This is a genomic window from Vibrio glycogenivorans, assembly GCF_051660965.1.
In the GTDB taxonomy this organism is placed as follows: domain Bacteria; phylum Pseudomonadota; class Gammaproteobacteria; order Enterobacterales; family Vibrionaceae; genus Vibrio.
The window spans coordinates 115,343-173,013 of sequence record NZ_JBPVIS010000012.1; the positions used below are offsets into that span (position 1 = coordinate 115,343).

Consider the following 57,671-nt stretch of genomic DNA (forward strand, 5'->3'; position numbering starts at 1 on the left):
AACCACCCACAGTGCTACAATCGCATATAAGCTAATATCTCTACCTTTCATAGGTGCTCCGCTAAATTCTTAACATTAAAATATAATTTGTCTATTTACGACATTGAGATTAGTAACGACAAAGTATCGAGCCCCCCTAAGTGACCCTCACTCGTTTATTTTCTCGATTTTCGCCCTACCTTGTTTGATAGAAAAATAGGGGCAAGGATCATCACTACCATGACTGCGATCCCAGAAAACAATACCAAGCCGACAAGGCTATCCATCGATAATCTTCCTTTTTTGAAATATCGTAACTTGGCTATAGTTAACCTTAACCCTTGCCTGGCTAATAGGTCAGTTAGCGACAAATGAGATTCTGCAGAAGATGATATGAGAAGGAGGAGGGTTACTCCTCACCGACTGGCCAGTTATCGAATTGGATTCGCTCGTCACTGATGTAGTACAAGGTATCTTGAGGGTTGATCACGGTAGAGAGATTGACATTGAGCACCACGGCATCCACGCCCTGACGTCTCAGGCCGATGATGGTTGCTTCAGTTTCTTCCTTAAACAGCATAAACACATCACGCAGCACAAAGCTGTGCTTACCGGTCACCTCAATGCTGTATTGGGTTTGTCCATGGGCGGCGGAAACCAGCTCGCTATGGACCAGTGAAGAGCCTGAATCAATCACCGATTTGGCAAGCAGCTCGGTGCTCAGGTTTGAAATGACCTCCGCATTGGGGCACTGCTGTTTTAATATCCGTCCCTTAACGATATCAATAAAGTGCGCCACCAAATGAGCGTTTTTGTTCAGTTGGCTGACAAACAGCGCGATGGTCAGGGTATTTTCGTCACTATCGGTATCGACAATAATACAACTGGCGCAATCAAGCGCTACCCGACTGAGCTCCTCCTCATTGGTAAAAGAGGGCACGTTGATAAAGTCCACCATATCGGGCATCGGATTTTCCGCTTGCTCACACGAGACCAAAACAATTTTACGCACCTCTTCACGAATGAGTTGTCGGATTAATGACGGTGTGCGATTGCGATTGTAGCCGATAACAACAATGTGATTTTTGTGAGTTACTGTGTGCATTCCTTTGATTTTCCTATACCAAATGCTAGCTACCCTAGCGACAATTTTACCGGCAATCAGACCAAACATACCGATAGCGACGGGAATAACAAAAAAGGCGGTAAAAAGCTGGCCGAGCTCGGTGCTTGGACTGAAATCGCCATACCCCACCGTACTTCCCGTGACCACCAGTAAATAGACAAAGCGGATCGGTGAGGCGATCAACTCACTTTCTCCCAACAGGAAATACACCGCGTAAACGATCAGCGCAAAACCGAGTGCAATCGCACCGGCGTTGACCCGACTCAGGCCCTCTGCCAGTTGTGAAAAATAATCGTCCCAGAGCTTAATCAGCTTTTTAGTCATCTGCATAACGTCAATTATTACGAATATCGATAGTATTGAGCATAAAGCCTGTCGAGCGAACCAGCTCCCTCTCAAGGCGTTGCGTGACGGTGTTGTGTTTCTCTTCAGCGCTGACGAGCAGCATCTCTATATCTAAGTGGGGGTTGTCCACATGGCGAAAATAAGCCATACAGAACTGATCCGTCTCTGACACAGTGCCGTCGCGGTGATAGGTGGTCTCAGTTAGCAGCTCAACCTGCTCCCCCTGCCATGACTGCTCAAAGGTATGACCATCCAGATCGTAAGTGCCAGTAGCCACTTGACTCTCGAGAAGCGTTTGCCAATCGGCCTCAATCACCCCTCTGGTATCAAAGAAATACCACAGTGATAACTCTTGAATGTGTTCACCATCGAGTTGGATCTGCAAAAACGCCTCATCGTCGGTGTAATAGCGGACGATTCTTCGCTGCAAATCAAGCTTAACCACCCCAACCGCTTCGATGACCTGATCTGGATTTGCCCCATCAATGGTCAGTGACGTCTGGATCAAATCAAGCTTAATCGGGTCTATGGTCAACGATGCACCTAGGCGCAAGCCAAGCAACTCAGGCGGTCCTGGCCTTGTTGTCAGCTCTGGCGTCGATTTCGCGCCAAATAGTTTTTTTAACGAATCAAACATAGCTGTGCGTCCATCACCTGCTTATCAGGCGACTCGCTGGCCGCCTGACTATCAAGCCCAGTTACTTACTCTTTACCAGCAAGAATACGTTCAAGCTCCGACTGCGCCGCATCGGATTTACCCGCCTTTGCAGCTGCGATCTCGGCATCAATTCCTTTTGGTGCTTCCGCTTCTGCCGCCAGTTCAGTGGCGGCCTCAAGCTCCGCCGCACGGCTTTTCTGACGTTTCTTGGTGCGTTCAAGGGCTTCAAGCGCAGTCTTGGATTTCGACTCCAGACCTGCGGTAACGTTGAGTGTTGCGGCTTGAGCGCGCTGGAGCTTCTCAGTACTCTCAATTTGCGCTATCTCTTGCTCCATCCCAGTGATCTGCTCCTTGAGATTTTGCACGATCGCTATCATCTTGTTCTCGTTGGCCAAAATCGTGTCGCGCCTTGCCACCGCCGCTTCGAGTTTCGGCCTTTGATTGGCAATCTCAGCAGCTATCTTGGTCGCCATCTCCATGTTTTCTTGAGCCGCAAACTCGCGCACGTTCTCCTCATAGCCAGCAATCTTCGCTTGCAGCTCAGCAATCTCATTATCAGCCAACTTACGCTCACCTCGGGTTTTGGCGATATTCTGATCCAGTGTCTGGATCTCCGCTTTCGCCTCACGCGTGGCCTGCTGTAGTTCAGGGATGGCGTTCTTATCCGCAATCGCTTCAACTTCGTTATTAACGATGCCTTTTATACCTGTCCATAGTCGTTTAAATGCTGACATAGTGACCTACCCTTTAATTAGTTTCCGTTGTAACACGAAGAAAATCGGCTGAAAAATCCAATAACTCGGTGATGTTTTGGTACAACATCACCACCTCTAACTCGACATTCTCAAGTTTAGAATCTGCTGAGAGCGCGCCAAACGCAGCATAAAACTTTTGCTTAGCAACAATCGTCTTACCTATCGACGTGAGTGGCAGTTTTTTCTGGGCAAACATCATCAAATCATCAAACTTAGCGACATCCTCAATCGCCTCAACCGGAAACAGCAAAGACTCGATAATCATCTGATGCTCTGTCAGGATAAGGTGCGCTAACACGCCATCCTCATTGACAATCGTCAAGCCCCCCTCAATCTCCTCAACGGTCCAGTTATGATCCGATGCGACAAGATGCGCTCTGATATCTTCTAGTGCCATGTTAAAGTTCCTTTTATTCAAAAAATACATGCGGGACGAAACGAGCAACGTCATTGGTGATCAGCCTGTCGGACTCTCTAAACGAGATCCCACACGCAGTACGACCAATCATCCACGACCCAACCACACATCGTCCACGACCAAATTCGACCAGCGGTGCGTACGCTTGGCTAATAAAGCCTTCGGCGCCATAGTGACCAGAGGTTCCCTCAATACACGCTCCATTCATCACAATGCTGATATTCGCGCCTTCACGACTGAACACGGGTTTCATCACCCTCTGCGGGATCTGCTCTGCTCGCGGGTCGTCGGCAAAATAGCACTCAAGCAGATTCTTGTGTCCCGGATTCAACTGCCACATGATTGGCAGCAGGGCTTTTGAGCTCAGCAATACCTTCCACAGCGGCTCAATAAACACGCACCCACTCTCTGCAATATAGTCGCCATACTCATCAAGCAGCGCAAATTCATAGGGATAAAGTGAAAACAAGTTATCGATTGGCTTGGAATTGTGATCCGCAAAACGATTCTCCACACTGAGCTGGATGTGATTGATGTCGACGATTACGCACTCCAACCCGGCCTCTTCAGCACATGCTGCTAAATAGGTCACCGTACGCCAGTCCTCTGAGGAGGTCTCGTCACAGGTCAAATGGAGGATGTTCGAGCGCAATGGTTTAGCTCGTCTTAGATAGGCGAATTGCGTGATGATGCGCTCATCAAGCAGGTTAAATTGGTCAGCGTGCCTGGGCAACTTGCCCAACTCTACACACTGACGCATCCAGTCCCAAGCCGCCACTGAAGCCTCAAACAATGAGGTAGGCGTCTGCGCATTGTACTCGAGTAGTTTTGGCTCACCGACGCCATCCCAAGCGAAATCAAATCGACCATAGAGATAACTCTTGTCAGTTTGCCAAGAATCACGCAACAGCGGATGATGGCGGCTAGGCAGCCCAAACCGATCGAGTAAGTTATGCTCAAACACATAATCGACGGCCTCAACGGCCAAGCAGTGCAGCGCTTCACTGACGACATCGATATGATCAATCTGTGCTCGAGTAAGCTGGATATAACGATCTTCACACCAATAAGGGTGTCGACTGGATACCTCGTAGAAATCGAACCCGAGCTCAAGCAATCGTTGCTGCCAGTCTTTGCGAGGTTCAATATCAACCTGAAACATGACGCGCCCTACCCGCCAAAGCCACCAAATGAGCGCCCGGAACTGCCAAAGCCGCCCTTTGATTTGGTTTTCACTGGCGTAGTGCTTTTATAGGTACTGTTGGTTTTTTGCGCTTTGGTCTCTAATTTTGAGCCTGCCCCGCCTGTCGTCATGGTGCCAACCCGCGCCGTACCGGAAGACACTCGATACTGGTCACAGTTATTGCGCCCTGATTGTAGGCACTGCTGATAGCGCTTGGTGCGCTCACGCTCGCTCAGGTAGTCCCCGGTTTCATCGATCACTTCTGAGAGGATATAAGCCCCAAGCAGCGAATTCACCAACGACCCACTCTGCGAGCGTCCATTCGCTGTTGAGTCCTCGCGTTCTTGAATATTGGCAACCTGCTCTAAACGTGAGGTCGGCAACGGCTTCGCATAATCACGACTGAGGTCGAGATTAAGACCGTCCATATCTCTCAGATCGGCAATCTCTCGACCATCTGCCATAAACGCCTGACCATAGAGAATAAGGGCAGGATTGAGCGTGGTGAAAAACGGCTGGGCGAAAGACATATTGGCGTCTTTGTGAGTAATAAAACCGGCCATACGCGGCGACCACACCCCTTGGTCATCTTTGACACAAATATTGGCACCAAAGTCTCGGTTACACTCTTGCTCAAGCATGTACTTCAGCGCCGTGCGTTTGGCCTCTTGCTCTGCCAGTTTATAGGCAGCATCACATTGACCTGAAAGGGTTTTCTCACAGGTGTCCATACTAGTAAACGAATAATAGGGCTCACTCTTAGTATCGCATCCACCTAGGGTGACCACGGCACCGATACCCAAAAACAGCACGATGGGCGCACGGTCGCCGATCATATGCCGACCTAAGTTCACGTGACCTTGTTTTTTATTCACAACATCACCTCTTAGTAAGTCATTGAGCCAGCGTTAAGCAATCCAACGGCAATATACATCGCTGCAGCCACCACTGCGGCGCCAACCTCGTTATTTTCTATTCTTTCAACGAACTTGGGCATAAAGACAAAACGGACGATGATGATCGAGATAACCTGAGCGAACAGTGCAACTAACGACCAGATGGCGAAATCAATATAGTTGACGGCGTTTTGCAACACACCATTAATTGCGATACTAAAGCCCAGCAAAGATCCACCAAGCGCAACCGCCGCCGCAACGTTTTTCTCTTCTTTGATCAAGCGCCACTCTTTATAGGGCGTAATGGCGATAACGGTGTACTTAAAAATCAGCAGGGTCATCAGCGCAGTGGCAAAATAGGCGGCAAAGTTACCCAAAGCGAATAGATCGATGTAGTCCATGTAAAACGAGTCCTCTGTTTTTACCCACCGAGAAAACACGTGATCAAATACAACTTCACTCAACCAGTGGTCATAATGAAAAGCCTTGGTGATTACTGTAACAGACTGGAGTGTTATGAAAAGGATGTTTATTTTTTATACAGAGGAAAGGTTTTTGATTCTGTGTGAGCGCACAGTTTTGTTACTTATTGTTGATTTGAAGAGTAATAAGACGTGGTACAGAGCAGCAAGGTAGATTAGATAGATTGGCTGGCTTATGTGACTTGATATTGCTTTGTAGCACAATACAGATTAGTCCCATAAGCCAGAAATTGGCGATACCTAAGTAACCTTAGCTAATGATGTTTTCCCCGCGATTCTCTTTTTGCTCAATCGTCACAGGCCAACCTTGGTAAATGTTATCCAGGCTGCCATCACTGATATCGGCTAAAAAGCGATAGGCGGTGCAAGTGTAGGTCAGGTTCTGGGTGTCAAATTCAACCAGCCCAAAACCGCTACCCTTTTCATTGGCATGCACATATCGGTTAGCACTCTTGCCGACGACAGGGTTAGCGACGGCATAGACATAGTTTTTACCACCAAATGCATCGGTTGATTCACCCGTGTGTGGCAGTCCATGAGCTGGAACATTCTCGCGCTTGATCCCGACTGAATCTGGCACCCAGTATCGTTGCCAGCCAGCTGCAATGGCAGGCACCGCAAACGCCCAGTTACTGTCTCTTTGTTTCTTAACACCATACTGTGACAGTGAGGCCAAGTGCGTATCACCACAAATGTGCAGTGCCATCGAATCACGAATGGCGTCAATCGCGCGGTTTCTGCCACTTAGAGGCCAACCGTTACTATCAAAGTCGTATTTCAAGTAATTGTTTGGTCCGCCGCTGTGTGTAGACAAACTAGCCCAGGTAGTTTGGCTCAATGCCGCTTTGAGCTTATGCGAACCCCAGTTTTGACCCCACTCAATCAAAAACGCCTCTTGGGTTGGACCAAGTAATTGCAGGTCATCACGATCAAGATCGGGATTAAAGTACAAAGGATCTTCATCTTGACCCGTTTTACCCACTAACGCATTGACTCTATCTGGACCGGACTTGAACTGACGGTCTGACAAGATAGCAAAACTAACGTCACTATAAACCAGCTCACCAAAGTACGCGGTGATCCCGTTAAGGGCTTCTTTCGGCATCTGCTGATACGGTGCTGGGTGGTGCGAGGTGTGAGTTTTATGCACCACGTTCACAAATGTTGGTGTGTGAATAAATCCAGTCAGGGTCGATGCACCAGGGTCGCGCTCTGGGTTTTCCATTGGCACTCCACCTTCGCCCCAAAAGTTACCCTGTAGCACATCGTGATCATCTGGAATACAGATCGTCGGTGCAATGCTCATTGCATCGCGGAACGCCCAACCGAATAAATAGTATTTGCGCAAGTAACACAGAATAGACTTGTCCTCTGGAGAGCGAACCAAGCCAAATCCACCATGGCTTTCATAGAGTTGATCACCCGAAAAGAACAGAATATCTGGGTTACTGCGCTGCACATTCTTCACCAATGGCTCGTAGGGGTAAGCGTAGTAATTTTGACACGTAAACGCGGCCATCTTCAGCGGACGCCCTTTTGGCTCTGCCTTAATGATTCCCGGCCACTCGTCTTTTGTCACACTGCCATCTTTATGTTTCTCTTGATAGACGACTTTATATTCCACCTCTTTAGTCGCATCCCATGAGTTGATCTCAAACGTTGCCACCCAAGCAAGCGGATCGAGCTTAGCGGTAGCGTGTTTGACCCACTTACCATCGAGCTTTAAGTGAAGTTCGAGCTCTTGTGTATCCTGGGAGCCCATGGGACCCGTAAATCCAGTGAGCTTGAGATCGTGGCCATCTGCCGTCTTATTCACCGTATACATAGACCATAAAACAGGCCCAAATCGCTGAGCCTCAATCACGTTAAAAGCTGCCCCTCGCACCTGCCAGTCTTCAAAGCGATATTGAGATCCTCGCAGCTCTGCAGGTAAGTCGTAAGCTCGCGTCGATGGAATTAAGAAGTTGCTCACCACGGCGATATTACCTAACAGCTCATCACTCGATACAATATTGGTCAGTTTGCCAAGCAGCTGACCACCGCTTACCGAGTAGGCTTCGAGTACAAGAGTGATCGCGCCAGCAACTGCCGTTCCACGCAGCTTAAGAAGTACCTTGCTTTCGCCAATATCCTGCGCCATCGACAGTGTTTTAGTACCCAGAATCAGTTGATTGCCACGATATCCAGCATCATACGCTTTCTCAACAAAACAGTTACTGCGATATTCGTTGATTTCACTTCTGGCCCCTAAGCGCAGACAGGCCCCACCATCTTGTGCCAAGGTCTCAGTGCGCTGAGCGATAACCGACATTTCAAATCCAGCTTGAGGATTGTTGATTTGGTGGGTCAATAAGTGGACGCTGCGGTTTCCTCCCTCAACAACGGTCTCTACACCGCCATTACGGATCACCCAGTCGTCCATTGGGTTTGCCCAGTATTCGCCGCCAAGCCAAATACGATCATTGGTGTTGCGCCAACGATCGTAAAAATCCGCAGCTGACACTGGAAGCTCTTGTGCCTCTGCTTGAGCAACAGCATTAGATAAACCATAATGAGCAACGCCACCAGCAACGATGGTGCCTCCCACCGCCTTAAGCATATTACGCCTAGAAATATTCTGTTCCATGACTCTACCACTTTGACTATTCAATAATTAAGCTCACTGACACATAACAAAGACTCAGTGAACGACACTTATAATATCCCGATACCCCATTGCAAATAGGCAAGTCTGCTCTCTAGAACAAGCACTTACCGGGGATTCAGAACATTTCTGAGGTTAAGTCAATTTGATTCACATCAGTTCCAAGTCTATCCGCATTCGACTAACACCAACTCAACGCTCTCGATACCCAACTGATCTCGATAAACTGTTTCAACCAGATTTGCTTGGGTATAACTAACTCCGATTCAATGATAAAAAACACACCAGGCAAGTACACAACCAATTGAGATTATTGGTTTACCTGTCACATTTTTGATTGGTTTTAGTCGATTTTAAGTTCTATGGGAGGAGGGATATAAATTTAGCGTGATTTGATTTATGACCTAGGCAATATTTACGTATATTTTTTATGTCAAAATTTATTAACTCATATTAAGGATATATTGCGTTAGATTATTTAAGCGCTTAAGAATTGATGGATAAAAAGCCGATAGGATCGCTTATCCTGACAGGTTGGATCGCGTGAGTATGTAAGCAGGCTTATTATTTGTCACTTCAGGCAGATGCATTATGATATAGAAAGGAGGGTAAGAAGGTCATCATAGAGGCGCTAACATCGCCTAAACTAAAGCGAGTCATGATGAGCCAAGCATCTGATTAGCCTCATCAAGCCCTGTTTTATCTACCAGTATCTCCATCGAGATGTGCAGCTCTGCGAAATCAAGATCATTGATGCCGGTCGCATCAACAAAGTCGAGTTGATTGTCTATATACTCCTGGCCAAGTTGCAAGTAAATACCACTATTGACCTCAGTAAATTCCTTGTGGTCCTCTTCACAACCTACTAAAGACATAAGTAAAATGAGGAGAACAACATTAAGTACGAACAGGAAATTAATCCCTTTTCTACTTTTCCCAACATTGAATACCATATATACCGACCTAAACTAATAAAACCCTTCAACTCCCTAACAATGAATCAACCCCCTTATCGGATCTATCCATATCGATTTTGAACAGTACGTTTTTCTATGCACTGGGCTTAGTATAACAACTGGCCAACCAATTTTACGTGATCTTGGTAACGAGTTGGCGATTAGATGGGCAAAAAATAGCAATCCTGGTAAAACCTAACAAAACCACCGCTAATCAGTAGTTTAATTGATAACCATGTCGCATTTTTTATAAAAACTTCGTCTACCAATCGTGATACATCAACCAATTGCAGGAAAATCCCATTTTCATGTCACAGCTTTGGTTTACCATTGCTTTATTACGGGATCGCCTAAGGCCGAGCCGCCGAGCCCAAGATTGATTTAACTACCTAGACTATGGTTTTTCAGTTAGGTCTGTGAACTGAGGCTAACCTCAAAATCGTCGTTGAGGTTAAAAGGTGGGAGAGTCGAACCAGGTGAGAGTGGCATGTTGGCAATTCGCAGTGTGACTATTTTTAGCAAAGAAATAGGTTTAACAGAGAATTATGTTTGCCAAACAACATGCCTACCACAAATGGCAGCATTCACTTGTCACAACGCCGATGCTCACCCCCGGAGCTCCTATCGCGCATTATGTTGAGCAAGTGAATGCTGACATCCTCTAGCGTAAAGTATTGTTTGTCTTTGAGTGAATCACGAGTCCGCGAGCGCTAAGCCTCATTTTCGCCAAGTAACTGCTCGACTAATTCAGGCACTAGTATCGTCGCATCTCCTTGGCGTGACTCGTGAAATTCCTCACACAAATCACCTGGCTCTAGATTCACTTCGATACAATGCGCGCCGTACGATTTGGCGGCATAGACGAAGCCAGCGGCTGGGTATACTTTACCCGAGGTGCCAATCGCGACGAAGAGATCGGCGTTGGCAAGCAACTGCTCAATCTGATTCATGAACTTAGGCATCTCCTCAAAAAAGGTGATCCACGGTCGAAGCTGCTGAGGGGTAGCGCAGCAATCACACAAGTCCTCACCTAAACGAATATCCCCTTGCCAATCGATAGGCTCTTGTGAGATGGGACAGCACGCTTTTAACAGCTCACCGTGCATATGAAACACATCAGAGCCACTTTGCTCATGGAGTGGGTCGACATTCTGTGTGATGATTGAAACCTGACCTGGATAGTCTTGTTGTAATTTGGTGAGCGCGACATGGGCTGGGTTGGGCTTGATACTGTGTACCTTGCGCCGCAGGGTATTGTAAAAGTCTAAAACCCGCTGCGGGTCGCGCTCGAGCGCCTGAGGACTGCACACTTCCATCACTGGATGCTCATTCCACAGTCCATCTTTGTAACGAAAGGTCTGCATACCCGGGCTACTGGCTGAGATCCCAGCTCCGGTCAAGAAAACGATATTTTTTGCTCGCATTGATAAGTCCCTGTGCTTTGATACCCGAGTAACTTATCACACTTTTTATCTCAACTATTCGCTGATTAACTGAGTTGCTAATGTCCCCCACTCTGTCTTGCTAAAGCGAGGAGATTGACTTCTCCAAGTACAGAAAACACGCGCCAGAGACGATTTGTTGATAAGAAAGCTCACCATGATCAATCACACATTCATCTGAGTAGCTGTATGCCTTAGGCAGATAACGTCTAGTCTCAGACCTCACCATAGACAACCAAGTATCCCCGAGATTGCAAATCTCGCCGTATAAAGAGACATGGTAGCTGCCTAACAGTTTGCAGTGTTGAGCGAGACAAAAGCCTATCGGCCTCGCCAACTGGTGTAAGTAGTGCTCATAGTATTGTGGTGATTGCGCCAAACGGTGAATAATTTGTGTCGCAGCGCTTAAATCGCTAAACGCACTATCACCTGCAACCATTGTCTCGACGCTCTTGAGTGAACCATACAGCTCAAGGCAATCGACAGAGCCACACTGGCAAGGCCGGCCCTCCATCGCTGCAGTGGTATGGCCGATATTGGAAGCAATGATCATTTTTCCCTGTGTTGGACTCGCCTTAAGCGTCACCGCCCCCACACCATGGTCAAGCAGCACGATGGAATGATCAGGATTATGGGTTTGCCCAAGCCATTTCTCCGCCAGCGCCATACACACACAATCATTCTCCACCTCGACTTGAACATCAAAGCGCGTTTTTAGTAGGTAACTTATCTCCACAGGCTCTGTGAACCCCATGCTCCCCATTGATACTGAGGTACCACTCTTGCTGTCCACTTCACCAGAGAAAGCCAGCGCTATCTTCACCTCGGTGTCGGGTAGCTCTCGCTTGGTACCCATATAGACACCTGATATGGCCTCGACAATATCGCTCGGGCTTTGAAAGTTAACCGAGGTGCGTTTAAGACTGGAATCAATCTGATAACAGCTGTTGGCCAACAAGGTCGTGATACAGTTTGGCAGCACATGAATACAGAGGATGACGTAATCGTGTCGGACTAACTCAAGGTGGGCTTTGTTTCTCTTACCCGTTTGGGCTTGAGGATCACTGACAAACGATACCAACCCCCGTTCAATAAGCTCGTCGACCAAGCTGGATATGGTTGGAATGGAAATATTTAACGCCTGAGCAAGGGAAGACCTGGATATGCCTCTGTTGAGCGCGATATTCTCTAATACCATCCGCAGATTATGCTGACGTACCGTTTGGATATTATTACCGAGCAGCCGCACAACTAATGTCTCCTTAGTTAACTCTGTGACTCTTTCATAAACATTAACCTGTGCAAAATCATACCATGCGACACTCGACAACCACACAATTGGTTGACAAGTGTTACTGCATATAAGGGATAAGTCACATATCACGCCAAAGAGCAAACATCGTGGTTTAAAAATCCCCTTTCCAATCAGCAATAAACCTAGCCACTTCCCAGAGGAAAAATGATGTCACAGCCCAATATCTTACTCATTATGCCAGACCAATTACGACTCGATTTCTTGGGAGCCTACGGTGCCAAATTTTTGCGCACACCGACCATAGATCAACTGGCAAAAAAAGGCACCACCTACACCAACGCCATCTCTCCCTCCCCAATGTGCGTACCTGCGCGCTCATCATTGATGACAGGGATGAGTGCCGAGGCGAACGGGATTTTAGAGAACCAGTCTTGGATTCGCCCCGATCACGAACAGATGAATATCACCACCTGGCCCAAACTTCTCACCGATGTGGGTTATAAAACCGTCGGGATTGGTAAAATGCACTTCTACCCATGGGATATCAACGAGGGGTTTGAGACTAGGGTGATTGCTGAGGACAAGCGTCACATCTCGGTTCAAGATGATTATCACGATTTCTTAGCTAACCTTGGTGAGAGAAAACGCCATGGCAATGATCTCCCCGGTTATGATGAGACCAAAGGGGCTGCCATCAATCCACTTGATGAGCAACATCACGTCGACCGTTGGGTGGCCAAACAGGCTTGCAACTACATTCAATCCCTCGAAGAGGATGCTCCGTTTGCGATGATGGTTGGCTTCCCTGGGCCACACTGTCCTTATGATCCGCCGCTATCAGAGTTGCAGCGAATTAACCCCGACCAGGTGCCTGCGGCAATCAAACCCACTGATGAGAGCCTGTGTCACTATCAACAAATCATGGATGCCTACGAACTGCCTTGGGCCAACACTGATATTAGCAACCTCAATGACGATGAGATTCGCACCATTCGCCATCACTACGCAGTGTTAGTTGAGCGAATAGATGAAGACATTAAAGCGATCCTCGAGACACTCGAGTCCAAGGGTAAGCTGGAGAATACCGTGGTGATCTTCTGCTCTGATCACGGTGATTACTTGGGTGATTATGGCCTACTCGGTAAGGCTCCGTTCCATCAATCGAGCATCAAGATCCCGATGATTGTTAGGGACTTTCGTCAGCCTCAAGCCAAATCCGAACTGAACCACAGTCTAAAGTCGATTGCCGATTTATTCCCAACCATCCTCGACTACGCTGGCGTTGCTCACCCCAACCAGCCTTTGAATGGTCAGTCTCTCACTGTTGACTCAGACGAGCGTGTCATTCTCGGTGTGACCGTCTATGGCGCAATGGCAATGACCAGCACTTACAAACTCAGTCATTACCTCAATGGAGCGAAGTCCTTGTTTAATATTGCTTGCGACCCAGAAGAGCGCCATAACCTTATTGACATCAGCGAGCACAAACCCATACAGTCACAACTCGAATTGGCGCTGGTGACTGGGCTAATCAATGGATTAAGAGCGTCAAATCACGACAAGCGCGTGCCAGAAAGTGAGCCAATAGTGACCACACAATTTCACAAGCGTGACTGGCAGCGACGCTACCCTAACGCCTATTAAACCAAAGCCTATCCTATAGAGCCGAGATCGCTCGGCTCGTTTTTATTGCCAACACAACCGGCCCCCTACCCCGCCCTTAACTAGCCATCGTCGACGCGATGAATGGCTTTAATAATTGAATCAACAGACACGACAAAGGGTTAGTAAACATACCAATAAAGATCAAAGTAAATACCAGTTACTTTGATTAACTGCCCATTGTTCAACCTTTCTTACAAATTAGTAGACAATACAGTCGACTAACTAGAGTTATTAGTCTAAGTTCTCCATGCGTCACAACATTGTCTTGGTGAACATGTGATAGACAGAGAATTACTCTGAACACCAATAACTTAACTAACAATTACACAATAACTTAAGGTTGAAACATGAAGAAGAGGATCTACATCCTGGCCATTGCAGCAAGCCTGCTGTGCCAGTCGGTGTTTGCCCAAACCAAAACACTCTATGCCAATAACCCTAACCCAAGAGCGACGCTTATCGATTGGATCAATGACGAATCCGTCAGTGATATCCTGATTAAGCCCGGCACCTATAACTTGCAAGGCACTCTGGCGGTCAACCGTAACAATAACCTACGCATTCGCGGTACCACCTGGGGCTACAACGGCGCCAGCAACACACCAGGTACGCAATCGATTGAGACAACACTGAGCAATACGCGTTTTCGCTTTGATAACCGTGCCAGTCACCTAACCTTTCAAAACCTCAAGATCACCGCAGATACTGCGGGCAGCGTTCTAATCTACGATGATGCTGAACTCGGCCGTGAGGGTAAGGTCGACATTATCAACGTCCATATCGAAGGTGGCTTGTACAGCATCATGGGACGCGCGGGCTTTGGTGGCTTGATCAAGCACACCACCATGAACAACTTTGCGTTTATCGGCATCCTATTTGACCGCCATTCACAAGAGCGCACCGGCGAGTATATTGTGATTGATCGCTCCAAGTTCGCCCCAGATACGCGCAGCGGTAGCCTGTCATGGGAAAACCGTTCCGTTTCCTTTGACGCGGGTAACTCAGAGTTCCCTTATGTGTGGGACTTCCAAGGCTCAAAAATTATTGGCTCACACTTTGTCAATTCAGGCTTTGCCTGCTCGCGCTGTAAAAACATGACGATTAGCGACAACACCTTTACTTATAGCAACGGTGTGGCAGGTATCCAATCGATGGAGGCGATCCACCTTGAGGAGTTTTCATCCGACTTCGAGATCCACAATAACAAATTTGAATTCAACAGCTCTAAAGGCCGTGGCATTTACCTAGACCTTGAACTGCAAACAGCGCATGACGTTACTATCACTGGCTCAAAAGTCCATGGTGAATACGGTAGCTTCTTTATGGCCGAGAGTGCGCAAAACGTCACGATTCGTGACACCGTATTGGGTCCAACGGCGAAAGGCACCCACTTCGTCAACAACCAGTCATCGTTCCACCATCGCGGCGAAAACCTGGAGTGGAAGATCCAAGTCAGAGGCGATATTGACCTAGATATTCCATATAACTATAACGCTGCAACACACGGCAAAATCACCGAAGGATTCAGTGAGGACAAACTTCTCGACCCAGACTTTTTGCCCGAGGCCGGTGACTACTACATTGAAAATATCCAAACTGGACAGCGTATCTATGCCGACTGGCAATCAAAAGAACTAAAGCTTGGCTCAAGCAGCGCAACATCGGCTAACTACCAGTGGAAGCTGACCAAGGTCCACAGCCCACATCGCTTCTTTAACTTTACCGTTAACAGTGTTGGCATGCCGGATGTGTTTTGGGAGGTGGACCAAGGCTTTACCGCCGCTCACTTCCAGAGTGACACCTTCCCAGTCCTTGAGGTGAAAAACTATACCTACGCCGATGGCGAGATCTACAGCGGTCATATCAACGCCCCGTCTTGGGTGATCCGTCAGGCGCAGCACGAAACCGAAAGCAACGCCTACTATTTCCATCCCGGCGGTAATGAACGACGGGCTCGCATTGGCTATACAGGTAATGACCTCACCTTAAAACCGGCGATGCAATATGATGATGAGAATAAGTTAAAATATATGGACTGGATGTTTGGTCATCAAAGCCATAAATGGCGTTTAGTGCCAGTTAAATAATGACCTTGGCAATTGGTGGCATTATTTGAACCAATGTCACCAACTTTCAGCGATTATTTTATTGAGTAAACATCACCTGCCTAGCCCAAAGGCTTTGAACTGGTCGGTTATTATCTCCCATTATATCGTTAAGCTTCTTCGCTTGTGCTTGAGACAGGGATTGAGTATTGGTTAATACAAACCAGCGCACACCCTCAGAGCAAGGCGGGGTCGTCAGTGAGCCATTATAACGGTAAAACGAGTGATAGTCTGGCAGCATGTCCGCCACCGCAAACGTATTTTGTAGCGAATAGCGCGTACCCTCACTTGGTAGCGTCTTGCTCAATTTGCCAATTTCACTGTTTTCTGTGTCAATTTCATACATCACCGATACAACCGCCAAGTTCCCCTCACTGTCGGCATGAACAAAGTGTGCCTCAAGCGGGTATGAGCGATCTCTGATCAGGTTTTCCGATGGAGTATGGAAATGAAACTGCTTGAGGTCAAACTGCATACCATCCACCAATAAGGTATTATCTCCCTCAATCGCCGCTTGAAGGGTATGTCCATTATTGTAAAGCTGCGTCACCTCGCCGGAGTAATCAAGGTCTAACTCTTGGTGCGAGGCGCTAACAGTATCACCAAGATTTATCGGGCTTTGGTTTTTCCCGTCCATACACAGCTTAGAGACTTTGCCCCACTTGTCCGGTCCATTATCCTCGCCGTATCCCCACCCAGAGGCAGAGACGACCCCTGATACAAATAATAACGTCAATATACTGATATTTTTCATCTTATTGTCCTAGCCAAAAACCTCTAGACAAATTATTCAATCGTTATATCCAAGGCAAGGTTAACTAACATTTCAAATATGCAATGAAATTAGAGATTTAATCACTATTTACTCAATATTAATTGGTATAAACAACAAGGTAAAAACATCATAAACAGCACACGCACACCGCTCAATTATCAATCAGTTTTGGACGAAAAATATGGCAACAAAACCATGAAAAAAAACCACCAGCACAACTGAATTTTGTAAAATATTCGGCAAAAATCCCTAATTTGGTGCATTTTGTGTTAAATTACGTGACTTGGGATTAGTTGTTGGTACTTCAATGCTGGCTTGACAAGGGCTGAGGTTCTATTTCTCACTGTCGGATATCGACACGCTAATCGTAAATTTCCTAAACAAGGAGTTGTTCGCAGCGTTCGTTGAATCGAGCATGCACAAACCTCATAACATGAGTTATAAATCAAACAAATACAGTATAGATTCTACAGACTACCAAGTTGGTCAAGATAACGTTACTAAGTGGGGCATGGATGTCCACAACACCGTTTTCACCGCTTCTGCCGGTTTATCTCTTCTTTTCATTATCACCCTTTTAGTGCTCTCACCTGCAGACGCCAAAGCCGCCATCGACGCCGTCAAGGGCGCTGCGCTGTCCAAATTTGACTTCGTCTTCATGTGGGGAGCCAACATACTGCTTCTATTCGCTATCGGCATTGCCTTCTCTCCACTGGGCAAAATCCGCCTAGGGGGCGACAAAGCTACCACCGACTACTCAACCCTGTCTTGGATTTCGATGCTGTTTGCCGCTGGCATGGGTATCGGTCTTATCTTCTGGGGCGTTGCAGAGCCGACTGCGTTTTTCACCAACTGGTTTGGCACTCCGCTTGATGTTGAGCCGTTCACTGCTGAAGGTCGTGAACTTGCGCTTGGCAGTGCCGTGTTCCACTGGGGCTTCCACGCCTGGGCAATCTACGGCATGACCGCACTCTCACTTGCCTACTTCGTTTACAACAAGGGCCTACCGCTAGCAATTCGCTCGGTTTTCTACCCACTGTTGGGCGACCGTGTATGGGGCAAGATTGGCGATGTCATCGACGTGATGGCAGTCCTGGTTATCCTATTCGGTCTAGCGACGTCACTGGGTCTTGGTGGCACTCAGGCGGCAAGTGGTATTAGCCACGTATTTGGCCTTGAGAACAGCCTGTTCCTACAGCTGGCGATTATCCTAACCATTATGGCGCTGGCGATTATCTCTGTGATCCGGGGTATGGACAGCGGCGTTAAGGTGCTCAGCAACCTTAACATGGTGATTGCCTTCTTGTTCCTTGGTTTTCTGACGATCCTTAACTTCACCACCACGCTTGACTCGTTCTTTACCGGTGTCACTGGATACGTGAAAAACATCATCCCACTGAGCCAAAGCGCCGGCCGTGAAGACACAACCTGGCTGCATGGCTGGACCGTGTTCTACTGGGCATGGTGGGTCGCTTATGCGCCATTCTTCGGTATCTTTGTTGCACGTATCTCGAAAGGCCGTACCATTCGTGAATTTTTGATCTGCGTGCTGGTTATACCTACCATCGTGACCACGATGTGGATGACCTTCTTTGGCGGTATCGCTATCGACCAGATCATGAATAATGTCGGCCTGCTCGGTATTGAACAAGGGATCACTGACGTCTCACTCAGCCTGTTCTACATGCTGGATGCCTACGCAATTGGCAACATCCTGTCGGTTATCGCGGTTGCCTTGATCATCGTGTTCTTTGTTACCACGCTAGATTCGGGTTCAATCGTTGTCGACAGCATGACCGCTGGCGGTAAACTTGAGCTGCCTATCAAGCAGAAAGTCGTGTGGGCGGTGATCTCAGCGCTTATCGCGATTGTTATGCTGTGGATTGGTGGCACGGATTCGATTCAAGCACTGCAATCGATCACGATTATCGCGGCACTGCCATTTACTCTTATTCTGGTACTGGGCTGCTTTAGCCTACTGCGTGGTTTGTTGACTGAGGTTAACCCGAACAAACAAGCTCCGCGACAAACCGCTTAAGCGTTGATCTATTTAAGGCTTATCAGGAGGTTATCCAGATAAGCCTTTTGTTTTAGGTCATTTTGGGGCATGCATGTGCCCCTCTATCCTGACTTTAGCGGCTTTTCAGCGCTAAACTCTACATCTACCCGCCAACCTTGCTCACTTTCAGCAACCTGATACCCCCAACCATACTGGGCAATCAGTCGTTGCGTAAGCTCTAACCCAAGACCAAAACCAAGATCGTCGCGCTCGTGACCAAGCCCATCATTATGATTGGCAATCACCAGATGGCTGCCTTGCTGCGTGATCTCAACCTGCCCGCTTTGGGTGTGTTGAAAGGCATTACGGATCAAGTTGGTGATCACGATGCGACATAGCCCTTGTGGCAGTTCAATAACATCCTCGTCGACTCTCGTCGTCACCGTGACTGACTTGCCCTCCAGAAGGTAGTGAAGCTCTGACTCAATCTGCTCGATCAAACCGCCGATTGCAACCGGCTGACTCGTCAACATTCTCCCCTCTCGGCGATTCAGCCACAACAAGGTCTCGGTCAGATCCGTCATGGTAAAGCCTGCGCGCTCAATTCTATCCAACACGGCTAATTGCTTTTCAGTCGCGATCTGTTTGCTGATCATTTTGCGCAGCAACTCTGAGTTGGTGCGGGTAACTGCTATCGGGGTACGCAACTCATGGCTGGCATAACCGAGAAAGCGCTGCTCGCGCTCCAAGCTCTGCTGCACTGAGGCCAGGCTTGATTGAACCAAGCTCGCCAAGGTATTGAGTTCACTATAATGAAAGTTAGGGATAGGCTGAGTTAGCTGCTCTTTATCCAGCCCTTTTGCCCAGTCTTTCAATTGCTCGACTGGCGTGGAAATGTTCCGCTGCACCACCATTAGCGCCAGCGCAAACACCACAATCGCAGCGATTCCGGTGAGAATAATATAGAGAAAAGGGGGTACATCCTGGCTAAAAGGATCATCTTCAGCATGATGCAGCACCAAAGAGACATAGCGAACTCCCTTTTCTGTCTCGACTTTCATTAGGAAGTAACCAAACTCTGGCGGGCTTAGAATTGGGGTGCCATCAATCTCCTTGACCAACTCATTCGCGGTTAAGCTTTGCCTATCAAATCTATCGCGGATCACTTGAGGTAGATCCTGCCAAGTGGCAGCAATGGTCATATCATCGATACTGACTGCTTGTTCATTCACTCCAAGCGAAACTTCAATGGCCTGGGAACGAAAAAAACCCTTCATCGCCACATCCATCCCAGAGATAAAATAGTTCACCGCAGTAACGGTCATCACGCTGATAATGCCAATCCCCGTGACCAACATTGCAACTAAAAAATACAGTCGGATACTGGGTCTGATCTTCATTGATTGGCCTCATGCTTAAGCGCAAAACCCTGCCCAGTAATGGTATGAATCAGCTTATCTTGTGCCTCACCATCAATCGCTTTACGCAGATTAAACATATGCACTTTCAGGCTATTACTGTCCGGCTGCTCATCCCCCCACACCGCCTGCATCAGCTTCTCACGCGAGACAGGGCTGGGGCTTTCACGCAGCAGGCACTCAAGCAGCTTGATACCAATCGGCGATAGCTTAACTGGATGGCCAGCGCGCCGCACGCTCTTATCTTTCAAATCCAGCTCAAGGTCAGCAACGGTGAGTTTGGTTACCTCACCGCTGCGACGGCGCGAGAGCACCTGTGCGCGGACGATCAGCTCTTCCATCGCGAAAGGCTTGACCAAATAGTCATCCGCACCTTGGGCAAAGCCGGTGAGCTTATCATCTAAGGTATCGCGCGCCGTGAGCATCAGCACCGGCACATCCATCCCCTGAGCGCGAAGCTTCGCACACACATCTAAACCGCTCATTTTGGGCAGATTGAGATCCAGCACCACCACGTCGTAGCGATTGGACTCGATTAAATGATAACCCGCCACACCATTAGCGGCGTGGTCACATTCGATACCCTCTAGCTCAAGGTAATCAATGATCGCGGTGGCAAGGTCGAGATCATCCTCTACCAGCAGCAATTGTAAGTGCTCTGCCATTGTCCTATTCCCAGATTTAAGGTCACTGTCAGCCCTGCAAAGCTCGTGCAGGGCTTAGTCAGTGTATATCACGCAACGACAGGTTGAGAGTTTTGGCCGAATAAACGCGCCTTTACACGACTTATCAGCACCTTGATGTCATTTTGGATCATCAGCAATGATGGCGTTAGCACCAAGGTGATTACCGTGGCAAACAAGATCCCATAACCCAGTGCCGCCGCGGCGGGGATCAGGAACTGAGCCTGCATTGAGGTCTCACCAAGCAGCGGCGACAGACCGGCAAACGTAGTGATCGAGGTCAGTAGCACCGCACGCAGTCGCCCAGTACAGGCTTGGCTAATGGCGTCTTTCACCGACAGTGACTTATCTTTAACCAACTGATTAAAGCGCGACACCAACAGCAAGCTATCATTGACTACCACACCGCTCAGCGCCAGGATGCCATTGAGCGAGAGAATACTCAGGGTTAAATCATTAAGCCAGTGGCCAAGGATCGCGCCGACAATACCAAATGGGATCGCAACCATAATGATCAATGGCTGAACATATGACTTCAGTGGAATAGCCAACAGTGCAAAGATAGCGATAAGAGCCATGACAAATGTCGACTGCATTGAATCTGTCGACTCTCTCTGCTGCTCCGCTTCCCCTGCAAAATCAATCTTAACCATCGGATAGTCCGTATTCAGCCGCTTAACGATGCTGTTTTGCAAGCTTGCAACCAGCTCATTCGAGGCAATCGTGCTCTGATCAACTGAGGCGGTAATGTACACCGCACGCTGGCTATCAATTCGTGTGATCTCCGAGGGCTGATAGTCCGAATACACGTTCGCCACACTGGTCAATGGCAGCACAGTACCATCCGCTGTGCGCACGCTTGAGGCCTTGATATCCGCGAGAGTTTGACGCGCCTCTTGTGGGTAACGCACCCGTACTTTCACCTCGTCTTTACCACGCTGAAAGCGCTGGACAATATCACCGCCAAACGACTGCAGCACCTGTTGCGCCAGTGAACTCGTGTCCATACCTAAGGCTCTGCCTTGATCGGTGAGTTCAAAACGATACTGCGGCTCACCCAGATCGAGGTTATCATCGATACCACTGACACCCGCAATCATTTGCAGCTCTGCCTTGAGTTTGTTCGCCGCCTCAGTCAGCATCGCTTCATCGTTAGATTTAAGCTCAGCTTTAAACGCATCGACCATCTCTTTCATCGACAGCACTTTGATCTTTTTCGTCCCCTCCATCTGTCCCGACATCGCCAGCCATTGAGCGGCAAAATCATTCGAGCTGTAAGTGGATTCGCTATCGAGCTCGACAGTCACCGAGCCGGACTTATCCTCACTGGCGATCACCTGCAAGCTGCTGATTGCCGACTCATCACCACCAAACTCGGCGCGCAACGCTTTATCAACCTCCAGTGCATTTTGTTCGAGCACCAGTAGATTAGTTTGAGTTTGACCAAAGCTCGCATCGTTATACATACGAATATCCGCCGTGACGGTATCCCCGGCAATCTCAGGGAAAAAGCCCACACGCACCGCGCCAGTCATGGGCATACCGACCACCAAAATAAACAGCGCGACAAAGCCTAAAACCACCGCATAACGGAAGTTTAACGCCTGCTTAATCACTCGCTTGTAGACACGATGATTAAACCATTCAAGTCCACTGTCTGCCCCGTGCTGGATGCGTGCCCACAGGCCCTTTTTTCCACTGGGTTGGGTGTTCACATGCGCGAGGTGCGCAGGCAGGATCAATTTTGACTCCACCAGCGAGAGCAGCAGACAGATCGCCACCACAGAAGCAAACTGAGCATAAATCTGCCCCATCTTACCGTCGACCATGGCAATTGAGACAAACGCCACCACTGTGGTCAATACGCCAAAGATAGTCGGCGCTGCCACCTTATGCGTGCCGACAATCGTGCTCTTAAGCGAGTCACCCTGCTCGCGGCGGGTGGTATAGATACTCTCTCCCACTACCACGGCATCATCAACCACGATCCCAAGCGCCATAATAAAGCCAAAGGTGGTCATCTCATTGATGGTTAAGCCCATAAATGAGTCAGTCATAAAGTACAGCGTACCACAAAACACAAACGGCAGACTGGCCGCAACCCAAAACGCGACTCGGATATTAAGAAACAACGCCAGTACGATAAACACCAAGGCGATACCCGAAAGAGCATTTTTTGCCAGCAGAGAGAGGCGCTCTTTGATCAGCGTGCTTTGGTCATACCAACTGTCAATCTCGACATCATCAGGCAGCGCTGAGCTCATTTTCCAATTCTCAACCACCTGCTCGGCTTGCTCAACAATCGCCACCACATCACTGTACTCATCCATCACAATCTGGATACCGACAGCGTTCTGCTGGTTATAGCGCGAAAGGCTTAAGCTGTCCTCTTCAAAGCCATCACTGACCATCGCCACATCGCCTAAGGTGATTTGGCTGCCATTGGCTGTGGTCATTACAGGAATGGTTTTAAAATCTTCAACCTCATAGGCCTGCTCAGAGACCTTCAAGCGCACGCTCTTTTCTCCATTGCGCAAACTGGTGCCAATGCTGGTTGACGATTCCGCATTGATGGCCTGTGACACATCGCTTAACGTCAGCCCATAGGCTTGCAGCATCGCCTCGTTAACCTCAACCGAGATCATCGGGTCAACCTTGGCCTTGATTTCTAAGTCGCGAATCGCGCTTTGACTGAGCAGATCAGACTTCAACTCTTCGGCAAGCGCCTGCAAAGTTCCGCGGTCGCTATCACCATACAGCTGGATCCATAGCGCGTGGTTTTGCATGCGTGCTTTATCAATCACTGGGTTGTCGGCATCTGCTGGCCAGTTATTGATCGCATCCACCTTGGTTTTGACATCATCAAGCAGCACATCAAGATCGTAGCTGGTCTCTTTCTCAATCGATACCCTGCTCCCCGTCGAGTCTGAGGTCGAGGTGATATGTTTAATACCAGCAACGGTTTCTAGCGCTTCCTCGATTTTTATCGCCAAGCCTTCTTCAGCTTGAATCGGATCGCCGCTATCGTAGGAAACCGACACCGTTACTACATCAGGCTCGAGGCTTGGAAACGCCTCTTTGCGCAGATCATTAATCGAGAATAGACCGACCAATATAACCCCAATCATCAGCAAGTTTGCCGCCACGGAGTTTTGCGCAAACCAAGCAATAATGCCCGACTTGTAGCTGTTATCTTGCTTATGCATATTAACCCTCTCCTGCTGCTGTCTTGGCCTGATTCACTGCGACAGTAGATAAATCATCAGACATAACTGGTGTCACTCTCATCCCCGGTTTAAAGCTGCTGAGGGGACGTTTGACCACCTGAGCACTACCCGATGCCTGTGTTGGTTCAATATAGATAGACTCTTGGCGCTCGAACACGGCATTCGCTGCGCTTTTTGCCAGCACACCCTGCTCATCGACAGTCCACACCTCGCCTTGTTGCGATAGTGCTGATGCAGGTAACTGCCACAAGCCCTGCACCTCGGCGCCCTCGATCCTCGCCTCAATAAACGTACCCGGGAAGAGAGGCTGCACCTGCTCAAGTGGCTTATCGACCACTAATACAATCGAGCGCTGACGCGTATCTTGCGCAACATACTGAAAGCTATGTTCAATCTGTGCCTGCCACTCATAATTGCCGCTGCTATCGGTAAGCAGCGCAGTCCACTGCTCTACAGGTTGCGCGGGTAGGTTTGCCCACTGCGCATCCGAGAGCGGAATCTCAATCTCAACTCGGTCGATACTATAGAGCATCGCCACACTCGAGCCTGCATTAAGATAACTGCCTGGCTGGACATCACGACTCACCACCACACCATCAAATGGCGCATGAATCTGGGTTTTATCTAGGTCGTTTTGCGCTTTTTGCAGCGCTTTTTGCGCGTTCTCCAGCTTGGCTTTTGCACTTGCCAGTTGAGGCTCACGCAGGACCAAAGGTGAGCTTGGCTCACCATTCAGGCCCGAACGTTGCCACTCCGAGCGTGCCTGCTCCCCCTGGCGCTGCTCTTCCAGTAGCTCTTGCTTTGCCATCGCCAGTTCGTATTGTGCTGAGGCTAGGGCCTGTTCATAGGTCGTTGCATCTAACTTGGCGAGTAGCTCACCCTGCTTAACTGTTTTGCCCGCTTCAAACGTCTCGGCGAGCCACTCAACTCGCCCACTCACCTCACTGGTGTAAGCCAGCTCAAAACGCGGGCGCGTTTCACCAAAACCCACGACTTGAGCGCGATAAGTCGCACTTTGCGTTGGCTGCACCTCAACTTGGATCAAGCTCGGTTGTCCACCAGCGCCCTGTCTTGCCATTGGCGCTTTTTGGGCATCGGCAATCTGCTGTGAGTTGTATCCAGCCACCGCGAAAATAGAGCCTGCCGCCGCGAGCGTGATCGCAAAGGTGATGGCATTTTTTTTGATTGATGATTTCATGTCACTCATTCCTATCAGCGTTTTCTTATCAACGTTAGATTCCTAGACCTAACGCCAGGCCTAAATCAATTCGGTTTAACAGTCGTTGGTATGTGGTACTCGCCAGTTGCGCCTCAACGTCGTATTGCTGCTGCTGAACGGTAAGCAAATCGAAGATGTCCACCAGCCCTTGGCGATATTTCTCTTCATAGCTAACACTGCTGCGCTTCGCGCTACTCAGTGCATCAATAAGGTGCGCCTGCTGACTGGCCAATGCGCTCTCAAGGCCAATTGCATCTTCGACCTCGTTGACTGCGTTTAACAGGGTTTCTTGGTAGGCCCAATAGCTTTGCTCAGCGGTTAGCTCAGCGATCTCTGCACTGGCTTTAAGCTTGCCGCCTTGAAACAAAGGCGCGGACACCGACCCAAGCGCGCTCCAAAGCGGATTGGTAAACAGCGCCTCACTTGGCGTTTGCGCCATATCTTGCAAGCTGGCCGAGAGGCTAAAAGACGGCAGCATGGCTTTATAGGCCGCCTCAGTTCTTAGGCTCTCCGCCTCAATGCGATAAAAGGCTTGGCGCAAGTCCGGCCGCCCCGAGAGATCTTGCAGTGACATTGAATCGAGCGGGTTAAGCACCTCAGGAAAATGCTCAGAGGTTGAGATTTCAGCCCAATCGGCACGCCACTCGCCGGTCAAGAGCACTAACGCGCGCTGGCTTTGAGCAAGGTTTTCTTGGTACTGAGCAAGCGTCGCACGGCTGGATGCGGTATTGGTTTTGGCATTATCCAGCTCTTCCAGCGTACCCAAACCCACTTGATAACGCTCAAGCACCAGTGTTTGGTTATTCTCTAAGATCGCTTGTCGGCGCTGCTCAATCTCTAACAGCTGTTGATTTACGCTGATCTCTAACCAGCCGCGCATCATATTAGCAGCCAGCAAATCACTGGCACTTTGCAGGCTCATAGACGTCGCTGCCACGTCTTTCTCTGCTGCGGCGCTGCTATCAGCCAAACGCTGCCACAAATCAAGCTCCCAGCTGACGGTGACATCGGCGGTGTAATTGTCACTCGAGTCTTCAGCGTACTGACCGGTGAAGCCTGCATTAATGTTGGGTAGTTGATCTGCGCTACTGATCCCTTGTTGGGCATACGCGATTTTGAGCGCGACAAGACTCTGCTGTAAGCTCGGACTGTGCTCAAACGCGGACGCTAGATACTGTGAAAGCTCTGGGATGTCTATCAGATCAGTAAGTTGATTTGGCGTCGAGCCTAAGCGCTCTGCGCCAGCTTGCTGGTACTGCTCGACTAGTTGCTCTATCGAGTTGGTTTGGCTCGTGTTTGCTTGGGCTGCGAAATCGCTCTCCCCTGTTGATGCACACCCCAAAAGGCCACTCATCATCAAAGCAATCACTGAATATCGAAACGTCATTGGTGCTCTCTCCCACTAAGTTGCGGGTAGGATAAACAAGGGAGGGTTAAGGCAGGGTTAAAGGGTCATAGAGCCCAATTATAGATAAAAAAAACGGCAGCTTATTTCTATTAAGCTACCGTTTTCGCATTGACTTTAGTTTGTATTACTTCTTGTAAGTGTGTGTTTTAGACAAAAACCACAAAACAAACGAGCCAAGAATGCTTGCCGTCGTCACCATATTCACAAAGTCGCCTAACTTAGCATAACGACTGCCAAAGTATTGCTGGCCTATCGAAAACAGCACAAAGGCTGCGAGTGCGATACAAACACGATGAAGTGTTTTTGTCGGCACTGCATTCGGGGTTGCATAAGAGTAATATACACAGCGCAAACCAGAGACAACAAAAAGGACAAACATCAACGAGATAAACACCCGTTCGTAAGGAAAAACAAACCCATGTTGCAACAACCAGAAGAAGTCCGGATGGAACTCGAAGGTTTTAAAATCAACGTACGTGTACATTTCAGCAAACACCCCGCCAAAGTACTTGGTGAACCCCCAAAGTACCGCAGCGTAGGCTAAGAAAAAGAAAAATCGAAAAGAAGTTGTCACTATTTTCTCCAAAAAATATTTAATAGTTGAGCTTGCTGACATGTTGACCCGCTTGGGTTAACTTGTGAGTAGCCTGCTCTAATTGTGTTTCACTGTGATTTTGCTCATTTTGACAAAGGCGAAGCGATTTCTGATAAGCTTCGCTGAGCTCCTCACCCATGTGTGATGCACTCTCAACACGCTGTAATGATTGTGACTGTTCATCAATCAAATCACGCATTTGGTTGAACTCTTGGCTGCGCACATCACTATGCTCTAAATAAAGTTCAACCTGCCGGTTAAATTCATCAAAAGCCTGTTGGGCTGGCTCAACATTGCGCTGCATAACCCCGCGGCAAGCTTCGTCTTTCCATTGGCTCGCTAGCGTTTCACTATGTTCTTTATAAGCTAAGAGCATGCGAGAAAGGGTCTGTTGTCGATCGCTCAGATCGATATGTGCGCGATAGTAATAATCCGGGTCAAAAGTAAACTGCATTACACCCCCACAAAAATAGGTTGATCGAACGCATTAAGTAGCTCGGTTTTTTCCACAATTGCATGGGTTAAATTATGCATCTGATAGACTAAATCTGAGCGCGATTGCTCAACGCCACGCATTGCTACTTGAGCATTGTCATTCACACCATTTAAACGTGTAGTACATGCAAGTTGACGTTCCACACACTCCTCCATGACGTCCAGTAAACCATCAATCTCAGCCAGCACAGCGGCTTTTTGATTCAACACCGTACTCGCCCCCTTGCCATATGACATCGCAACTTCAGCAATTCGTACGCTATCTGAGCCTATTTTGAGCGCTGATCTGCAGTCATTAATCGCACATTCACTACCCGCTTTTTGCCGCTCAGCTTGCGAAAGATCTGCTAAAGCACTATCCAATTCCGCCTGGCAGTTCGTCACTTCGATATACGCGGCATCGCGCACTGCTCGTGCTGATTCCAAAGCCGCCAGTTCAGCGGTTGCAGGGTTAGGTACGCTGCGATAGGTAGTATTACCTTGACTGTCCTTACCACTAGGCACTGATATTGTTTGGCTACGAGCCGCGCTATATGCACTCTGACAACTACTCACCTGCGCCTCTGCCGCACTTAGTCTCCCTTGTGCTGTACTTAACGCTCTTCTTGCATTAGCAACCCAGTTATTTGCCCGCGCTACCCACGCACAAGAAAGATCATACTGACGACACCACTCATTGAGTTCTGCATTAATCGCATTAACCTGAGCTTCAGTTTTGTCGAGCAACTTTGCATTGGTGTTTAGCACAGTTCGGATTTGTTGATCTTGTTTCTCTTGTTCGTAAAGACGACGCTTTTGATCTCCTTGTAGAGTTTCAAAGAAGTGTCTAGAAGCCAAATAGTCATTACTCAACCGTTGGCTATGTTCAACACCTAATACCTCGGTATATTGAGTATCGTTGACCATATCGTCAGCATTAGCAGCGTAATAGTGTCCCTGAAATCCATATTCATCCAATAATGAAATAAGCCATCTAGGTTGCATCAATCACCTCTTCTGAATAAGGGCTTTCACCACCAAACTCGTGCTGTTCAGTGGATGAGCGCAGTGACTGCTGTTGCGCAGCACTTATCGCGAGGATATTCTCGAAACTGACTTTGTAGCGTTCAATGCTGCCACTCAGCTGACGGTAAGCCTGCTCTGTTTCCTCTGCGCCAAGCCCGACATAATGCTCCACCAGTCCTTGCCAAGCCGACTGCAATAGTTTCTCCGCCTCGACAACCTTATCCAAGGTCTTATATAAATCGCTATCAAATTGCTCGGCAGCAGCCAGCCGTTGTTGATCATTCATACAAGTAAGTCCTTAGGATACGCAGCCTTGTTTTTAATCCATCGCTGATCGCTGGACCGGTAAGCTTTAAGATCTCGTTATGGGCTTTTTCTAAATCTTGCAGCACCTCTTTCAGCCTAGCTTTAGAACTACTGTCAAACAGCCCATCAGCCCCTTCAAGCTGGTGCATCACACGCTTATTTTGCATTTGAACGACTTCCAAGAAATCGTCCAAATTTTTAACAAAGTGTTGCAAAGCATGCTCTACATCATTCATAGACATACGTTATGACTCCCACGCTCCAATCATGTTGCTCAGTACATCAAGCTCTTGCTGCTGAACATCAACATTGCTAAAGCAATACGGTTTAAACTTCACTGGCTTATTCAATGTCTGGTTGACGTACAGAGCATAAACAGGAATCTTCGTTACCTGCTGCAAGGTTGCTGCGTGACGCGATTTAATCAACGCAAAGCTATCATCCTCAGACATCTGCAAAACGACTTTGTGCTTGAAGAGGTCAATGTCTTTGCGTTCAAACGCTTTGGTTAAAGAGCGCACGTTGTCAAACGACATAATCAGGTGAATGCCATACTCGGCGCCGCCTTCAAGTAGGTTGCGAATTATACTTCCTGCTTCAGCATGCTCTTTCACACCAAAGCGCCCACTCTGCTGCTGTAACTCATTAACTCGCTGAGCATCACTCACCATCACGTAAATCGATGGTTGTGACAACATCTGCTCCTCATCCATAGTTCGACGACGCTCAAACTCATCGGCGATGTTTTGGAGGTGCTGATCAAAAGCGCTAAATTGTTCGCAGTAGTGGACCTGACCATTGACACACGTGTTAGCAGCTCGAGACAAAATCCCATTCCATGGAGAGCCCTTGATACTGCGGTCGAGTAGATAGAGTGCAAAGTCGTGTGCATCATGATTGATATTGATTTGAGCCAGAATGTTACTCAGCATACCAAGGCGAGGTTCATTGGAATCTCCAACAAACAGCATGTGTTCATTCGGTCGACGACGGAACGTCACGTTTGCTTGACCGTGGATATTCATTTCACGCCCCAGCCAGAATGCGCATGGCTTCTCTACTGGGTACCACTCTTCATCGCCTAAACCGGCAAGGTGCTGTGGACGATTTGCGACATTCATCCGCTCTTGATCGCTTGGACGCTGAGTGAATGTCTTGAATAGGTAGTTCAATTGAGGGTTATCAACCAAGCTTGGTTGTCCAGTTCCATCCAGCAAGATAGAGCGATGCTCACCTGCAAGTTCCTGCTCTAATTTCCACTTCGCAGCCAACTCATCAATAAGAGAAGTGCGTAACTCATCAGAAAGGTAGGTGACTCGACCTGCTCGGTTTTTATCATCATTCGCGGCCGAGTCATTGATAACTACCTGGCCCGCTTCTTTACATGCACGTAGCAAGCGTTTGCCGTTTGGACCAAACTCTTGCAAAGCCGTCACATCGGCATCGCTCATCTGCATGCCGACACGCAGGTGAATATTACCAAAGATGCTTTGCTGGTTCTGCATACCCGCAACACCAAAGCGCTGGGAACCTACAAACATATGTACACCTGCACTACGGCCCTGTGTCGCCAACTTGTCCATCAGATCAGAACCAACGCCGTCACGATCATCTTCAAATAGCGTCTGATATTCATCGACGACCAGCAAGAGACGTGGTAACGGCCCGTCTGGAGAACCTGCCAAGCGATAATCACGCAAATTGTCAAAGCCAAGGCGTTTGAACAGCTCATTGCGGCGAATCATCTCGTCGACAAGTTCACTCAACACACTGCGAGAGAGATCAGGAGAGGTATTCAAAGACACAACTTTGGCATGCGGTAGCGTCGGGTAACACTTAAATTCTACCCCTTGCTTACCATCAATGAGATAGAGTTGCAGCTCATCAGGGCTATAGGTACACGCCAAACCTAAAATCATTGCATGATACAAGTTCGATTTACCAGCACCTGTCATCGCACCTAACATACCGTGGGCACATATCTGGCGACCATTACTCTCACCAAACCAAAGCTCAAGATCGTCTTTCTTCGCGCCCGAGCCGCCAATCGCTACTCGAATCTCGTAGTCAGACTTTCCCTTCCACCATGACGCCGAATCCGTATCAGTAACATCGGTAAATTCAAGCTTGCTTTCTTTTGGCTTCACTTTTGCGACGGTATCTAAAATAGTGTTGATCGTTTCGTCACTAAGCTCTTTCGCTGACAAACGCGATACAGTACTACCTGGAACGAGTTGTCGGCTAGAAGGTGTGCCAATGTCAGTCAAGCGATCGAATGTATCCATCGACACACCACTAGGAAGCTCTACTGACATATTCCGCTGGATAACAACATATTTACCCGCTGAAGGCCCCGCGTTGGCGATTTTAGCTAACAATTCAATTGAGCGACGATCATAGCCTTTAGGGAAATTAGCTGCAAAAATGAACTCAAACTTCTCATTACCACGGATGTCTTCGTCAACGTCTTGTAGACGTTTTGTTCGGTTATCGAGATAGTTTTCCTTAATCCGCTTGATATCGTTCAACACCTCATCAAGCACATTGGCCACTTCATGAGTTAGCGGACGCTTGAAAGGAATCTGCTTAAAGTATGGAAAGCTCTCACCCATCCGTGCAGGGTCGAGTAAGCAAAACTGTGATACGTTGGGCAGCATCATATTGAGTCGCATAATCATGTTATGCATTAGATAAAGACTCGACTCCTGATCGTTCTCACTGACCTCGTAGAAGAAGCAATTGTCTGATGACATAAAGTCATGAGACAAAGGAATGGTGATACTCTCATTACCTACAACGAGTGATTGGTAACCAGTCGTTATCGAGTCAGGGTTGATTAACGTATCAAATTTAAAGTTGGTGAAATTAAATTGATTAAGATTTGGCTTGAAAATCGGTGCTACCTGCCTCGAGGCAGCCAAGATCGCTTTATAATGCACATCCTTTGCGTTCAACGACTCTTTTTTTGACTCTGTAAGAAGTTGTTTTACTCGATTAACAAACTTTGCATAAGCACCCTGGGCTTCAATGACATCGCCATGGATATGACTTAACGAACGTGTTGTTGAGTTGAGAAAACTATAGTAATCCTGCTTAGCACTCTCTTGATGTTTACCGCTCATAACGTGCGCCCCCTAAGCAAATTGAACAAAAAAATGAAAAAAGAAAGCACCCATCGCTAAACTAGCCGCAAGTGTAGCCAAAACCCCTTTGCGCTGGCCTAACTTTTGCGCCTGTAGTTTGGCATCAAGCTCAACTGCCCTAGCATAAGTCTCTTCGTGACGATCTAGCTTTTGTTCAAAGTCAGAGATAGATCGAGCTGAAACATTCAGACGCTTAAACGCCTCTCTCTCCGCCTTAAGTAAATCGACCGCCTGTGAATTGAAAACTGAGTAAAACCGGTGATCAATCTTGCTAGGATCTATAAGTTTAATCTCATCGATATGCTCAACGGCAATTGGCATTTTTTTACTAAGGGAAACTAACTGATGCCTATACTGAGAAGAATTATCTGGTGTTATTTCTTCTTGAGGGATTGATAAATGTTTGAGCTGTTCATAACGCTCTACTAACTCTGCGCATGTACTCTCAGCATAATCTATTAGATTAATTAATGAGCGTTCTCTATCTATATGATTCCTGATGCCTTCGGCGTGATCATTAATCACATTGTAAAGTGCACCTAATGAAGCCTGTTCATTTTTTTTCGGTGGTAACATGTTATTCCTAGCCAAATGTTAATACATAATGATTTTAAGCGACCAAAGAGTAAATCATCAACATATTACAATCAACCACCATTTATTTAGATATTTGCCCTAATACAACTAACACTCAAGATCAATAATTTTCGACTTACTATCTGTACTGTACGGCGATGCCCATCAATCTTAAATGTTAAAAAAGCGTACCCCCTACTAAAACATCAATAGAAGGCCCTTATTTATAACAACACCCCCCTATAAAATACGTTTCTAAGGTGATTTTCTCGATCAGAATAGATGAGACATGCTTCCAATAAAAATCGACAAAGTGGATATAAAACAATCAATGCGGTCGCTTTTTGATCGATTATTTTTATAAAAAACAGAATTTTAGCAATAACACATTTTCTTACAAAATGAATAACCGTATTGCGTTTGGATTGTTAACTTTGTTATGTTAGCTTAGTGTCAAATATATCGATTCTATCTAGGGATGATAATAAAACCAAAGAAGCACGCATTATTGGTGCTAGATTTGGTTTGATTTATCGAATTATTTTCCAGTGAAACCTAACAAAAAATTCACAACCTGCGCTTTAATCTTTGCTGCGCTATGTACCGGTACAAGCGTCGCGAGTACTTTAGCTACAAGATTCCTCTCTATTGAAGCGGAAAATAAGCAGATAGCGTTTGAGCAAGCCCAACTAGACTTAATTCGACAAATTTTTAGTCAAGTAAGCTCTGAAACGGTATCCCGCTGTCAAACCATTGCAAACCAAACCCAGTGTATATTTGAAGATAATTCTACGATCTCATCGATCCCGGTTGAAATTAGTCATTTAAACCTCGATTCTACTCAATGTGAGGCTGATCGCTGTCAGTATCATTTCTCGGTTGATATGCAGGCATGGCACCAACAGCTTAATGCCCAACTCACTACCAGCATTGATACATTCAACCATCTGGTAACTGATAACAACGCCTCTTGGGATGGTTTCTTGCGCATGGAAAAAGCGCGGGATGAACTTGCCCAAAGTAAATATCGAGCGACTATCTTATCTTCGATTGCACCGCGCCAATCGGCATCACTCATTAGTGACTATAACCAAAGTGAAGTTCGTATCAATGAGCTGATTAGTCAAACTCCAATCCGAATATTAACTGCGGGTGATCCTTTATCTCAGCAGTTGGCCAATGCCCTAACGAGCAAGTTTATTGTTGACCAAGACATCGGTCTGCCAATTTATGTCGAAACGCAAATGAGACAAGGCACCAGCAACAACCGAATTGTGGTCGAAAAGCAAGTTCGCCTAAGGCTCTTAGACCCGAAAAATCTTTCTCACGTTGTCCAGCAACTTGAGTTTAGTGAACAAACCATTGCACATGACATGGTGACTGCCAAAGAGTTGGCTAGACAAAATATTTTGGCAAAAGTAAATCAACACACCTTCTACGAGCTGTTTTTAGGTAGGAAATAATAATGAAATTAAAAACTGGACTGGCTTTGAGTGCATTAGTGCTCGCAGGCTGTGCTTCCCCCACCACTGAGCAAATCGCCTTTGAGAAGCGTCAGCTTATGCTCACCGACCTCATGGGTCAGTGCGAGGAAATGGGGACTGACTTCACCAGTATTCGACGTGGCTTTGACAATATTTCTCGTGCCATGGTGTCGCTACAGCGCCGTCAGTGCCGTGTCGCTGAGCAGCTCAATATCACGCAACGAGAATACGCAGATATCGCAGGCTTTATCCACTATAACCGAGGACTGAGTGGTGAAGAGTTTGACGCGGAGATAGAGCGGTTCGATTCGAGTGTTGATAAGTCTGAGCAAATCCGACCGAAGATCGAAGTGTACCAACTGGCGCTGCGTCGAATCATGAACGAAAACGAGGAGCTCACCGCTGACTTGCTCGGTTTTTCAGCAGAGTTAGGCCTACTTGTATGGGATGAGCCGATGGTACTGCTTCCGATCAGCACCAAAGCTGGCACGGCATTCGATGAAATGCGCGCGCGCAAATCTTTGATCGAGTTTGCCAATAACATGATTCAGCTCGACCAAGCCACCCTAGATCAAATCGAAGCCTACGACAACCACATCAAACAGAAGGTCCAATCATAATGCGTTTCCAAACAACTATCGCACTGTTCGGTCTACTCTCACTCGCTGGGTGTAACTCTACCCCGCCGCCTTCACAGACCGTTTCGAAAACCAATCAAGCCACCTCAAGCTCGAATGTGATCGTGGGTAAATCAGCGCATGATTTCTCGGACGCGGATATTCAAGTGCCAGCATACTTCAACACTCAAGGCCTGCAATTTTGCTCCTACGAAACAGTGGAAACCGATTCTCGCTGTCCACTGGCGCGTAAAACCATCCGCATTCACTTTAATGACGTGAATACCCAGCTCAATGACAGCGTAAAGCAGAGCTCTGGCAAAGTGTTTGATGAGCTGCATAGCAGCGTCAATGCCTACAACGTTGATAGCCTGATTACCGCGCTGGAAAATCAGTTTGCCGGAGTAAATCGCTTTCGCATTATCACGGCTGATAGTGACGCGGTGAATCAGTCACTTGAGCGCATCCTTGCAGAAGAAGGCGCAGCGCAAGTTGCCGAGCGCAATAGTCAACGTGCTGCGGTATCGACGGATTATGTTATGACGGTCGATGTCACTAAATCAGCGGATCTGATGTTTGGTGCTGAACAATCTTTGTTTCACGCCTCGATGGATATGAGCACTGGCTTTGTCGACCCTTACACCCGTGAGCGTTTGAGCTACCCAAATATCGGTCGTACCACTACCTCTAACTTTGACACGCGTAACAAGAAGGACTTTGCCACCATCATTGTTAACGGTAATTACTACCGCGGTTTCAACTATACCAGTGCTCAAGATGTGAGTGGTGTCATGGCCGATATGGCAACGCGTGGCTTTGATGTGATGTTGAGCCGTCTGCTGACAGAAATGCCGGCAACCTCGCAAGTCATGGGGATTCGCGGTAACCAGATCTCACTGGATCGTGGTCAGAATGCAGGTATTTTGCCAAACGAAACCATGGTCATTTTTGAGTACTCAGCAGGTTTTGTGGAGCCAATTGGTGTCGCATCCGTCACCCCAAGTATGCAAAGCGCGCAAGGCACGATGGTCCGCTGGAAAAACGGTAACATCTCTAACGGCATCAAGAACGAAGCTCAAAATGGTATCTACCAACCAGACCGCAATCGTCAACTATTCGCAGTCAGCGTAGGTGTGCCTCAACAATTCCTACAAGAAAGAAGTACATGGACAAACTAATTTCGAAGTCATTGATGAGCAGCTTTGCGATGCTGCTCATCGCGGCTCCCGTGGCTCAAGCAGAAGGGATCCGCTTTGAGCAACATGCACGACAAGGCTCTCTCCTGGAGCAAGGTTGTGCATGGGGACGTGGTGCTCAAGCCATTGAAGACGCTAAAGCGGATGCGATCAACTCACTTAAGCACTTCTTACGATCTCCTTCCGCCAAGCAGCTAACTGCGGGTGATTTTGATCAGTTTATTCGTGTATTTGATGACAATACGCGCCAGCGGATCACCTCCGCATTCGATCAAGGTCATATCACCCCTGAATACTCCGACCCATTTTTGCGTGGTAGTGATACCTGTATCGATGCCACAGTGACGAATGACGCAATCAGTCAGATTGATAGCGGTTCAATCGTTTGGGGAGAGAGCAGCTCTCAGTCAACCCTCGTCATGGGCAACAGCGCTAATGCAAGTCACATAAGTGGCGGAGCTGAACGTCAAGCACTGTTCGATGCGATTGCAAAAGGAATCGCCAGTACATTCAATTGGGCAGTGTCGGCTGAGCAGCTTGAACTGATGGGCACCAATGACAACCGCATGGTTGTCGCGGTTCGTCAAACTGGCCAAGCCACTCGTATTGTCCTTCTAGAACAGTGGCAGCAGCTTGATAGCAATCCCCAAGCTGACGGTAATGTTAACGCGACCTTTAATCTTGCGTTTAGCCAACCGAGTACTGAGAAGAAAACGCAAATTGTGCGCACTCATCTAGCCCAGCCTGCTGTATTTATTGAAACAGACGACAAACGCCTAAGCGACAAAATGCATCACTTGCTTAGCCAACGTGGCGAACGTGTGGTCATGGACGTTAATCAGGCTGCAATTATCGTCAAGATCGATTCAAACTACCCGGAGTCAATCACCGGACAGCAACTAAGCTTTACCGTCGATACGCAGGACCTCTCGGGGCAACGATTTAGCCATTGGCAAAACGATGCGTCATTGATTGCACTAGGCGCATCGTCAGCCTCAAAGCAGCAGCTGGCCAACACCCATTTTGCTCATTCTCAGGCACAAAAAGAAATCGAAGCTCTGCTTGATGACACCATGCTTAAGCTCTTCGATCTCGGCGGCCCTCAAATTAAGGTTTACTTTCAGCCAAGTAAGGTTGGCAACGAAGCACAGCTGACAAGCTTGATGAGTGTTATCGACAATGTGCGCAATGTAAGCGTTAAACAAGTGGATAACTTTGTGGTTGTGACGCTGCGCTATCCACAGTCCGCCACTCAACTGGCGCGATACCTAACACCAACGCTAGAAATGCACCAACCCGATCACGCTGCCCGGGTTGAGATTGTGCATGACTACCATATTGTTGTGGAGTAACAATGAAATACACCAAATTGAGTCTGCTAATGATAGCGTTGAGCTTGTCTCATTCGCCCGCTCTACTCGCGACGCCAGGTATTGAGTCTGAAGAGTTCGAGAAATGGTATCAGCAGCAGCAGCAAGAATTTGAGCTGTGGTATATGGAGCAACTCTCCGCCTTTAACCAATGGCAGATCGACAACTTTGACCTGCTCGACAATGAGGTGCACCAGCAACTCAATCGCTGGGGTGAAGCCAACTTTGATTCTGGCAAGACGGTAGTTCTCTTCGACCAAAACCAAGAAACCAAACTGGTGGTTGATTTAGAGAGAAACAGTGTCTCCCTTTCTCACTTATCGGGGACCTCCGGCGAGCACACAGATATGCAGGCTATGCGTCAACGTATGCAGGCGATGCTTGAGGAGAACCAAGATATTCTTCGAGAGCTTGGTATGGAAGAGCTGCCTCAAATCGATACAGCGGCAATTAATACTCGAGTACCACAAGTCAACACCGACCAGCAAGCGGCGCTCAAAAAGCAGATCCGCGCTCAAACGGAGCGACAGATGATCGAGATGAGCCGCTTTGCCGATACGATGTCACAAGCTGAGCCCTCGCCACGCATGACTACCTTCACTCAGCAGCAGCAACAGGCACTCAAAGCCAACGAGCAAGCGCGACTTGAAGCCGTTCAGTCACAGGCGACACAAGCGAATATCAGCTTTCAACGTGTGTCCAACCGTGTCTATGACTTTGAAGCACCCCTGCCGAATAACTCGGTTGCGGCGCGAGCAGAGCGTTATCAGCCGCTGATTAAAATGGAGAGTCAAAAGCAAAATGCCGACGAAGCACTGTTAATGGCAATTACTCACACAGAGTCACACTTTAACCCTAAAGCAAAATCGCCCGTGCCGGCTTACGGCTTGATGCAAGTGGTACCACAAACTGCTGGTCACGATGTAAATCGCCTAGTACGCAAAATTGACCAGCCTATGGCCCCAGAAGAGCTGTATGACGTGCGCACCAATATCGAAACCGGCACGGCTTATATCCAAATCCTTGATCGCCGCTATCTGCGTCAGGTTACCGATCCAATGAGTCGCCGCTGGTGCGTGATTGCTGCCTACAATACCGGCTCTGGCAACGTTGCCCGTGCCTTTGGTCATCGTACCATGGGCGGCGCGGCACCGACTATCAATAGCATGACACCAGAGCAAGTTTATCAACACCTGGTTGAACACTTGCCGTACGAAGAGACGCGTAATTACCTGCCTAAAGTGCGCAACAAGATGACCCGTTACGCTCAACAACAAAATCAAAACTCCATATAGAGAACAACGATGAAAAAAATAACTCTTTCGATAGCAATGGCCTTAGCTGTTAGTGGCTGTTCTTCAACACCAGACTGGGTATTCACACCGGATAAAAACCAGGAGCAAGGGATCTGGGAATCGGCTTGTGTTGCCGATACTGGCAACTTCACCACCGATCGCAATCATGCCGCCCACCAGGCACGCGTCAATATTGCGCGCGCATTAGATACCTCGATTGTCGCCCTAGAACAATCACGTCAATCTACTGACTCTGATGACAATACCTACTCATCAGTCTCAGAGCAAACAACATCGACGCTGCTTAAACACAGCCAACTTAGAGAGTCAGCCCTGGTTGAAATTAATAAGCAAAAGCAATTTTGTGTTCTTATCGAATTGTCGGAATCACAGCTAGGCAATGTGATTGAAGAGTTAGCAGATAATAACCTTATTGATCCAATGGATCGCTCTGCCATGTATGAAGAGTTCAAAAAACAGCAACAGCTAGAACGCCTTTCAAGCACCCTTTAATTAAATTAACAATAAAAAATAGGGCATAACATTCTGTTATGCCCCAGTTGGTAGTATCTAAAATATGTATAAACTATTAATTTTGAGCCTTTTGCTTGTCGGCAAAGGGGCCTTGGCTTACGAGTTTACCCCGCCTTTAGAAAAAGGGGCACAAAGCCAAGACCGCTATGCTTTCGCTAACGGTGCGACACGCTTACGGCTAACCAAGAGCGACCGTCGTTGTGAAAAAGACTGTGATCGCAGCCTAGTAACACCACAAGGCAGAATTATTGCGACTGGCTTTAGCTCTGGCTCCAAAATATTCACTACGGCTTACTACAGTGATATTTCTTGGGCAATCATTCGTGAGCCGTATAAAAACTCGAAAGGCAAAAACCGCACCCGTTATGTTCGAGTGAACTCTCGTGGTTCACGAGCTAATCAAAGTGTTCGTCAGTGTCGCTATGCAACGGATGCAGAGATGACTATTACCCACAATGGTACTCTTGTGTGTGCCAATGATGATGTCGTTCACCTGCGCGCCCCTGGTTATAAACGCGATATAAAAATGCCAGAGCGTGCGTTTGCAACAGCCGTTAACAACAACCTTGCAGGCACAACCGCCATTGCATTTGTTGGTCGCGACAGCTTCAACCTCTACACCACCAATGTTCACAAGCTGTATAACCAAGAGGACAATGCTTGGGATAAGACTCTGAGTTACTTCCACCCTCGAAGTGATAGCAACAAGGTTTTGGCTGTATACCCGGAGAACCGAAGTAAAACCATTGTTGCAGCTTATGAGTACATCAATGTGCTCAACAAAGGTCTAAACCTATACTACTTCCAAGACAATCAAGAGCCCATTGCCGGTCACTTTTTCAACAGCTCAGAAATTAACATTGGTCACGAGCCTGAAATCTATGTTGCTGGCCGTGATGTGATTATTCGTGCCCAAAACACCTCCACCCGTGATCGTCAGTCGTGGAGAATTAGCCTCAATGACCTGCAACATAATATTGAAGATCAGTTTTTGCGCTATAGCCACCCTGCCAAAATTGACTTGCTGGCGGGTTACGGTTTGACTCAAACCGATTGGAGTATTAACCAACGCGTCAAAGACAACGACCGAGAGACAGTCGCTAAGACCTCTTACCGTATGAACGACGAGAACATGGAAACCTACTTCTTCCAAGGTCGTATTGGCGAGACGCAAATCGCGTTACGTCAGTTGACCAATGAAGGTAAAGAGCACAGCAACGGTAATGTGTCGAAAGGCACCAAGATGCTAACGGGTGTGATTGATTTCCATGGCTTATTTGATGGGGCAAATACCCTGCGTCTTGAGTTCGACAAACTAGAGTCAGGTGGAGAAGCTCGCTTTAGCAACAACGAGGGTGATTCCTCGCGACATATTTTCGAGACGGAATATACCAATATCTCGATGTTGATTATGGGTGAGCGTGGCGGTTACTGGGGCTTCTCGTACAGCGATTATCAGGCACCGAGTGCGGTTGGTTTTGTTAACCGTTACGGCCGTGTGGTAGGCACAGCGTTCGATGAAGACTTCGATATCCAATCTTACATGTTTAAGATTGGTTATAACGAAGCCTCATATGGCGCCCGCTATGAGACCAGCTACTCACGCTTCTACAACGATATTGGGTTAGGTCTTGGTATGTCGCGCCTATCAGTAGGCCGCGATGCTATCGCAGATGTAACGGGTGACAGAGGCAGTAAAATCAGTGGCCGTAACCGTCTTGCTATGACTGGTGAGCTCGAGATTGGCTACATCTGGCAGCGCCGTTTCCGCTCACTGCGCGCCGCGGGTTTCTCGCTCCAAGCAGGCTATCGTGCTAAAGCCGATTACCTGATCCCACCATTGGATGATATAGAAGGTGACGATAAGCGTTACCATCTAGCCTATGACCGCTCAGACATTTGGCATGGTCCATTTGTGCAGTTTAATGCGGTTTGGTAGTTGGCGTGCTGGTGTTTATTTACCCATATACCTCAATGATTAAGCAAAGTAATAGACTTATGCTCAATACCTTGAGGAAAAATAAAAAGACTCTTCGTAGAGTTTAAGTAAAAGCAAGCGGCAGTTGTGTTGTGCTTTAGTCGCCAGACATTAGGCAACCCAACCGCCGTTTTCATATCAAATAATACTTTGCTACTTTTGCATTAATTGTTACGACATTAATCGTGCCAATATCTCTATCGCTCTTTCGCACTGTAATCGGCTCACATCACGATGGGTTACTAGTCTAAAACAGTGATCGTTAAGCGGAAAAAACATCAGACCTTGTTGCTCTGCATGTTGTGCAAGCATCGATGCAGGTTGGTCGGATTTGACCATGATGATATTAGTTTCGACACTATCTAAGTCGACAGAGAAACCATCCAGCTGGTCTAGCCCTTGGGCAAGTAGGCGAGCGTTTGAGTGATCGTCGACAAGTTGCGCTTGATGATGCTCGATAGCGTACTCACAAGCGGCTGCCAATATACCAGCCTGACGCATCCCCCCTCCCATCATTCTTCGTTTTCGCCGCGCCTCACCCATGATTTTCTTTGAGCCCGCAATCACTGAGCCAACAGGAGCACCCAGCCCCTTAGAAAAGCACACCGAAACCGTATCAAAGCCTGCGGCCAACTCTGCCATGGTTGCGCCTTGCGCTAATGACGCATGCCATAATCTCGCTCCATCTAGGTGAGTGGCTATATTGTAATGCAAAGCAACATCTAAGATGTTTGCCAACTGCTCTCTTGGCCAAATCCGTCCCCCACTGACATTATGAGTGTTTTCGACCGAGATTAACCGTGTCGGGGCATAGTGGCCGCCTGGCAAGTGCAGGCTTGCCAAAAGCTGCTCGGCATCAAAACGGCCATCACCCGGCACGCCAGTCATTTGCACGCCCGATAAGAAGCCTGCCGCGCCGCACTCAAAAAAGCGATTATGCGCATTGGCCCCAACCAACACTTCATCCCCAGGGCGACAATGAAGATTTATGGCAATCTGATTGGCCATCGTGCCACTGGCGACAAACAGCGCTTGCTCCTTACCCAGTATTGCTGCCATTTTTTTCTCTAGCGCTATCACACTTGGGTCTTCACCATAAACATCATCCCCGACCGGCGCTGCGAGCATCGCTTCACGCATCGCGAGCGTCGGTAAAGTAAACGTGTCTGAGCGTAATTCGATGAGTGACATCTTATCCTTCCTTAATTTCGATTCTATCGCCAAGTGGTAGGCGGGTATAAGGTTGCAACCATTTTTGCACCTCAATGGAGTTGGCATGGGCAACGCCGAGGCACCCTCCATAAGATGGATGTTGCTTAAGCTGCGCTACTCGCTTAAGGGCTGCTTCATCCCACTCAATTTGATTGGATTGATTTAGCTCACCCACTTTGATGGTCAGATCAACTGGACAAGCAAACACCTGTTTGTTGACTATCGCAAATAGCCTCTCACCGGCAACGCATTGACCGACGCCTTGGGGAAAGTCCATCACCTCGATGCCCCATTTACCAAAGTCTTCACTGAGACTTAGCTGAACATCACTCGGGTGTTGCTGATAGATCTGGTGTAGGTTTTGATAGATGGCTTCGATATCTTGGCGCTGCAGCCGTTGCTTGGGATAACGACGTTGAACATCGGCAAATTGATTAAAGCGAATGACATCAACCTCGAGTTTAGCCGCGTAGTCAAAATAGCCTTTGAGCTTATCGAAATGCTTATTATCTTGGCTGATGGTGAAGGTTAACACGATACGGAACTTAGCCTGATTCGCGGTTTCAAATTGACGAATATTTCTGATCGCTTGTTCTACGATCCTCGGTTGGGTCAAACCGCGAAACTTTCGCTCGTGTTGCTCCGTACCATGGCTAGTCATGACTATCGTATCAATACCATTTGATACGCATTTTTTGAGTAAATCCGGATGATTATCTTTTAGTAATGGCCTTCCACTACTCCAGGCAGCACTACCCATATACCAGCCATTATCACCATCAAATAGGACCGAATCTAGGTATTTGCCGTCCTCGGCAAAGGTGTCAGTCACCAAAGGCACGACTTTATAGCCTTGCTCTCTGAGTGCCTGGATATTTGCAGCGGCCACTTCCGGCGGTTCGCTGTAGTTCTCCATTCCGGGCCGATTAAGAAAACAAAACTCACACATTGCCATGCAGGTTTTTTTACCGACTCGCGTATCGAGAATATACTGAACCTCGGTTTCATCGGTGCTGATATGGTCATCAAACAAGATTGGCTTTTTGCTTGGCATTAGTTGATTATCCTGGTTAACAGTGAGAGCAGTGCCGTCAGATCATCCTCATTGTTATAGATATGAGGAGACAGGCGGATCCAACCATGCCAGTAAGACGCATGAACTCTCGCTTGGGTTAAGGTGTCAAACAGTGCTGTATTATTCTGTCTGGTATGACGGAAGCTGACGATACCACTGCCACCATCCGGATAGGTTTCCAATTGTTCGATCTTTGAGAGTTGCGATAACAACGATTGGCTCAGGTGACGAATGTGCTGGTATCTTTGTGTGCAAGATAGGCTTTGTAGCAGTTTCAAGCTGGCTAGCCAGCTCGAAAGCCCTGTGATATCAAGCGAGCTACACTCAAACCGCCTTGCGCCTTGTGCCCAGGCGCAAGGCCACTGTGGCGTTTCTCTTTCACTAAGTGCCACACTGGCGACCCCCACAGAAGAAGGCGTCAGTTGTTCGACAAAATCAGATTCACAATAGAGCAGCCCATGGCCAACTGGGCCTAATAGCCATTTCCAGGCTGACGCGGCCAATGCACTAATCCCATATAGATTGGGGTCAATGGGGATAGCACCAAGGCTCTGAGCGGCATCGACAATAAACGCAGCTTGATGACGATGACACAGCTCGCCGAAACCCGCTAGATCCACGGTAAAGCCAGTGGCGTAGCCAACATGACTGACCGCGAGCAGCCGTGTACGTGACGTAAATAATGGCCTTACCTGCTGCGGGCTAAACTTGCCATTATCGACCGGAAAGCGGATGACTCTCACTCCTTTTCTTTGCAGCGCGAGCCATGGGTACTGGTTGGCGGGAAACTCGTTATCAGGCAACAAGATCTCATCACCAGGCCGCCATTGTAAGCCAAGCGCAATCTGATTCAGTCCTTGAGTGGTGTTAGCCGTCAAAGCAATATTGTCGCTCGATACACTCAGCAACTTGGCCAGTTGCGTTCGACACCCTTCCTCGACTTGTATCGCATGACTCTTAATCCCGAACTTGCCCTGCTTCATACGACTGTTTAACACGGCACTAGCGGCTCTCTTAGAGGCGATGGACAGAGGGCTAACCCCGGCACTATCGAGATAAATATCCGTGTCAACGATTGGAAACTGATGGCGTACTTGAGTAAGAGTCGGTTCAGTATTGGGCAACTGCACTACTACCTCCGAGTTGATACTAACGTGTTAAAGCGATTAGAGCGGACCCGCCTACTCTTTGACAAAGTCCGCATCTAAAAGCCCTTCACTTAGGACTGAGTTTCGGGCTGTTTTTTATCTAAGGCATTAAATTTAAGCCTTGCTGATAACCAACTCAGGGACATTACCCTCTAGGCTATCTTTGCTAGAGAAGAACAAGTCGCCTTGCCCATCACCCATACTGGTCTGACGGAGCACGAGTGTGACTTCGCCACTTTGGTTAGCAATGAGATCACTGACATCAAAATTGACCCACGTTCCTACCTCTTCTTGATAGATATCACGTGAAGCTCCCCAACTCACTGTCTCTGGTTTGGTGTTGAACGTTAAAGACTCTTCCGACCAATTACTCTCTGCAAGCCCCACTTTGACTGTCGTTTTAGTTGAGGCAAGGGCTGAATGTACTCCGCTCAAATAGAGTTTTAATGTGGCGGAATCAGAAAGTGCCGTACTGCCAAGATTGAACTTGACATACGCGATGCGAAGAAAGGAGTTATTACTGCCCCACTTAGACTTCCCTTTCAAATAGAGAAGATGTGTATTATTGACCTCATTGGCCCCGTTTCCGCCTCTTACAAATCCATCCTCGATCGCTTTCAGGAAGAGGGTGCCGCTACCGATAAAGCCAAGATTGGTCGGGAACTGAGCATAGGCGTTGGGGAACACATCGATCAAAGTACTATCATCAACCCCAAGCCATGAGGCTAACGTCATCGCATAGGATTCATGAGAAATCATCCCTTTGAGCCCCGTCCCTGACTGAAGCATATTCTCAAATTGACCATACACCTTGCCACCGTTGACCGCGCCTCCCAAAACTAACTGATGTCCGCCATGGCCGTGATCGGTGCCTGCTCTTGTGTTGGCATGCGTGGTACGCCCAAAGTCAGACATGGTAAATGTAGTCACGCTGTCAGATAAACCGCTTTGTTCAAGTGCCTGACTAAACTGATACAGAGCCGTATCCAATACGCTGTATAGGCTATTGTGACGATTAAGCTGGTTACTGTGCGTATCATAGCCCCCTTGTTTAACTAGGAATATATGACCGCCGACAACGCCTGAATTTGCACTGGCATCGATGATTCTCTTCACCGCGGATAGCTGTCTACTCAGTGAGCTTGTTCGCTCAATCAATGGGTCAAAGCCGATGTCTTTGATGGTTTTTGTATACTGCTCATACGCATCAAAAAACACACCAAACTCTTGCGCATATTGCGCCATAAATGGACAGTCGTTATCTCTTTGTTGGTAAATATGCAGCTTGTACAGCGACTCCCCTTGGCTACTTGCGTTAAAAAACTGCATCAGGTTGAAGCTGGCGTCATCGTTCATCTGTTGATCACTGACAGAACGGCCTTTTAATAGCGTGTTGCTCGATGATGAGAGAAGCTCAGGAAAAAACGAACCTGTACTGAGACTATCCATAATTTGCCCCCCCCAACCAAACTCACTAAGCGATTGGCTAGCGGTATAACTCGACTGCCACGCGGCTCTCATCGCGTTATGCCGACGGGTGCCTGGTGGCGTTTTGTTTACTCCAAGCATGGGGGCAACTCCTAAGACAGAGGTTGCTTTACCCTGTAGCATCAACTCATGAACGCCCACCATTTTAGGGTGTAAGCCAACAGCAACCCCATTATCGTCCTGACAACCAGTATCCAACAGTTCAGACTGTGAGAATGCAATGGCCGGTCTTTTACTCTTATAAGCGTCATGATACTCACCGGATAGGGGCACAACCATATTGGCGGAATCATTACCACCGGTTAGCTCAATACACACAATCGCGCGATATCCATCATTACCAAAAGCGAGCGCAGTCCTTGGAATTGAAAGAGCAAAAGGAAGTGACGATGTTGCTGATAAGGCAGCTGAACTTTGTAAAAATTTGCGTCTAGAAAGCTTCATATTACTCATCCTTGTACGTTAAACTCTGGAGACATGGCAACCAACCAGATGATTTTCCAGCAATTATCTCGATTGAATCCATAGCTGCTCATCGCCTCATTCACATAATCATATGTCTCTGAACGCATACTACCGTTGTAGAACGTATCATTGATTTCGGCGAGGAAAAGGTCGGCCTGTTCAGGTTCATACAAATCGATGAAGGGAGTAATATCCAGATACAAATACTTATCGGATTTACTCGCTGTATCTCCGTCCCTGACCGCATTTTTGATTTTATCGTTGAGTAGATTTCCGTATTGGGTCAGATCGTTACCGGACATAATTTCAAACTCAGGTGCAATCAACCCTTGGTCGTTGATGGCTCCCAAAGGCGCGTAATCTGGGTCATAGAAGTTAAACACCGTTGGGGCCATTAACGCCCCCTGCTTAGTGGGCCTATTGGGTGAATACTGGTCTAGGTAGCCAAAGCCAATCCCGGTATCTCGGTGATGCGGATAATTAGCACCCATCTTCGCATTCAGGGCCCGACATAATGAGGAGAACGCGATGATCGGCTCTTTTGCTTTTCTCGTGGTCACTTCCTCACTTAAGCATTCAGAATCGGTAAGAATCGCTTCGACAACCTGCTCTAAGTCACCCAAAGAGTTTTGGAATACCGAGGCAACGCGCCCAACATACGCTCGGCTAGGGTTCGAGGTCACTAGATGCTTAATCAGATGCTTGCTGACCAAAACCGCCGTTTCAGTCTGCTCAATCAAGCGCTCGACCACAAACTCCATCTCTTCCTCAGCCGTGACACCCGCAGCCAGTGTATGACCTAGCCACAGCTTTTCATTCTGATCATGGTCGTTCTCATCCACCACCATGTCGTTAATTAACGTGGAGTCTTTAACTTTCCAACCAGTAAATACCCGCGCCAAAGCCTCGATATCTTCTTGGCTGTGTGAGGTGATCAGCCCGCCATTCTCATCGCGGATAAAGTTACCTTCAATATCAACTTGCCAGTCACCCAAAGTAAATAACTGCATCAGTTCACGAGCATAATTCTGATCAGGAATACTTGTCTCACTGGGCGGTATATTGCCATCGATGGTCAAAAACACGCCCATAGGAGAAGAGCGGCTGACTTCTTTGAGCAGATCTGCGTAACTGCCAAAAGCATTACGCACCAAGATGTCATAGTACTTAGCCAAACCAGCAGCTTGGTTTTTGTCGGCTAACCCTGGGTCTCTTTGCGACACAACCACCAGTTGACTGAGGGCAAACGCGACCCTTTGACGCAACTGATCTTCGGATTTAAGCGCAATATCCCACCAAGCATTAATCCGATAATTCCAGTGCTCCTGTTTAGAACCGTTAACACTTGCCCGATACTCTTGAATAAACCGATATCGTTCATAGTGAAGAGAGGGTTCGTGACTAAATTGCCCGTCAAGCCAAGAATTTATACCTATATCTTTAATGGTATCTATTTCTTCTTTTCTTGGGCCAAAAGTAGCTCTCTCAAGAAACCTTGATGCATCTTTATGAGTCATACTCATTACACTACTCTCCTTTTACAATGTTTTTAGGTAAAGGAATATATGATGACGGCGGACCTAATTCTTATTTATTAGACTCCTCATTTCATGGGAATGGACTATTAGTATACCAAACACAGATATATTTATATTTACATCACTCGCAGTTATTCAATACTTTAGAAACAAATGAATCAGTATAATACAGCACGTTATCCTGTAATTATACCTAACCCATGTTAAATACCATATTTCATTCGATATATGACTGGAATTCAAATAAAACCTCTATTTAATAAATATGTTAACTTATTTTCATTACCATTATTTATTGGTACCCATCACAGGCATATGGGGAAAACTGTTGCGGAAGTTGAACTATCACGCAAGCGCACAGTTTTATTGATTAACCCCTTGGCTTTAGGTAAATATCTTTGAAACAAAATCACATCACGAATAATAACAGCGTACTTTCAACACATACTGGCATATTAAACCACACAAAATAACTCGTTAATATACTCCTACGTGATGATAAGTTTAGATAGCTGGCTGCAATTTAGTTGATACATGTATTACTTTCGCGCTCTTTGGTTGTGCTTTTATCACTAACCAGAGAGCCACTGGTCGATTCAGATAAAAGTATAAACGCAACAGCAAATATCGGCATATGCCCCAACACCTCAGCTGGCCCAGACACAATGGTGGTTGTCACAAAGATAACCGCCAATAGTGACATCACACAGCGTGTCGCAAAGCCAAGCATCAACATCACGCCGAGAAGCGTTTCGCTAACGCCTACAAACCAAACAAAGTGGATATGACTAAACTCACTCCACCCCAACAACTGCACAAAGTTGTAGTGCGGATAGGCCTCAACAAAGGCAAGTGAAAGACCCGGTAACATCATCTTGTTATGAATTCCTAGGATAAACAGCTGCAATCCCAACAAGAAACGTAGCTGTTTCACTGCAAATGCCCGTCCACCTACACGTCTAGTGACACTACCAAAGACACCTTGATCCATAGAATTCAACTGTGGCCCAATGACGACTAACGCGGTTCCAATCGCCAGTAACTCTGGAAAATAGTCGATTGCGACCGAAAAAGGCTGAAGGAGAAACAGGCTGAAAGCCAGCAAGACTATGATTAGCCCGCCGACGCTGACCGATACAGCCATCAAAGCCACCACACTCACTTGCAACACGACGCCTATCCACTCTTGCCCGGTTAACAGTTGAAGGTTTGGGGCGACGAACTCACCCAAAATAAGGTTGAGGATAAAAAACAGCGCCATCACGAACGTTAAAAAACGCCAAAGTATAAAAGAGTCCTGAAGGATAGGTTTGGCGGTAAAACCTCCTAGCAAGCCCACTTTAGTAACGAATTGGATAATAAAGCAGAAACTGAGCACAAAAAGTAAGATACCAAGGGCCAAGCTGTCTTGGGGAAGGCTGACAGACTCAACCTCGGCAGCGTCAATAAACCACCGAACATGAGCCCAGGATTGACAGGAAAATAATGCGATGAATAGTATGATGACCTTTCTCATTGGTTATTCCTCCCTATGTGGAATACGAGAAACGGCAGAAGGGCGAATTCCCCCCTCTAGTGCCGATAGAAAATCGACCAATTGCTGTCTTTGGTAAGGAAGTAGGTAAAGTGGCTCGAGCTCGGTATGAGTCAAACCATTTCTTGGTGCCCGGTTGTAGTAGTCCACAACAGCATGCAGATCACTGAGACTGCCTTGATGCATATATGGCGCTGTCAATGTGATATTGCGTAGCGAGGGGACTTTGAAAGCGTGCCTTAGCTCTGGCCCTTCGGTTTTAAGGTAACGTACTTCATCGCACTCTTGATCTTGACTATCAGAATACTCACTCAGGCACCCAAACTCAGCATCAGTGATCGACGAAACGACCTTGATGCGCCCTTGATCGTGCAGACTTTCCGGCGAGGCGGTGACAGTAAAATCACCATTGGAGAGCATGGGGCCATTATGACAGCGGATACACTGACCTTTTTCGCTAATAAAGATCCTTAACCCTGCCTCTTCACTTGGCGTGAGCCAATCATCGGCTAAAGCAAAGTCTTGCTGCTCGATGGCAGAAATATAACCATCGAGACGCGCTTCTCCTGGAAGTAGCTGAGCTTCATAGGCCGCAATCGCTTTACCAACTTTGGCAAACAGTCTATTGACCGTATTTCGCTCAGATGGCAACAAGCTATGCCACTGCTGTAGCGATCCCTCACCAAGTGGCTGACTCTTATGCTCCTGTCTGATTTGGCTAAATTGATTGATTTCTTCCACCTCACCAAAGGCCAGAGTAAACTCGGTCAAAAAGTGTTGTAAAACCAACTCAACAACTTCAAAGCGACTGAGTCCATGCTCCGCCGGATCTTCAAATGGGACTAACGCCTGCGACCATAAACTGTCGGCCTTTCCATCCCACAGCTGCCATGGTGAAGTCACGGCCCCGACTACCGTTGGGGTGTTCCTTTGGCCATCTTTGACATTACCGGAGGTAAAGTATCGGCTCGGATCATGACAACTGGCACATGCGGTTTTGCCATCATGGCTCAAGGTTGGGCTGAAGAATAACGCCTCGCCTAAATCAATTGCTTCTATGCTCCCAATATAGCGGTTACCGGGATCAGAGATTGGGTCGAGATTAGACAAGTGCATTGATTGGAGAATATCGAGCTCGGTTTGCGACCACCTATGTCTAGCACCGCCACCGCCCTCCGCTTGCCAGCAGGACGAGAGCAATACAACGGTAGTCAATAGGGCCGATGTTCGACACAAGCGGCTACAACACAAAGGTGAATTTGAATTCATGGTTGTTCCCTACTGTATCCGTGCACGAAATCAACACCTCCCACTCACCTGGCATCTGAAACTTGAGGCCCTCCACCCAAATCACCCCGGGTTTTTCCGTTGCTCTCGCTACTGGGCGTGTCGGCAAACCATGCCGATGGGCCGGCATATCACCTGTCACCGAATTGGGAGAGCATGGCACCAGTTGGTTGTTTTGATCTTTGATTTCCAGTTTCCACGTATGGATCTTTGCAAGCGGTATTTTAGAGCTATCGAATGACACCTCGGACTTCCAGCCGAGAGAATCGATAGCCACCAACCCAAATGCCGGCGTACTAAAAAGGGAAAAGATGCTGACCAAAACCACAATAGTGTCCAGTCGCCTTGCCATGGTTTCGCCCCCTCTATATGCATTGGGTTTTATATTAGGCGAGATGGGCAGCCATGCTAAATTTGTGGGTAATAATGTGATCGAACTTCAAATATTGGTTATGTTGCCGTACAGCATAAAGTAAATAACTGTATTTAGTGGGGAAAAATAGTGAAGCTGCTCATACACACTCTCGCAGCGTTGAGACATAACCTTGCTCATGAATTGAGCCGATGAATCTTATCTATTCATTTTCTCTGTGCTTTTTATCTATGCATCTAGTTTAATTATTGATGCCCTGTATGTCGTTCTATAAAAATTAGGCCAAAAGGCTTAATTTAGAACTAGAATCACAAGTTGGATCAAGGATGTTATCTCTTCACACTAATCATTTATCGCTGATCGTACAAAACTCGATGCACCAGAGCACCGGTGGGATGAGCCAAGCCATGCAGCGACTATCAACTGGCCTGCGCGTCAACTCTGCCGCTGACGATGCTGCCGGATTACAAATTGCCACTCGCCTACAGTCACAAGTCAATGGCTTAAGTGTTGCGTCACGCAATACACAGGATGCGATTTCTCTTTTGCAGACTGCAGAGGGCGCCCTGGATGAAATGACCAATATTGGTCAACGAATGCGCGACCTCGCTCTACTTGCCGCCAACGGAACCAACTCTGAGTCAGAGACCAAGGCTATGCAGTCCGAATGGGACGCTCTTTGTTATGAGCTTAAAAACATAATGGACAACACCCAGTATGGTTCAGGCAGTAGCGTGTTTGGTGAATACGACCACAACGCAAGAGAGTTGGTCGACGACTCTGGAATATTCTCACAGGCTACTTATTTTCAAATTGGTGCCACTAGCAACGAGCAAATGGAAGTTGATTTGGTCGACAAAATCGACAGTATATTTTCTACCATAGGCCGCTGGGACTGGCCTGACGATGACGACATCGTTTGGATTAAAAGTGGACTGTTTGGTTACTCCCTTACCTTGGATGCGAGCTCAGCGGTTTATGGTATCGACCGACTATTAGATCAGGTTGGCGAGCTTCGCTCTGAGTTAGGGGCCAAGATCAATCGTCTAGAGCACACCACACTCAATCTGGCCAACATGTCGGAAAATACGACTATGGCAAAGGGTAGAATACTCGATACTTACTACGCAGTGGAGTCTTCTGAAATGATGAAAAATCAATTGCTAACACAAGCTTCAATGTCAATGCTGACTCAATCGAATGCGATGTCAAATTTGGTGATGAATTTTCTTAGCTAATTGAATAGTTAGCCCATTTAGCGCTCAGCTGAGTGGGCTGTAAACTCATCGTTGGCGAGCCTCCAATATGGCAAAAAGATTGTCTCTATCAGTAATACCACCCCGATTTCTTACACAGAACAGAAATAAAAGTGTCATCTTTGAGCTATATTCTCGGCGATTATTTGCTTATGACACCCTACAATGAAACGTTTATTTATTACCCTAGGCCTGATTACTTGTTCAATGCAGGCTCACTCCCAAGAAGACATAGTTTATATATCCCCTGAAAAAATGATGTATGACCTAAATGAAGAGGCAACCTGCATCGCTGCTGCGAGTTATTTAAAAGTTGAAAGAGAACAAGTGCATCGCGCCAACTACACATCACTGGTTGCCGAGTATCAAGTGCCAAACGAGGTCAGAGACAACATCCTTGAGTTGGCCAATCAGCAATATATGCACTTCATCAATCGAGCTATCAAGCGCTACCAAGAAGACATGTTGCCCTCAATGCTTCTGTCTGCCTATACGCACCGATGCGAATTTATGAATGGGTTCGAGGCGCGCAGTCAGTTTGATGCTGCGCCACCAGAAATCTAAAACTCAATAATAGTAGTAGAAAAGCCCTAGATAAAATCTAGGGCTTTTTAGTTGAACACCCGAACTCAATTTTTAATGAGAAAACATGTAAAACCACTACTTAGGCTTGATTAAAATACAACCACTAGAATATTTAAAACTAAAGTTACCTTAAGCATAACTATTTGTATTTGTCATGTAACTGAAACATACGAACGTAGATCAGGGTCACACTCTACTCTTTTATGACATTTTAGGTTTAATACTTCCCGACTATGGCAATAAATCTTTAATATTCCCCACCTATTCTCCGACGCCAGCAGTTTTACTCTCATAAAGGTCAATATACATCCAAACATGACCTACAGAAAATTAATCATCTTTCGGATTTTTCAATGAAAAGCAGTACTTTTAAAACTTCACTTATTGCGTTGAGCATTACCGCAGTATTAGCCGGTTGTAACAGCTCAGATGGCAACGACAATGTCTCTTCAGAGCTTCCACAACCTGCCCCAGAGGGCCAACTAAAAGTTGGTCTTCTGCCAGATACTCAAGGTGGCGGCTGGAACGTAGCGATCCACCCAATGGAAGCTGTGCTGGCGAAGCAAAAACAAGAAGGCGTTAACGTTGTGATCCCTGTTGGTGACTTGACCGACAATGGCTCAACGCATGAGTGGGAACAGTGGGTTGGTGTGGCTGAGAAATACCGCGATGCTGGCATTGAGTTCCTGCCAGTGATGGGTAACCATGAAACTAGTTGGGCCTACACGGTAGAGTGGATTGAGAACATGCGCCACTTCATCCCAGAAGACGCGATTCATATGCCGTCAGCTGAGTGGCTAAACTACTACATCATCCGTGAAAACGTCTTGATGATTGGCCTTGCCTACTACAACCTGCCTATCGCCTTTGGTTGGATCCAAGAAATCCTTGCCAATGAAGAAGGCAACTTCGATCACGTTGTTATCGCCAGCCACGATGGTCTCGTTGGCGCGAAGTATGGTGAAACTCGCGAGCAAATCGTTGAAGGTAAAAAAGATGACAACCGTTTGTTCGATATCCACAAGGAGATCCGTGAAACGTTCGCTGAACACGATGTAATTTGGGTACAAGGCCACGAGCATATGTATCAACGCTCACAGATCCATGCGCGTGTGCTTGGCTCAAACGATCCCGGCGGCCGTGCGTCGACTGAGACTATGGCTTCGACACCAAGTGGCGGCAATTACCGCATGCCATCATACACACAGATCGTCAGTGGTAACGCCTCTTACAAGGGCTACGAGTACCGCTACGGCGAGCGTGAGCTGATCCAAGATGTCATCCAACATAAAATGGCCAGCATGAGTGAAGGCTCGACGCACTATGATGCGAACGCACCAATCCTAACCTTCAATGACCAACGTGTGGATTACCATTCTTGGGCCGCTCCACACACCATCAAACAAAATGAAGATGGCATGAAGGAGCTGGAGAATCCGGATTGGGTTATGATCGATACCTTCAGCCGCACACTAAACCGCTGTGAGTCTCTGATCTACCCTAACTCGATTCCTGAGGATCAACGCCCGATTCTAAATCACATTACGCAATACAAAACCGCAGAATGTGTGGGCGATGACGGCTCTGCCGCGCAACTGGTTGGTGGTACCAACAATACGTTTAACCGCGTAGATACAACGCAGCGTACATTGAGCTTCCATGAAGGCTTCAAGCGCGCTGAATCAATGAATGATCTAACGCGCCTAACATACCAGTTCCTGTTCACTCAACACCAAGGATGGGATGTGAACCTCAATGGTAACAACCGTATCATCAATGGCGAGAATGACTTCGATGACACTGGTGCGCGCAAGGGTAATGTTATCGTACCGGCAACCACCATCGACATGAAAAAGCATGTCACCTTGAGCTGGGAACCTCGCAGCAACGAGACCGTATCCGATATCCTAATTGTCAACGGTATGCAGGTTCATGGTGGTACGTATCAGAACTCACATGGCGCAGTCAAAGACATCACCACCGACTACGGCAATGAGGGCTCTCAACCTGACGGCACAGCAAAAGGGCCGCACACACTGCTACCAGCCACCGCCACTCAAGATTGGGATGTAGAAGCGATCGTCGGCGACCAATATGGTATTCAGTTTACTGCCAATGACACGGTTAATGCCAAGAACGTGACCCTTGGCCAGCTGGTTAATCACGCATGGGTTCCTGTGGCGCCAGAAAGCTGTTTGTTGGATATGCCTTGGAATGAGGACTTTGCAAACGGTGTAACACCGGATCGTGAAGCGGGTTGTGAAGACTTCCCAGTTGTTGGCTATGACTCCAACTATGAAAATCGTTGGTGGATGGTTGCAGATCGTGACGTAGAGATTGCTCTGATCCGCAAATAATCGACCACTGCGCAGTTTATCTGCCCGAAAGCAAAACCCCGAAGTTTATCTTCGGGGTTTTTTGTTATCTGGTGTTTGAGAGAGTCTCTAAGAAGCTTTGATAAAAGCACTCCCGTGCTCGTCTATACTTGCCGCACGCCACTAAACAGGTCAATCGATTATTAAGAGGCATGACCCATGACGTTACCATCGACAATGAAAGCCATCGGCTTTACACAATCACTCGATATCGAGCAACAAGAAAGTCTAATCGAGTTTCAGGCCGCGCTACCATCGACAAAATACGCAGACTTATTAGTCAAAGTGAGTGCAACATCTATCAACCCGGCGGATGCTAAAATCCGTATCCGCAGCGCAAAAGACAAACCCCATACCCAACCTAAAATACTGGGTTATGACGCCGTTGGTGAGGTGGTTGCGATAGGAGCTGAGGTTAAGGGCTTTGCCGTGGGTGATCGTGTGTATTACGCCGGTGATGTCAGTCGACCGGGCGCTAATGCCGAATACCAAGCGGTAGACCACCGGATTGTTGCGCATGCCCCTAAGAGCTTGTCTGACGAAGCCGCGGCTGTAATGCCCTTGGCAACCCTAACGGCTTGGGAGGCTATTTTCGATCGCCTCAGGGTACGTCCTGAAGAGCACAAATCGATTTTGATTATTGGCGGCGCAGGCGGCGTCGGCTCAATCGCGATCCAACTGGCGAAACAGCTCACTAACTTAACCGTTATTGCCACCGCTTCAAGACCTGAAACGGAGCAATGGGTGCGGGATATGGGCGCCGATGTTGTGGTCAATCACCGCAATCTCATTGAATCGGTAAGAACCCAGGGGATACACCATGTCGACTACATCTTTAATGTCGCTGATACAAAAGGCCACTGGGCTTCAATGGTCGAATTGATCGCCCCGCAAGGAATGATCAGCTCGATTGTCGAGTTTGATGACGGTATTGATTTGTCCGCACTGCAAGGGAAATCGGCGGGCTTTATTTGGGAGTTGATGTTTACCCGCTCTCTATTTCAAACCGAGGATATTCAAAGACAGCAAGATATCTTGTTCCAAGCTGCCAACCTGATTGACTGTGGCCGGATCAAATCAACCTTAACCACGACCCTGCATGATTTTAGCCTCAGCACCTTGAAGGACGCGCATCGCTTGATTGAGAGCAGCGCTTCGATTGGTAAAACGGCAATTAAGTACTAGGCATTGAGAGGAAGGTAAAATGAAGCTGTATATTTACGAGCATTGCCCTTTTTGCTGAGCCGACAGTCAGCTAGACACCTGAGTTGGAACGCTGGATGGAAGAGAATAAAAATGAGCTTGGGGCGAGCTTGTTGAAGCCTTGAAGTCATTTCATGTGTAGGCCTACTGTGTTGCATTAAATGCTATCTCAACACACAGTAGGCCAACCCCCTAAGCCGCTTTTTACTCAACTTCCTTTGACTTAATAACTTGCTCAGTGATGCCTCTGCGATTTTTGGTAGAGGCCTCGCTTGTTGACGTTAAAGGCAGATATCGTGTGTGGGTAAGTTGTCTAGGCGATGATATTTTACAAATTCGGCGCTCTTTCCAGCACCTATCCTAGCTCGAAAGCCGGACTCACCCTTGATAGCAAACGCCGACTCACGCTGCCACGCATCGATAATTGCTTGCTCGTAACACTGCACATCTTCATTCCAAGTTAAAGCGTAGGTTTCTGGAGCTGCAATCACAAGATAGTCAGATTGGAAAGTTCCACTGAGTCTCGTGTAGACACCGTTAAGTGGATGAACCTCGTTACATTCAGGATACATATATTCTGGATGAACGTTAGTCTTAGAAAACTCCGCCAATGCTGGGTAACCATCTGCGTTGATATACCGAATTTCAACTTGGTCTTGGTCTAAATCACCGGATATCACATACCAATGTTCGGTCTGTGAGACAAAAGAGCAGTATTGCCCGACTGAGTTTGCTTGGTAAACGGTGAGTATATCTTCTTCTACGTTAGCGTAGATATTGCCTTCAGCGCGCCAAAAGACCGTCGGCTCATTTGGTGGCAACTCATTAGAATTTTGATTACACCCAAATAATCCCCCTATCAGAAAGGTAATGGTAAGACCCCAGAACTCTATACACTCT

47 protein-coding genes are annotated in these 57,671 nt (G+C 47.5%); 14 read left to right on the forward strand and 33 right to left on the reverse strand.

What is annotated here, in order from left to right:
- Nucleotides 1-388: 388 nt before the first annotated feature.
- The 11 genes from ACSTTG_RS19740 to ACSTTG_RS19790 all read right to left on the reverse strand — a co-directional run bounded on the left by ACSTTG_RS19740 (nucleotide 389) and on the right by ACSTTG_RS19790 (nucleotide 12,133).
- On the reverse strand, nucleotides 389-1,429 hold the full coding sequence (locus ACSTTG_RS19740; protein WP_438475929.1) for an ion channel: 1,041 nt from the start codon (nucleotides 1,427-1,429) through the stop codon (nucleotides 389-391).
- Between the two features lie 10 nt (nucleotides 1,430-1,439).
- The gene (locus tag ACSTTG_RS19745; RefSeq protein WP_438475930.1) at nucleotides 1,440-2,087 is read right to left on the reverse strand and encodes a DUF2491 family protein; all 648 of its coding nucleotides are present in this window, start codon (nucleotides 2,085-2,087) and stop codon (nucleotides 1,440-1,442) included.
- A gap of 65 nt (nucleotides 2,088-2,152) precedes the next feature.
- Nucleotides 2,153-2,842 (reverse strand): PspA/IM30 family protein, encoded by a 690-nt coding sequence (locus tag ACSTTG_RS19750; protein WP_438457187.1) that lies wholly within the window; start codon nucleotides 2,840-2,842, stop codon nucleotides 2,153-2,155.
- 13 nt (nucleotides 2,843-2,855) lie between these two features.
- Nucleotides 2,856-3,260, reverse strand: coding sequence for a DUF2170 family protein (locus ACSTTG_RS19755; protein WP_438475931.1), 405 nt, complete (start codon nucleotides 3,258-3,260; stop codon nucleotides 2,856-2,858).
- Nucleotides 3,261-3,273: 13 nt separating this feature from the next.
- Complete coding sequence (locus tag ACSTTG_RS19760) at nucleotides 3,274-4,443, reverse strand: glutathionylspermidine synthase family protein (RefSeq protein WP_438475933.1); 1,170 nt, start codon at nucleotides 4,441-4,443, stop codon at nucleotides 3,274-3,276.
- 8 nt (nucleotides 4,444-4,451) lie between these two features.
- Nucleotides 4,452-5,339, reverse strand: a complete 888-nt coding sequence (locus tag ACSTTG_RS19765; RefSeq protein WP_438475935.1) for a DUF1190 domain-containing protein — start codon at nucleotides 5,337-5,339, stop codon at nucleotides 4,452-4,454.
- Between the two features lie 11 nt (nucleotides 5,340-5,350).
- Nucleotides 5,351-5,761, reverse strand: a complete 411-nt coding sequence (locus tag ACSTTG_RS19770) for a DUF350 domain-containing protein (protein ID WP_438475936.1) — start codon at nucleotides 5,759-5,761, stop codon at nucleotides 5,351-5,353.
- Nucleotides 5,762-6,092: 331 nt separating this feature from the next.
- The gene (locus ACSTTG_RS19775) at nucleotides 6,093-8,468 is read right to left on the reverse strand and encodes an alkaline phosphatase D family protein (RefSeq protein ID WP_438475937.1); all 2,376 of its coding nucleotides are present in this window, start codon (nucleotides 8,466-8,468) and stop codon (nucleotides 6,093-6,095) included.
- A gap of 674 nt (nucleotides 8,469-9,142) precedes the next feature.
- A complete protein-coding gene (locus tag ACSTTG_RS19780) occupies nucleotides 9,143-9,361 on the reverse strand; it encodes a hypothetical protein (protein WP_438475938.1) in 219 nt (72 codons plus the stop codon).
- 791 nt (nucleotides 9,362-10,152) lie between these two features.
- Complete coding sequence (locus ACSTTG_RS19785) at nucleotides 10,153-10,866, reverse strand: NAD-dependent deacylase (RefSeq protein WP_438475939.1); 714 nt, start codon at nucleotides 10,864-10,866, stop codon at nucleotides 10,153-10,155.
- 100 nt (nucleotides 10,867-10,966) lie between these two features.
- Nucleotides 10,967-12,133, reverse strand: coding sequence for an ROK family transcriptional regulator (locus ACSTTG_RS19790; protein WP_438475940.1), 1,167 nt, complete (start codon nucleotides 12,131-12,133; stop codon nucleotides 10,967-10,969).
- A gap of 213 nt (nucleotides 12,134-12,346) precedes the next feature.
- Between ACSTTG_RS19790 and ACSTTG_RS19795 the strand changes: the two genes are divergently transcribed.
- Nucleotides 12,347-13,783, forward strand: coding sequence for a sulfatase family protein (locus ACSTTG_RS19795; RefSeq protein WP_438475942.1), 1,437 nt, complete (start codon nucleotides 12,347-12,349; stop codon nucleotides 13,781-13,783).
- Between the two features lie 368 nt (nucleotides 13,784-14,151).
- A complete protein-coding gene (locus tag ACSTTG_RS19800) occupies nucleotides 14,152-15,891 on the forward strand; it encodes a right-handed parallel beta-helix repeat-containing protein (RefSeq protein WP_438475943.1) in 1,740 nt (579 codons plus the stop codon).
- A gap of 58 nt (nucleotides 15,892-15,949) precedes the next feature.
- On the opposite strand, the gene ACSTTG_RS19805 is transcribed toward ACSTTG_RS19800, so the two are convergent.
- Nucleotides 15,950-16,663, reverse strand: a complete 714-nt coding sequence (locus ACSTTG_RS19805; RefSeq protein WP_438475944.1) for a carbonic anhydrase — start codon at nucleotides 16,661-16,663, stop codon at nucleotides 15,950-15,952.
- A gap of 454 nt (nucleotides 16,664-17,117) precedes the next feature.
- Here ACSTTG_RS19805 and ACSTTG_RS19810 point away from each other — a divergent pair, with 454 nt between their 5' ends.
- A complete protein-coding gene (locus tag ACSTTG_RS19810) occupies nucleotides 17,118-18,722 on the forward strand; it encodes a BCCT family transporter (RefSeq protein ID WP_438475981.1) in 1,605 nt (534 codons plus the stop codon).
- A gap of 83 nt (nucleotides 18,723-18,805) precedes the next feature.
- Here ACSTTG_RS19810 and ACSTTG_RS19815 read toward each other — a convergent pair whose 3' ends face one another.
- The 12 genes from ACSTTG_RS19815 to ACSTTG_RS19870 form a co-directional block, all read right to left on the reverse strand.
- A complete protein-coding gene (locus ACSTTG_RS19815; RefSeq protein ID WP_438475945.1) occupies nucleotides 18,806-20,083 on the reverse strand; it encodes a sensor histidine kinase in 1,278 nt (425 codons plus the stop codon).
- Nucleotides 20,080-20,766, reverse strand: a complete 687-nt coding sequence (locus ACSTTG_RS19820; protein WP_438475946.1) for a response regulator transcription factor — start codon at nucleotides 20,764-20,766, stop codon at nucleotides 20,080-20,082. Before ACSTTG_RS19820 ends, ACSTTG_RS19815 begins: the two co-directional genes overlap by 4 nt.
- Nucleotides 20,767-20,834: 68 nt before the next feature.
- Entirely contained in the window at nucleotides 20,835-23,990 is a 3,156-nt protein-coding gene (locus ACSTTG_RS19825; RefSeq protein WP_438475948.1) for an efflux RND transporter permease subunit, read from the reverse strand.
- Nucleotide 23,991: 1 nt separating this feature from the next.
- Nucleotides 23,992-25,197, reverse strand: a complete 1,206-nt coding sequence (locus ACSTTG_RS19830) for an efflux RND transporter periplasmic adaptor subunit (RefSeq protein WP_438475983.1) — start codon at nucleotides 25,195-25,197, stop codon at nucleotides 23,992-23,994.
- Between the two features lie 46 nt (nucleotides 25,198-25,243).
- On the reverse strand, nucleotides 25,244-26,617 hold the full coding sequence (locus tag ACSTTG_RS19835) for a TolC family protein (RefSeq protein WP_438475949.1): 1,374 nt from the start codon (nucleotides 26,615-26,617) through the stop codon (nucleotides 25,244-25,246).
- A gap of 145 nt (nucleotides 26,618-26,762) precedes the next feature.
- Nucleotides 26,763-27,212 (reverse strand): hypothetical protein, encoded by a 450-nt coding sequence (locus ACSTTG_RS19840; protein ID WP_438475950.1) that lies wholly within the window; start codon nucleotides 27,210-27,212, stop codon nucleotides 26,763-26,765.
- A gap of 19 nt (nucleotides 27,213-27,231) precedes the next feature.
- On the reverse strand, nucleotides 27,232-27,687 hold the full coding sequence (locus ACSTTG_RS19845) for a hypothetical protein (RefSeq protein WP_438475951.1): 456 nt from the start codon (nucleotides 27,685-27,687) through the stop codon (nucleotides 27,232-27,234).
- Entirely contained in the window at nucleotides 27,687-28,712 is a 1,026-nt protein-coding gene (locus ACSTTG_RS19850) for a hypothetical protein (protein ID WP_438475952.1), read from the reverse strand. Before ACSTTG_RS19850 ends, ACSTTG_RS19845 begins: the two co-directional genes overlap by 1 nt.
- On the reverse strand, nucleotides 28,702-29,019 hold the full coding sequence (locus ACSTTG_RS19855) for a hypothetical protein (protein WP_438475953.1): 318 nt from the start codon (nucleotides 29,017-29,019) through the stop codon (nucleotides 28,702-28,704). The genes ACSTTG_RS19850 and ACSTTG_RS19855 overlap by 11 nt, the downstream gene beginning before the upstream one ends.
- Nucleotides 29,012-29,281: a hypothetical protein gene (locus tag ACSTTG_RS19860; RefSeq protein WP_438475954.1), complete on the reverse strand. Its 270-nt coding sequence runs from the start codon at nucleotides 29,279-29,281 to the stop codon at nucleotides 29,012-29,014. Before ACSTTG_RS19860 ends, ACSTTG_RS19855 begins: the two co-directional genes overlap by 8 nt.
- A gap of 3 nt (nucleotides 29,282-29,284) precedes the next feature.
- Nucleotides 29,285-32,161, reverse strand: coding sequence for an FtsK/SpoIIIE domain-containing protein (locus ACSTTG_RS19865; RefSeq protein WP_438475955.1), 2,877 nt, complete (start codon nucleotides 32,159-32,161; stop codon nucleotides 29,285-29,287).
- A 12-nt stretch (nucleotides 32,162-32,173) separates the two neighbouring features.
- Complete coding sequence (locus ACSTTG_RS19870; protein ID WP_438457165.1) at nucleotides 32,174-32,758, reverse strand: hypothetical protein; 585 nt, start codon at nucleotides 32,756-32,758, stop codon at nucleotides 32,174-32,176.
- A 548-nt stretch (nucleotides 32,759-33,306) separates the two neighbouring features.
- On the opposite strand from ACSTTG_RS19870, the gene ACSTTG_RS19875 reads away from it, so the two are divergent.
- From ACSTTG_RS19875 to ACSTTG_RS19905, 7 genes are all read left to right on the forward strand, one after another.
- The gene (locus ACSTTG_RS19875; protein WP_438475956.1) at nucleotides 33,307-34,221 is read left to right on the forward strand and encodes a hypothetical protein; all 915 of its coding nucleotides are present in this window, start codon (nucleotides 33,307-33,309) and stop codon (nucleotides 34,219-34,221) included.
- Between the two features lie 2 nt (nucleotides 34,222-34,223).
- Nucleotides 34,224-34,862, forward strand: coding sequence for a putative periplasmic lipoprotein (locus ACSTTG_RS19880; RefSeq protein ID WP_438457163.1), 639 nt, complete (start codon nucleotides 34,224-34,226; stop codon nucleotides 34,860-34,862).
- The gene (locus ACSTTG_RS19885) at nucleotides 34,862-36,037 is read left to right on the forward strand and encodes a hypothetical protein (RefSeq protein WP_438457162.1); all 1,176 of its coding nucleotides are present in this window, start codon (nucleotides 34,862-34,864) and stop codon (nucleotides 36,035-36,037) included. Before ACSTTG_RS19880 ends, ACSTTG_RS19885 begins: the two co-directional genes overlap by 1 nt.
- On the forward strand, nucleotides 36,025-37,407 hold the full coding sequence (locus ACSTTG_RS19890; protein ID WP_438475957.1) for a hypothetical protein: 1,383 nt from the start codon (nucleotides 36,025-36,027) through the stop codon (nucleotides 37,405-37,407). Before ACSTTG_RS19885 ends, ACSTTG_RS19890 begins: the two co-directional genes overlap by 13 nt.
- 2 nt (nucleotides 37,408-37,409) lie before the next feature.
- Nucleotides 37,410-38,720, forward strand: a complete 1,311-nt coding sequence (locus ACSTTG_RS19895) for a transglycosylase SLT domain-containing protein (RefSeq protein ID WP_438475958.1) — start codon at nucleotides 37,410-37,412, stop codon at nucleotides 38,718-38,720.
- A gap of 9 nt (nucleotides 38,721-38,729) precedes the next feature.
- A complete protein-coding gene (locus ACSTTG_RS19900; protein ID WP_438475959.1) occupies nucleotides 38,730-39,233 on the forward strand; it encodes an outer membrane protein assembly factor BamD in 504 nt (167 codons plus the stop codon).
- Nucleotides 39,234-39,297: 64 nt separating this feature from the next.
- On the forward strand, nucleotides 39,298-41,193 hold the full coding sequence (locus ACSTTG_RS19905) for a hypothetical protein (RefSeq protein ID WP_438475961.1): 1,896 nt from the start codon (nucleotides 39,298-39,300) through the stop codon (nucleotides 41,191-41,193).
- Nucleotides 41,194-41,403: 210 nt separating this feature from the next.
- On the opposite strand, the gene ACSTTG_RS19910 is transcribed toward ACSTTG_RS19905, so the two are convergent.
- The 8 genes from ACSTTG_RS19910 to ACSTTG_RS19945 all read right to left on the reverse strand — a co-directional run bounded on the left by ACSTTG_RS19910 (nucleotide 41,404) and on the right by ACSTTG_RS19945 (nucleotide 51,331).
- The gene (locus ACSTTG_RS19910; protein ID WP_438475963.1) at nucleotides 41,404-42,423 is read right to left on the reverse strand and encodes a threonine aldolase family protein; all 1,020 of its coding nucleotides are present in this window, start codon (nucleotides 42,421-42,423) and stop codon (nucleotides 41,404-41,406) included.
- A gap of 1 nt (nucleotide 42,424) precedes the next feature.
- Nucleotides 42,425-43,498 (reverse strand): hypothetical protein, encoded by a 1,074-nt coding sequence (locus tag ACSTTG_RS19915; RefSeq protein ID WP_438475964.1) that lies wholly within the window; start codon nucleotides 43,496-43,498, stop codon nucleotides 42,425-42,427.
- Entirely contained in the window at nucleotides 43,498-44,649 is a 1,152-nt protein-coding gene (locus tag ACSTTG_RS19920) for an aminotransferase class V-fold PLP-dependent enzyme (protein WP_438475965.1), read from the reverse strand. The genes ACSTTG_RS19915 and ACSTTG_RS19920 overlap by 1 nt, the downstream gene beginning before the upstream one ends.
- Before the next feature lie 132 nt (nucleotides 44,650-44,781).
- Entirely contained in the window at nucleotides 44,782-46,599 is a 1,818-nt protein-coding gene (locus ACSTTG_RS19925) for a DUF1501 domain-containing protein (protein WP_438475967.1), read from the reverse strand.
- Between the two features lie 5 nt (nucleotides 46,600-46,604).
- A complete protein-coding gene (locus ACSTTG_RS19930) occupies nucleotides 46,605-48,143 on the reverse strand; it encodes a DUF1800 domain-containing protein (RefSeq protein ID WP_438475968.1) in 1,539 nt (512 codons plus the stop codon).
- Between the two features lie 538 nt (nucleotides 48,144-48,681).
- Complete coding sequence (locus ACSTTG_RS19935) at nucleotides 48,682-49,674, reverse strand: hypothetical protein (protein ID WP_438475969.1); 993 nt, start codon at nucleotides 49,672-49,674, stop codon at nucleotides 48,682-48,684.
- Between the two features lie 3 nt (nucleotides 49,675-49,677).
- Nucleotides 49,678-50,961 (reverse strand): cytochrome-c peroxidase, encoded by a 1,284-nt coding sequence (locus tag ACSTTG_RS19940; protein WP_438475971.1) that lies wholly within the window; start codon nucleotides 50,959-50,961, stop codon nucleotides 49,678-49,680.
- Nucleotides 50,933-51,331 carry a FixH family protein gene (locus tag ACSTTG_RS19945; RefSeq protein ID WP_438475972.1) on the reverse strand — a complete coding sequence of 133 codons (399 nt, stop codon included), beginning with the start codon at nucleotides 51,329-51,331 and terminating at the stop codon, nucleotides 50,933-50,935. The genes ACSTTG_RS19940 and ACSTTG_RS19945 overlap by 29 nt, the downstream gene beginning before the upstream one ends.
- Nucleotides 51,332-51,678: 347 nt before the next feature.
- On the opposite strand from ACSTTG_RS19945, the gene ACSTTG_RS19950 reads away from it, so the two are divergent.
- The 4 genes from ACSTTG_RS19950 (at nucleotide 51,679) to ACSTTG_RS19965 (ending at nucleotide 56,753) form a co-directional block, all read left to right on the forward strand.
- Entirely contained in the window at nucleotides 51,679-52,590 is a 912-nt protein-coding gene (locus ACSTTG_RS19950; protein ID WP_438475974.1) for a flagellin N-terminal helical domain-containing protein, read from the forward strand.
- A 183-nt stretch (nucleotides 52,591-52,773) separates the two neighbouring features.
- Nucleotides 52,774-53,172, forward strand: coding sequence for a hypothetical protein (locus ACSTTG_RS19955; protein ID WP_438475975.1), 399 nt, complete (start codon nucleotides 52,774-52,776; stop codon nucleotides 53,170-53,172).
- Nucleotides 53,173-53,546: 374 nt separating this feature from the next.
- Nucleotides 53,547-55,550, forward strand: a complete 2,004-nt coding sequence (locus ACSTTG_RS19960) for a metallophosphoesterase family protein (protein ID WP_438475976.1) — start codon at nucleotides 53,547-53,549, stop codon at nucleotides 55,548-55,550.
- A gap of 177 nt (nucleotides 55,551-55,727) precedes the next feature.
- Nucleotides 55,728-56,753 (forward strand): zinc-binding alcohol dehydrogenase family protein, encoded by a 1,026-nt coding sequence (locus ACSTTG_RS19965; protein ID WP_438475977.1) that lies wholly within the window; start codon nucleotides 55,728-55,730, stop codon nucleotides 56,751-56,753.
- A 299-nt stretch (nucleotides 56,754-57,052) separates the two neighbouring features.
- On the opposite strand, the gene ACSTTG_RS19970 is transcribed toward ACSTTG_RS19965, so the two are convergent.
- Nucleotides 57,053-57,592, reverse strand: coding sequence for a hypothetical protein (locus tag ACSTTG_RS19970; RefSeq protein ID WP_438475979.1), 540 nt, complete (start codon nucleotides 57,590-57,592; stop codon nucleotides 57,053-57,055).
- Between the last annotated feature and the right edge of the window lie 79 nt (nucleotides 57,593-57,671).

Excerpts from the sequence above, each read along its gene's own strand:
- ACSTTG_RS19740 (WP_438475929.1), bottom strand. The coding sequence starts at position 1,429 with ATGACTAAAAAGCTGATTAAGCTCTGGGACGATTATTTTTCACAACTG.
- ACSTTG_RS19745 (WP_438475930.1), bottom strand. The coding sequence starts at position 2,087 with ATGTTTGATTCGTTAAAAAAACTATTTGGCGCGAAATCGACGCCAGAG.
- ACSTTG_RS19750 (WP_438457187.1), bottom strand. The coding sequence starts at position 2,842 with ATGTCAGCATTTAAACGACTATGGACAGGTATAAAAGGCATCGTTAAT.
- ACSTTG_RS19755 (WP_438475931.1), bottom strand. The coding sequence starts at position 3,260 with ATGGCACTAGAAGATATCAGAGCGCATCTTGTCGCATCGGATCATAAC.
- ACSTTG_RS19760 (WP_438475933.1), bottom strand. The coding sequence starts at position 4,443 with ATGTTTCAGGTTGATATTGAACCTCGCAAAGACTGGCAGCAACGATTG.
- ACSTTG_RS19770 (WP_438475936.1), bottom strand. The coding sequence starts at position 5,761 with ATGGACTACATCGATCTATTCGCTTTGGGTAACTTTGCCGCCTATTTT.
- ACSTTG_RS19775 (WP_438475937.1), bottom strand. The coding sequence starts at position 8,468 with ATGGAACAGAATATTTCTAGGCGTAATATGCTTAAGGCGGTGGGAGGC.
- ACSTTG_RS19780 (WP_438475938.1), bottom strand. The coding sequence starts at position 9,361 with ATGTCTTTAGTAGGTTGTGAAGAGGACCACAAGGAATTTACTGAGGTC.
- ACSTTG_RS19785 (WP_438475939.1), bottom strand. The coding sequence starts at position 10,866 with ATGCGAGCAAAAAATATCGTTTTCTTGACCGGAGCTGGGATCTCAGCC.
- ACSTTG_RS19795 (WP_438475942.1), top strand. The coding sequence starts at position 12,347 with ATGTCACAGCCCAATATCTTACTCATTATGCCAGACCAATTACGACTC.
- ACSTTG_RS19800 (WP_438475943.1), top strand. The coding sequence starts at position 14,152 with ATGAAGAAGAGGATCTACATCCTGGCCATTGCAGCAAGCCTGCTGTGC.
- ACSTTG_RS19805 (WP_438475944.1), bottom strand. The coding sequence starts at position 16,663 with ATGAAAAATATCAGTATATTGACGTTATTATTTGTATCAGGGGTCGTC.
- ACSTTG_RS19810 (WP_438475981.1), top strand. The coding sequence starts at position 17,118 with ATGAGTTATAAATCAAACAAATACAGTATAGATTCTACAGACTACCAA.
- ACSTTG_RS19815 (WP_438475945.1), bottom strand. The coding sequence starts at position 20,083 with ATGAAGATCAGACCCAGTATCCGACTGTATTTTTTAGTTGCAATGTTG.
- ACSTTG_RS19820 (WP_438475946.1), bottom strand. The coding sequence starts at position 20,766 with ATGGCAGAGCACTTACAATTGCTGCTGGTAGAGGATGATCTCGACCTT.
- ACSTTG_RS19825 (WP_438475948.1), bottom strand. The coding sequence starts at position 23,990 with ATGCATAAGCAAGATAACAGCTACAAGTCGGGCATTATTGCTTGGTTT.
- ACSTTG_RS19835 (WP_438475949.1), bottom strand. The coding sequence starts at position 26,617 with ATGACGTTTCGATATTCAGTGATTGCTTTGATGATGAGTGGCCTTTTG.
- ACSTTG_RS19845 (WP_438475951.1), bottom strand. The coding sequence starts at position 27,687 with ATGCAGTTTACTTTTGACCCGGATTATTACTATCGCGCACATATCGAT.
- ACSTTG_RS19850 (WP_438475952.1), bottom strand. The coding sequence starts at position 28,712 with ATGCAACCTAGATGGCTTATTTCATTATTGGATGAATATGGATTTCAG.
- ACSTTG_RS19855 (WP_438475953.1), bottom strand. The coding sequence starts at position 29,019 with ATGAATGATCAACAACGGCTGGCTGCTGCCGAGCAATTTGATAGCGAT.
- ACSTTG_RS19860 (WP_438475954.1), bottom strand. The coding sequence starts at position 29,281 with ATGTCTATGAATGATGTAGAGCATGCTTTGCAACACTTTGTTAAAAAT.
- ACSTTG_RS19865 (WP_438475955.1), bottom strand. The coding sequence starts at position 32,161 with ATGAGCGGTAAACATCAAGAGAGTGCTAAGCAGGATTACTATAGTTTT.
- ACSTTG_RS19870 (WP_438457165.1), bottom strand. The coding sequence starts at position 32,758 with ATGTTACCACCGAAAAAAAATGAACAGGCTTCATTAGGTGCACTTTAC.
- ACSTTG_RS19880 (WP_438457163.1), top strand. The coding sequence starts at position 34,224 with ATGAAATTAAAAACTGGACTGGCTTTGAGTGCATTAGTGCTCGCAGGC.
- ACSTTG_RS19885 (WP_438457162.1), top strand. The coding sequence starts at position 34,862 with ATGCGTTTCCAAACAACTATCGCACTGTTCGGTCTACTCTCACTCGCT.
- ACSTTG_RS19890 (WP_438475957.1), top strand. The coding sequence starts at position 36,025 with ATGGACAAACTAATTTCGAAGTCATTGATGAGCAGCTTTGCGATGCTG.
- ACSTTG_RS19895 (WP_438475958.1), top strand. The coding sequence starts at position 37,410 with ATGAAATACACCAAATTGAGTCTGCTAATGATAGCGTTGAGCTTGTCT.
- ACSTTG_RS19900 (WP_438475959.1), top strand. The coding sequence starts at position 38,730 with ATGAAAAAAATAACTCTTTCGATAGCAATGGCCTTAGCTGTTAGTGGC.
- ACSTTG_RS19905 (WP_438475961.1), top strand. The coding sequence starts at position 39,298 with ATGTATAAACTATTAATTTTGAGCCTTTTGCTTGTCGGCAAAGGGGCC.
- ACSTTG_RS19910 (WP_438475963.1), bottom strand. The coding sequence starts at position 42,423 with ATGTCACTCATCGAATTACGCTCAGACACGTTTACTTTACCGACGCTC.
- ACSTTG_RS19915 (WP_438475964.1), bottom strand. The coding sequence starts at position 43,498 with ATGCCAAGCAAAAAGCCAATCTTGTTTGATGACCATATCAGCACCGAT.
- ACSTTG_RS19925 (WP_438475967.1), bottom strand. The coding sequence starts at position 46,599 with ATGAAGCTTTCTAGACGCAAATTTTTACAAAGTTCAGCTGCCTTATCA.
- ACSTTG_RS19930 (WP_438475968.1), bottom strand. The coding sequence starts at position 48,143 with ATGAGTATGACTCATAAAGATGCATCAAGGTTTCTTGAGAGAGCTACT.
- ACSTTG_RS19935 (WP_438475969.1), bottom strand. The coding sequence starts at position 49,674 with ATGAGAAAGGTCATCATACTATTCATCGCATTATTTTCCTGTCAATCC.
- ACSTTG_RS19940 (WP_438475971.1), bottom strand. The coding sequence starts at position 50,961 with ATGAATTCAAATTCACCTTTGTGTTGTAGCCGCTTGTGTCGAACATCG.
- ACSTTG_RS19945 (WP_438475972.1), bottom strand. The coding sequence starts at position 51,331 with ATGGCAAGGCGACTGGACACTATTGTGGTTTTGGTCAGCATCTTTTCC.
- ACSTTG_RS19950 (WP_438475974.1), top strand. The coding sequence starts at position 51,679 with ATGTTATCTCTTCACACTAATCATTTATCGCTGATCGTACAAAACTCG.
- ACSTTG_RS19955 (WP_438475975.1), top strand. The coding sequence starts at position 52,774 with ATGAAACGTTTATTTATTACCCTAGGCCTGATTACTTGTTCAATGCAG.
- ACSTTG_RS19960 (WP_438475976.1), top strand. The coding sequence starts at position 53,547 with ATGAAAAGCAGTACTTTTAAAACTTCACTTATTGCGTTGAGCATTACC.
- ACSTTG_RS19965 (WP_438475977.1), top strand. The coding sequence starts at position 55,728 with ATGACGTTACCATCGACAATGAAAGCCATCGGCTTTACACAATCACTC.